The organism is Citrobacter sp. CK181 (genome assembly GCF_030333595.1).
GTDB classification, from domain to species: Bacteria; Pseudomonadota; Gammaproteobacteria; order Enterobacterales; family Enterobacteriaceae; genus Citrobacter_B; species Citrobacter_B koseri.
On sequence record NZ_JAOWFN010000015.1, the window covers coordinates 611,835 to 657,260 of the forward strand.

Sequence of the window (45,426 nt, forward strand, 5' to 3'; positions counted from 1 at the left end):
AGCGGGTGTGAAATCCGGCGACGTGATCACCAGTCTCAACGGCAAGCCGCTGAGCAGCTTTGCCGAACTGCGCTCACGCATCGCAACGACGGAACCCGGCACGAAAGTGAAGCTCGGTCTGTTACGCGACGGCAAACCGCTAGAAGTCGAAGTCACCCTCGACACCAGCACGTCATCCTCCGCCAGCGCGGAGATGATCGCCCCGGCATTGCAGGGCGCAACGCTGAGCGATGGTCAGTTAAAAGACGGCAATAAAGGCATCAAAATTGATAACGTTGAAAAAAGCAGTCCCGCCGCCCAGGCCGGTTTGCACAAAGATGACGTGATCATTAGCGTTAACCGCGATCGCGTGCACTCGATTGCGGAAATGCGCAAAGTGCTGGAAGCGAAACCGTCGATTATTGCGCTACAGGTCGTACGCGGTAACGAGAACATTTACCTGCTCCTGCGTTAAGTCATCGTTAACCGGACATCAGCCCCACGTGCGATGTCCGGTTAACTCGTGGTATGCTGCTGCCGTTCCCTTTTTTAATGACGCCTCCATCATGTTTGTGAAGATCTTACGTTCGGTCGCAATTGGTCTTATTGTGGGTGCCATTCTGTTGGCGGCCATGCCCTCGCTGCGCAAAATAAATACCCTGACCACACCGCAATTCGACAGCGCGGATGAGACGCCAGCCAGCTATAATTCGGCGGTTCGCCGCGCCGCGCCTGCCGTCGTCAACGTTTATAACCGCAGTATGAACAGCACCACGCATAATCAGCTTGAGATCCGTACGCTGGGATCGGGCGTGATCATGGATCAGCGCGGTTACATCATCACCAATAAGCATGTGATCAACGATGCGGATCAGATCATCGTCGCCCTACAGGATGGACGCGTGTTTGAAGCGCTGCTGGTTGGTTCGGATACGCTGACGGATCTGGCGGTGTTAAAGATTAATGCCACGGGCGGTCTGCCGACGATCCCGATCAACACGAAACGCTCACCGCATATTGGTGATGTGGTTCTGGCCATTGGCAACCCGTATAACCTGGGGCAGACCATTACTCAGGGGATCATCAGCGCCACCGGGCGTATCGGTCTGAACCCGACCGGACGACAAAACTTCCTGCAAACGGACGCCTCCATCAACCACGGTAACTCCGGCGGAGCGCTGGTTAACTCGCTGGGCGAACTGATGGGTATTAACACCCTGTCATTTGATAAGAGTAACGACGGCGAGACGCCGGAAGGGATCGGTTTTGCAATCCCGTTCCAGTTAGCGACCAAGATAATGGATAAGCTGATCCGCGACGGTCGCGTGATTCGCGGTTATATCGGCATCGGTGGGCGAGAAATCGCGCCGCTGCATGCGCAAGGCGCCGGAATGGATCAAATCCAGGGGATTGTGGTCAATGAAGTGTCGCCGGATGGCCCGGCTGCGCAGGCGGGTATTCAGGTCAATGATGTGATCATTTCAGTCAACAACAAACCTGCCGTTTCCGCTCTGGAGACTATGGATCAGGTTGCTGAAATACGCCCAGGTTCGGTGATCCCGGTGATTGTGATGCGTGACGATAAAAAGCTGACGCTCCAGGTCACCATTCAGGAATACCCGGCGACAAATTAACGTAATAAAAAAACCGGAGTCATCTCCGGTTTTTTACTGTGTCTCGGTTAACTTGTAGGCCGGATAAGGTGTTTACACCGCCATCCGGCATTATCGCCAGGCCTAGGCCTGACGGCGACGCAAACGCGTCTTATCTGGCCTGCACAAAAGCGCTTACTTGTTAACGAACTCTTCGCCCAGGGCGATATCTTTTTTCAGCGTATCCAGCATACCTTCCAGCGCATTCTGTTCAAACGCGCTCAGTTTGCCGATAGACTTGCGCTCTTCCACGCCGTTTTTACCCAGCAGCAGCGGCTGAGAGAAGAAGCGCGCATACTGGCCGTCACCTTCAACGTAGGCACATTCCACCACGTCCTTCTCGCCTTGCAGCGCACGCACCAGAGAAAGACCAAAGCGCGCAGCAGCCTGACCCATAGACAGGGTTGCCGATCCGCCGCCAGCCTTCGCTTCAACCACTTCCGTACCCGCATTCTGGATACGTTTGGTCAGGTCAGCCACTTCCTGCTCGGTGAAGCTGACGCCCGGGATCTGCGACAGCAGCGGCAGAATGGTCACGCCAGAGTGACCGCCGATAACCGGAACTTCAACGTCGGTCGGCAGTTTGCCTTTCAGTTCCGCAACAAAGGTGTTGGAGCGGATGATGTCCAGCGTGGTCACGCCAAACAGTTTGTTCTTGTCGTAAACGCCGGCTTTTTTCAGTACTTCAGCAGCGATAGCGACGGTAGTGTTCACCGGGTTGGTGATAATGCCCACACAGGCTTTCGGACAGGTCGTTGCGATCTGTTGTACCAGGTTCTTCACGATACCTGCGTTGACGTTAAACAGGTCGGAACGATCCATACCCGGTTTACGCGCCACGCCAGCCGAGATCAGTACGACATCTGCGCCTTCAAGCGCCGGGGTCGCGTCTTCGCCGGAGAAACCTTTGATTTTTACTGCTGTAGGGATATGGCTCAAGTCAACGGCCACACCTGGGGTCACTGGAGCGATGTCGTACAGGGAGAGTTCTGAACCTGAAGGCAGTTGGGTTTTTAACAGTAGTGCAAGCGCCTGGCCGATACCGCCGGCAGCGCCGAGGACTGCGACTTTCATCCTAAACTCCTTATTATATTGATAAGCTAAGTGTTTGTTGCTCCGCGGCGGCGACCATAATTCACAAATCCAATGAATACAACCACCACGCGTCAAGAATGCGTAGTCACGCAAATTTGGCTTTTATGCATTTAACTTACGTAATAGAAAAGCTAATTTACGTAATTCAAAAGCGCCTGAACCACAGAACAACTTTCCAACAGGTGCTGACAATATACTCTACTGCCCCTCCAAAACAACATCAATTTGATAACATTTAATTTACTTTTAAGCTTATTTGCGCGCCGTGACGCAGGCATGTTTCTTGATAACGGAATTTGATAGAATTCCGCTCTTTCATAACATTATTTCAGCCTCCGGTGAGGCAGACTGTTTGCATAAAAATTCATCTGTATGCATAATAATGTTGTTTCCATCCTCATATTACGGGTGACTTATGCGAAGCTCGGCTAAACAAGAAGAATTAGTCAAGGCGTTCAAAGCGCTACTCAAAGAAGAAAAATTCAGTTCACAGGGCGAAATCGTCCTCGCGTTACAGGATCAGGGCTTTGATAACATCAACCAGTCCAAGGTCTCGCGCATGCTGACCAAGTTCGGCGCGGTGCGTACCCGCAACGCAAAAATGGAGATGGTCTACTGTCTCCCGGCTGAGCTAGGCGTGCCAACCACCTCCAGCCCTTTAAAGAATCTGGTGTTAGATATCGACTACAACGATGCTGTAGTGGTGATCCATACCAGTCCTGGCGCCGCACAGCTGATCGCGCGTCTGCTGGACTCGCTGGGGAAAGCGGAAGGCATCCTCGGGACCATTGCCGGTGACGACACCATTTTCACCACCCCCGCGAATGGCTTTACGGTGAAAGATCTGTACGAAGCCATTCTGGAACTGTTCGAACAAGAGCTGTAATCCCTTCTCCCCGTCGTTAAGCGCGACGGGGAAAAAACCTGCCGCCACCTCTTCCGCCGTCATTTTTCACTGCCTGTCACTTAACAAATAGTGCGTTTAACCGTCAAAAATCATTTACATGGTGAATGTGCAATGGAAAAAACGCACAAATTGCAAAATTTCATATCATTATGATTTTATTGAATTTAATCTTAACAACACGCTTTTTAACACGTTTTTAATTCCATACGGTTATAAAAAAACAAATCGTTAACACACAATAACCCATGAAACCATTAGCGTGGTATTAATTAATCGCGTGATTAGTGTATACTTGATTTTGTGATGAGGGTCACGAAACACAGACCCTAATAAAAGAATTCGACGAGGTAAAAATCATGAAAATCAAAACTACTGTTGCAGCATTAAGCGTTCTGTCCGTTCTCTCTTTTGGCGCATTCGCAGCCGAATCCATCAACGCAGAACAAGCGCAAGGCCGTCAGGCTATCGGCTCTGTTTCCGTAAGCGCTATCGGTTCTTCCCCGATGGATATGCATGAAATGCTGAACAAAAAAGCAGAAGCAAACGGCGCATCCGCCTATCAGATTACTGAAGCACGTAGCGGTGACAACTGGCACGCTACGGCAGAACTTTACAAATAAACCCTCGTCGTCTAGTCCGACGACTTGCCCCCGACTGCCGGGGGCTTTTTTATGTTTGTCATCACGAATGGCGAACATTAAACCGCAACTGCCCTTCCAGTTCCTCTTCTGCTTCATCAAACAGCAAAATCAGCGCGCCGTAACGCCTGCGCAGTTTTTCCGGCAGATGAACAAACTCAATCTCCAGCGGCAATGGCAGCACCTCGCTCATGAGAGTATCCCATAGAGAATCAAGATCGCCGACTTTCTCTCTGGCAAGGCCAAACATCCGTGTAAACTCGCGGTAAAAATCGTTCTGGTCTTCTATTTCATCAAAATCAAAGGTATAGATGTTCATAGCCAGCCACCATCCCCGACGCAGTCACATTACAGGCCGCCGATGTGCAGGGTCTTCACTTCCAGAAACTCTTCAAGCCCCAGCACCGATCCTTCACGCCCCAGACCCGACTCTTTCACCCCGCCAAATGGCCCCAGCTCGGTTGATACGGCGCATTCATTAATCCCAATCATGCCGCTTTCAATCGCCTGGGAAACACGGAATACGCGTTGTAAATTTTGCGTGTAGAAGTAAGCCGCCAGGCCAAACGGCGTATTGTTGGCGCGCTGAATGACCTCGTCTTCACTGGTAAAACGAAAGCAGGCCGCGACCGGCCCGAAGGTCTCTTCACTGGCCAGTTTCATCCCATCGCTACAGTCGCCCAGTACGGTGGGCTGCCAGAAATTCCCGCCTAACGAATGCGCTTTAGCGCCTGCCAGCACCTTCGCCCCTTTTGCGATAGCGTCCTCAACGTGCTCACGCACTTTATCGACAGCCGCCGGTTCAATCAGCGGGCCGACGATCACGCCCTCCTCCAGACCATTTCCGACCTTCAGTTTTTGTACGGCATCCGCCAGCTTGCGGGTAAATTCGTCATAGACCGACTCATGGATATAGAAACGGTTAACGCTGACGCACACCTGCCCCGCGTTGCGGAATTTATTGGCGATCGCCCCCTGTACCGCAGCGTCAATATCCGCATCGTCAAACACGATATACGGCGCATTGCCCCCCAGTTCCATCGAGACTTTCTTCATCGTGTCAGCCGCGTTACGCACCAGCGTTTTCCCCACGGCGGTCGATCCGGTAAAGGAGATTTTGCGCACCTCGTGGCTGGCCATAATGGCGTCGCTGATCTCTGGGGTATTGCCCGCGACGGCGTTCAGCACACCGTCAGGTACGCCAGCTTTCTTCGCCAGCGTCAGCAAGGCGAATGCGCTAAGCGGCGTGTTATTCGCCGGTTTAATGACCCCCGTACAGCCTGCCGCCAGCGCGGGGCCTAATTTACGGGTCAACATTGCCATCGGGAAGTTCCACGGCGTAATCGCCGCCACGACGCCAATCGGTTCACGAGTGGCAAAGATCCGCGATCCGGGTTTGATCGGCGGGATTATTTCGCCATTTGCCCGCTTCGCCTGTTCAGCAAACCACTGGATGAAACTGGCGGCGTACTCCACTTCGCCTTCTGCCTCTTTCAACGGCTTCCCCTGCTCAGTGGTCATCAGACGGCCCAGCCAGGATTTATGCTCAATGATCAGTTCATACCAGCGATACAGAATGGCCGAGCGCTCTTTTGCCGTTTTGGCCCGCCAGGCAGGGAAGGCTTTTGCCGCCGCCGCAATCGCCTCTTCGGTCTCTTTTTTACCGGCTTTAGCAACGGCGGCTATCGTTTCACCGGTTGCCGGATTAAGAACATCAAAGGTGTTATCCAGCGTTTTCCAAAGTCCATCAACCAGATATCCCGTCTGAAAAAGTTCGTTGTCCTGGAGCGTTTGCATGGTTCTTTCTCCTCCTGATGTCATGTTTTCCGCACGTCAGATAAGTATAGCCACAAAAAAACCGACGCTTTTGGCGTCGGCTCCTGAGTGTTAGTTATCCGTCAAGGCGTGCTGATATTTGTGCAACATGCCGGATAGTCGTTTTACCGGCTCCGTAACCCGTGGCGGCGCTTCCCAGACTCGCAATTTTTCCTGATAGACATCAAGCTCATCCAGCAGTTGTCCAAAGTAGCGCCGACGCTTATCGTCATTTCCGGCTGAAATCACATGATCGGCCGTACGCCGGAGCTGGCGGTGAAAAGCAGATAAATCATGATTGACCGGGATGGGCGCATCACGCAGACGTTGGTGTGCAATGATCATCGTCAGCGCCAGACGAAACTTCGGCAGGTCGCCCGGGAATTTGTTCATTAACAAGAACAACTGCTGATACAGCGCCGGAAGGTGGTTCTCTTTACGGCGCACAACGTTGGTAGTCATTGCAGACACCGCTGCGGAAACGAACTGGTTAAGCAGCACACGTCCGGTTCTGTCGCGTGAATTATCACGAACTAACAGAATGACGATAAACGCCATCATGCACCCCACAATCTGCCCGAGCGCGCTGTCAAGAAACTGGCTGAAGTGGAAGGTCATTGGGTTGTCCAGCACGATGATGTTAATGGTACTGGCCAGCGCCCCCATCGAACCCAGCCGCCGTTTCTGGACTTCGATCCCGAGAAAGAATCCCAGCACCGCCAGGCTCAGACACAGCAGCAACATGCTTTGCTGCGTATTCGGGATGATCACTAAAAAATAGAGCAGGCCCAACGGCAGCGCCGCCAGCGTCCCGTAAATAAAGTCGATTGCGACCATGCGCGGATTGGGTAAGCGCATCGCCAGCGACGTGACGACCGCAATCATCACCATCGCGCCGCTTCCCGACGTCCAGCCCGTCCACAGCCAGAATAAGGTGCCCAGCACACAGGACAGCGTGGTGCGCCAGAAGTTAACCATCGCGTGATGGCGCTCAGCAGATTCCACCTTCACGACGGGCTCGCCCTGCAACACTTCCTCTTCCGTCACGCTGATTTTGGCGTTGCCAATCACGCCGCGCTTCAGCAGCAGATAGCGCGTCGCCGCACCGGCCCAGGTGTAAAGGGTTACGGGCGTTTCACGTTCGCCGGTCCAGGCAATGATGCGGCGCATCCGCTTAAGCTGTTTATGTACGTCCTGCGCGGTTTCGACGGGCGTTTCGAACAGCTCGCGGAAAGTGTCGGTGATCAACTCCGGGTGAGTGTTCTGAATCAGGTATGTTTCACAGGACTGGGTGATCAGCGTCAACGAGAGCGTATTCAGCGCTTTCAGGCGGCGGTTGGCGCGCCCCCAGCGCGATGACTCCATATTGAGATTGCTGCGCATGCCTTCCAGCGCCGCCGTCCGCCGCACCAGATCGCCCCAGGCTTTGTCCACTTCCTCACTGTCGCCGTGCTTAATACACAACTGCATCAGCTGGTATTGCGCCACCAGCAGGCCGTCGACTTCACGATCCACTTCCTGTTTCACTGAACGCGGCGAAAAGAGCAGATCCGCCATAATGGCGCAGACGATACCAATCACGATCTCGCTGCAACGTTCAACCGCGAACTGCGGCGTCAGTAGTGGCTCCGCCTGAATGGTAATGACGATGATCAGCGCCGTATACCCGGACAGCCCCCAGGCATAGGAGTTTTCAACCCGCACCAGCGAGGAGATCCAGGTACAAAATCCCGCCCAGATACAGCACACCAGAATCATTAATAACGGCGCGCGAATCATGGTGATGATAATGGTCAGCGCGGCGATACAGCCAATAAATGTCCCGATGATACGCAGCATCCCGCGATAGCGAATCGCGCCGGAATAGGGTTCCCCACCGGCGGCGAATGCCGGGCCTGCGGCGACAATCGCGGCGGTCAGCACCGCCCAGCGCGGCGTCTCAAGCTGAAAGTGAAAGCCAACGAACAGCGCCAGGACGATGGCGCATGCCAGTTTTACCGCAAAGCGGATATGCTGGTTGGCAATGGAGAAAATACCCATGGTGATTAACCAAACTCGCGCAGACGGTGCGCCATTTTACGGAAGAAGGAGTCCTGCGTTTCATCACGATCCTGCTTGCCGGTAATCACAACGGTTGCGGTTGTCCCGGCAGGCCACAGGTTGTCCTGCTGATCGTCCAGACGGATACGTACCGGAACACGCTGCGCCAGACGTACCCACTCCAGATTGGAGTCGATGGTCGCCATCCCTTTGGCGTCACGCGTGCTGCTGGCGTTAGTGACCCCAGCCGCCACGCTGTCAACGGTGCCTTTCAACACTTTGTTACTGCCAAGCGGCGTTATCTCTGCGCGATAGCCCGGCCGGACGCCTTCCAGTTTGGTCTCTTCCATATAGGCCAGCACGTAGAAAGAGTGCTGTTTCACCAACGCAACCGCCGTTGAGCCACGGGTAATAAACTCGCCGGTGTAGACGTTCAGGTTGGTGACCCAACCGTCAGCAGGGGCGCGAATCACGGTACGTTCGAGGTCTAATTTTGCCAGATCGCGCGTCGCCTGCGCTTTGGCAAGCTGATGTAATACGGTTTGCAGAACGTTATTGGCCTGATCGATCTCTTCACGCGACATCGCCTGGACGCCAAGGCGGTTACGGCGGCCAGCCTCCTGGCGTTTTTCCTGTGCCAGCACCTGGTAGTAGGCAACATCAGCTTCCGCTTCTTCGAGGGCTTTTTTATAGCGCGGCTGATCGATGGTGAACAGTATCTGGTCTTTCTTCACCAGCTGGTTATCATGCACACTCACGTTGGTGATAAGACCCGCGACGTCTGGCGCAATGGCAACCACGTCGGCGCTGAAGCGCGCGTCACGCGTCCACGGCGACTCGGTGTAATAGACCCAGGCACGGAAAATTGCGATGAAGGCCAGAATGACCAGTACGAGCGTGATGGCCGTACGAGAGAGTTTTCTTGTTAGTGTTTTCACTTCTACCTCAAACGAACAAGCGCGATATTAAATAGAACAGGCAGCAATACAGCGCGGTATTAAACAGAGCCGGATGCCAGACGAAGTCATAAATGCCGGTTGGAACCAGCATCCGGCGCACCAGCCAGAAAATCGCCAGTGACAAAAGCAATTCGAAAAATATCGGTGGGAAGGAGAGACCAAACACCACGATAACGGGAAACAGACTCATGTTGACCTTGATTTATAAAGAGAGTGCAGGCGATACAGTTTTCAGCCAATGCCACCGCAGGGAAGGGCGTGGAAAGCCAGGCGAGAGCGGCATAGCGGTTATTTGAATAATAATATATTAACGTAACTGTTATGCTGTTATCTATAATATGTGATCTAAATCACTTTTAAGCCAGAGTGAATAATGGAAAGATTAAAACGCATGTCGGTGTTCGCCAAAGTCGTTGAATTTGGCTCCTTTACCGCCGCTGCCAGACAGCTACAAATGAGCGTTTCCTCTATCAGCCAGACCGTGGCAAAACTGGAAGATGAGCTACAGGTTAAGCTGCTAAACCGCAGTACGCGCAGCATTGGGCTGACCGAGGCCGGTAAAATTTATTATCAGGGTTGCCGTCGGATGCTGCACGAAGTGCAGGATGTCCATGAGCAGCTTTATGCCTTCAACAACACGCCTATCGGCACCTTGCGAATTGGTTGTTCTTCAACCATGGCACAAAATGTCCTCGCCGGGTTAACGGCCAAAATGCTGAAAGAGTACCCTGGCCTGACGGTTAACCTGGTGACCGGCATCCCGGCGCCGGACCTGATCGCTGATGGTCTGGACGTGGTGATCCGCGTCGGTGCGTTGCAGGACTCCAGCCTGTTTTCACGCCGTCTGGGGGCAATGCCGATGGTGGTGTGCGCCGCCAAAAGTTATCTCGCGCAATTTGGCGTGCCGGAAAAACCCGCCGACCTCAGCAATCACTCATGGCTGGAATACAGCGTGCGCCCGGATAACGAGTTTGAGTTGATTGCGCCGGAAGGGATCTCCACCCGGCTGATCCCACAAGGGCGCTTCGTCACCAACGATCCGATGACGCTCAGCCGCTGGCTGACCGCAGGCGCCGGGATCGCCTACGTTCCGTTGATGTGGGTGATCAATGAGATCAACAGTGGAGAGCTGGAGATCCTGCTGCCCCGCTACCAGTCCGATCCACGCCCGGTTTACGCGTTGTATACCGAAAAAGATAAGTTGCCGCTGAAGGTGCAGGTGGTGATTAACTATCTGACAGACTATTTTGTCGATGTCGCGCAGCTATTTCAGGGAATGTACGGTCGAGGGAAAGAGAAGTGATCAACGGCCCGCCTACAGAACAGGCAGGCCGGATAAGGCGTTCACGCCGCGCCCGGCAAAATGCCCGATAACGCAATGGCGTATCGGGCCTACAAAACGACTTTACGCGGTGCCGCCCACGGTCAGGTTATCCACCTTTAACGTCGGCTGACCCACGCCTACCGGCAGACTCTGCCCTTCTTTACCGCAGACGCCAACGCCGTTATCCAGTTTCAGATCGTTCCCGACCATAGAGATCTGCTGCATCGCTTCGATACCAGAACCAATCAGCGTCGCCCCTTTCACGGGTTTCGTCACCTTACCGTTTTCGATCAGGTACGCTTCTGAAGTCGAGAACACAAATTTCCCGGAAGTGATATCCACCTGCCCGCCGCCAAAGTTAGGCGCATAGATACCGTATTCCACAGACTCGATAATCTCCTGCGGCGTGGATTTCCCGGCCAGCATATAGGTGTTGGTCATACGCGGCATCGGCAGATGCGCATATGATTCACGACGTCCGTTACCGGTCGGCGCAACGCCCATCAGACGCGCGTTGAGTTTATCCTGCATGTACCCTTTCAGGATGCCGTTTTCAATCAACACGTTGTACTGGCCCGGCGTACCTTCATCATCAATGGCGACCGAACCACGGCGATCGGCGATCGTGCCGTCATCAACCACGGTACACAGTTCGGACGCGACCAGTTCACCGATATGGCCGCTGAACACTGACGTACCGCGACGGTTGAAATCCCCTTCCAGTCCGTGGCCTACCGCTTCGTGCAGCAGCACGCCAGGCCAGCCCGCGCCCAGCACAACGGGTAATGTTCCCGCCGGAGCGGCAACCGCCGACAGATTCACCAGCGCCATGCGCACTGCCTCTTTCGCCCAGGCATCGGCGCGTACTTCACCGTCCAAATCGCCTAAGAAAAAGTCATAGCCAAAACGACCGCCGCCGCCGCTGGAGCCGCGCTCGCGTTTACCGTCTTCCTCTACCTGTACGCTGACAGACAGACGCACCAGCGGGCGCACATCCGCCGCCAGCGTACCGTCGGTCGCTGCCACCAGAATCAGCTCATACACGCCGGTCAGGCTGGCCGTCACTTCCTGTACGCGCTTGTCGGCTTCACGCGCCGCCTTGTCCACGCGACGCAGAATGTCGAGTTTCTCTTCGCGGCTCATGCTCTGTAGCGGATCAATGGCGGTATAGAGCATCGGGTGCTCCACCGCGCCCAGTGTTTTTACTTTGCCGTCGCCGCTGTCGCGCACAATGGTACGCGCGGCCTGCGCGCTCTGCTCCAGCGCTTGCAGGCTGATCTGATCGGCATAGGCAAACCCTGTTTTTTCACCGTTGATAGCGCGCACGCCAACGCCCTGATCGATGTTGTAAGAACCATCTTTGATGATGCGATCTTCTAAAACCCAGGATTCGTGATAGCTCGACTGAAAATAGAGATCGCCGTAATCGAGACGGCGTTCGGCCAGTTGGCCCAGAATGGCAAACAAATCCTGATGGTTCAGGCCGTTCGCCGCTAGCAATTGTTCACTTACCAGGTTCAGACTCATCGTTTTGCTACTCGTTAGTTACTGTTGTAGGCCTGATAAGACGCGCCTGCGTCGCCATCAGGCGCTTCAATGCCGGACTGCGGTAGAAGTTATGTAGGCCGGATAAGCGCAGCGCCATCCGGCTTTTGCAGTTCGTCATTCATTTCTATTTACTGAGATTGGGGCAATTACTCGCCCCCGTCAAATCATTGCTGGCTTTCTTTACGCGGCTGGCGCAGGACTTCGTTAATCTGCGGTTTGTCTACCGGGCCCGTGATGCGATAGCGCAGAATGGAGACTTTGCTCCACAACGGCCCCAACACTTTACTCGCGGCAAATACCGCCGCCCCGACAATCGGGTTCACCGCAAACGCGGCGGCAACCCCTACCGTGGCGGAGATTTCCGGTGCGACGACGGCTTCAATATCGAGTTCCCGACGCACCAGATTGACAGAACCTTTCATGGCGATGTCGGCCTCCAGCCCATCCACCAGCGTATCGTCAGTGTGCATCACGCCGTCTTTGATCCACGCCGTACTGCGAATAGAGTCAAAGTAGAAACCGTCGCTGAACGTATCGCTAAAATCAAAACGCAGCTTACGCAGCAGTGCGTCAAAACTCAGCAGACGCAGAAGCTGCCCCGCATGACCGGTGCTCAGCTCGGTAATTTCACCTTTCCCCAGGCGGGTACGTAAAATGCCATTAAGGGAAGCCTCATCCGGCTGCCAGGGCTGGTTACGCCAGTGTAAGTCATAGTCCACGTTAAACGAGGCGTTGCGGATGGGGGTCGAAACGCCAAAGAATCCCGCTGCGGCATCAATTTTATGGCCGCGCAGTTTCCCCTTCAGCGACGTGCGCTCGCTACCCGGCGTGTTCACCCAGACACCCTCAGCCGTCAGCCGGGAGAAGCCCGTATCCAGCAGCCCGTTACTCAGGGTCAGCGTATTTCCCTGAATCGCGACGTCGCCGTCAATACGCCCATATTTTTGCCCCCACAGCCAGCATTCGACGCAGCGTAACTGCACATCAGGCCAGCCACGGAAACTGACTCGCTCAAGGGAGGAGAACGGCGAGGTCGCCTGCGCACCGTCTGTACGCTTCGCCGCGCTCGGGTTGTAATACAGGTATTTGATGTTCGCCTGCCACGGGGCATTATTGCGTATCGCCAGCGTGGCGTTAACCTCGCGCCCCTGCGCTTCGACCTTCTGACCATTCAGCGACGGCTCAGAGACAATGCTCAGGTTATTCCACTGTTGCCCGCCCAGCGACAGCGAAGGCGTTCGTAGCGTCACGCGCTGCGGCAAACTGGTCTTTGCGCCAACGTTATCCGCCGCGCCTTTCTGGAACAGCGCCAGCCACTCTGCGCCATCCATTGCCGGAAGATTAAGCTCAACGCCTTGTCGGTCAGGCAATGTCGGCGTGGTGCGGCTATCCGTTGTCCAGATCGCCCGATCCAGCGTCAGTTTCTGATTCAGCAGCCAGCGGCTGTTAAAGTGATTATTTTTCCCGGCGCTGCCGGTCAGCGCGAAGCTACGCAAGTTACCGTCAGCCTTAATGCTCACCGGCAAGGATTCCCCGGCCTGCTTGTCGAGCGGTGACGGTAAGTGACTGCTCACATTCTTCAGGTCGCCTTTCAGTTCTACGTTGTATGTCGCACCAGAGTGATAAGGAAGCGCAATGCCCACTTTACCGTTCCACGCCATACCGCCGCTTATAGCATCGTTCACCTGCGCAGGTAGCACGCCCATACGGCCCGGCTGCCAGTTGCCGTTAAGGTTGACGTTGACCTGATAGGCCTTTTCCCCTTCATTGGTGGAGAAATCCACGTTCAACGGCTGACTAAACCAGTTTGCCGTTAACGGTTCGCTCTTGAGATTGCCGTTGTTGAAGCTGAACTTACCGCTCAGGTTCTTCAGCGTGCTGTCGAGCGGCTTAATGAACAAACTATTATTACGCAGCGAGACGTCCCCTTTGGCGGTGACCAGCTCGCCATCCAGCGGAATATCAAGATGTAAGCGAGCATTCACATCGCCATCAATCTGGAGTTGCTCCAGCGTGGCGCCGAGAGAATCTTTCAGCGGCGTGTCGTCAAAATACGGGCCGACCGCTTTACCCGGCCCATTGATATCGGCATCAATCAGCAGCTTTTCTTTGGCATAGTCCGGGATTATTGCGGTCAGATTGCTGGCCTTAACACCACCCAGATTGACGCTATCCGCCTTCATCCACAGGCCGTCGTTCAGGAAGTCCAGCTCAATGTTGAGGTCGGACAGCGCGGGCCAGTCCGGCTGGAAAGCAAACTTCGCGTTACGCAGCGGCACCAGCACTTCAAACTGACCTTCATTATGTTTGTAGGGGAAAAGATGTGGATTGCCGCCATACACCAGCGTGGCGTTATCCGCTTCGCCGCCCTGAATCGCGCCGCTCAGGTAATCAACCAGCTCTTTGCCCATCAGGTTTTCCGGGAAATAACGCCAGGCCTGTGAACCGTCATCGGTGCTGATCCCCGCCAGAATCCCCAGCCAGGGCTCCTCTCCAGCGGGTTGCAGATAACGAAAACCGCCGCGCGCATGTACGGCTTTCGCTTTCACATCGATGTTGCGCCCGTCCAGCTGAAACCCTTTGTCATTCTTCAGCCAGGTGAGCGTCGCCACGCCGTTTTCAATTTCCAGCGGTGCGCGAAAGACGGTTTCATACGGCATTTCGGCCTGCTGCATCGAGGCAGTCAGCGCGCCGTTTTCCACGCTGCCGGACAAGGTGCCGGAGAAGTGTTCCGCGCCCGGTAAGAGCTTCCACTGCTTCCAGGCGAGGTTATCCCACGACGCCTGGAAACGCGTTTTCTCCGTCGCCTGTAGCGGGATATCCAGCGCGAGAGTGTCTATTTTTCCGCGTGGCTGTGTGGCCTGCCAGATGTCGCCCAGCGCAGGCGAGAGTTTCGCCGCCACCGGACGCAGCCCGTCCATATCAGCCAGTTCAAGGTTGCTGGCGCGAATACGCAATTCATCGCTGCGTATGTTGTTCTGACCGCCAACTTCTTGTTCCGGCACCCAGGCCAGCGTTAACGCGCCGCGCGGCCAGGGTTTGCTATCCAGCGTGATACGCGTGTCAGGAATATAAAACTGCCAGCCCGGCTGTTCACGCGTAATGTGCGCGGTCAGGTTATCAACGGAAAGCGTGTGCGAATGATTATCGCCCTGCCAGCTCGCGCCGCCCTGCTTAAGCCAGATATCGCCGCTGGAGACTTCGCCTTTCGTGAGCGTCATCCAGCCTTCCAGACTAAAGCGCGCGGTTTGCAGCGCCACGTTATCCTGCATCCATTTGCCCAGCCACGGCTTCACGTCAATATCGTCGGCCTGTAGCCAGACCCGACCGTTGTTCAGCAGCCCATCGTCGTCACGCAGATCCATACGAACCTGCATCACGCCATGCTGCCCGGTCAGGCTGGAGAGGCTGACCTGACCTTCCGCGCGGTGCCTGTCTTTGCCGTTCAACCAGGTAAGCTGCGGGATCGCCAGTTCAGCTCGCTGGCCTGATAAGGTCAGAAAGCTAATTTGGCTGTCCCGGAGATCGAAGTGATCAAACTGACGCAGGAAAAGATCGCTAATACGGTTGGTTTCAATGCCTTCGTCGCTGTCGCTGCGTTGGATCGGCGTATTGGTGCGGATGTGCAGTTGCCAGAAGGTGAGATCGCGAAACTGCCAGCGCATGTGCAACAGGCTTTGCCAGACATCCAGCGCCAGCGTGACGCGCTTTACTGAAAGCTCGCCGCCATCTTTCAAACTGGCATGGATGTCCCGGGCCTCAAGCGTGGGGCCAAAGGTTTGCCAGTTCGCATGCAACTGGCTGGCGGCAACAGGAATACCCGTGGCAGATTCAATTTTGCTGAGGATCGCCGGGCGCCAGCTATCCAGATGGGGGAGCGCAAGGCGCAATCCACTGATCAGCAGCGCAACGACGACGACGAGCGCGGCTCCAGTGAGCAGTAATATCCCCGGCAATCGCCTCACGCGTCTCTCCTTGTCTGCCAAAAATGTGACTCACAAACCCGTTATCCGGCCTGGAAACGGCGGTCTTTTACATCATTACGACGTCAAATTGCTCCTGGTTATAGAGCGGTTCAATCTGGACTTTAACTTGCTTGCCGACAAAAATTTCCACCTCTGCCAGCGCGTGCGACTCTTCGCCTTTTAACGTTTCCGCCACCGCCGGAGAAGCATAAACGAGGAAACGATCGGAGTCGTAGGCATGATGCACACGCACGATTTCACGCATAATTTCATAGCAGACGGTTTCCACCGTTTTCACCGTACCGCGTCCATGACACGTTGGACATTCATTGCATAGCACATGTTCCACGCTTTCGCGCGTACGCTTGCGGGTCATCTCTACCAGACCCAGTTGCGAAAAGCCGTTGATGCTGGTTTTCACGCGATCTTTGCTCAGCGCCTGCTCCAGAGAATGCAGTACCCGACGGCGATGATCTTCATTATTCATGTCGATAAAATCGATGATGATGATACCGCCCAGATTGCGCAGACGCAGCTGCCGCGCAATCGCCTGCGTCGCCTCAATATTGGTATTGAAGATCGTGTCATCGAGATTACGGTGTCCGACAAACGCCCCGGTATTGATATCAACGGTGGTCATGGCTTCGGTTTGATCGATAATCAGATAACCGCCGGATTTCAGCTCCACCTTGCGTTCCAGCGCGCGCTGAATCTCATTTTCAACATCAAAGAGATCGAAAATCGGCTGATGACCGCTGTAGTGTTCGAGCTTGCTGGTCATCTCAGGGATATATTCCGCGGTAAATTCCAGCAATGCCTCGTACGTCAGACGCGAATCCACGCGGATTCTGTCCAGCTCGGCATCGGCAAAATCACGCAGTACGCGCTGCGCCAGCGCCAGTTCGCCGTACATCTGATAGCGCGTTTGCGGCCGCTTTTTACGCTCCATGACTTTCGTCCAGACGCGTTTGAGGTAAGCGGCGTCCGACGCCAGATCCTCTTCGCACACCCCTTCCGCCGCCGTACGGATGATAAATCCGCCCTGCTCGTCGCAATACTCCGCCACCACCTTCTTCAGGCGTTCACGTTCGGTTTCGCTTTCAATACGCTGAGAAACGCCAACGTGCGACGCGCCGGGCATAAAGACGAGGTAGCGGGAAGGCAACGTGATGTCCGTCGTCAGGCGCGCGCCTTTGGTGCCAAGCGGATCTTTTACCACCTGCACCATCAGATCCTGCCCCTGACGCACCAGCTCAGAGATGTCGCGTACGGTGAAGTTCTTTTGCTCTTCACCCGCCACGCATTCGGTATGCGGCATAATGTCTGAAGCATGAAGAAACGCGGCTTTCTCCAGTCCAATATCTACAAAAGCCGCCTGCATACCCGGAAGTACACGGCTTACACGGCCTTTGTAGATATTGCCTACGATGCCTCGTCGCGCTTCACGCTCAATATGAATTTCCTGAAGAATACCGCCATCAATGTACGCCACGCGTGTTTCCGATGGCGTTACGTTTACCAACAATTCAGCCGTCATGTTTATCCCTTTTCTCACGCAGTGCGTTAAAATTGCTCAGCAACTCATACGTTTCAACCAGCGGTAAGCCGACCACGGCGTGATAGCTGCCGTTTATCTTCCTGACAAAACAGCCACCCTGCCCCTGAATACCGTATGCTCCAGCTTTATCCATAGGCTCACCGCTGGCGACATAGCCTGCGATGTCCTCATCACTCAGTGTCCTGAACGTCACCTCCGTCACCACCAGACAATCCAGCACGTACTGGCTGTCCGCCAGCGCGACGGCCGTCATCACCTGATGCGTCTGCCCCGACAGTTTGCGCAGCATATGCGCCGCGTGTTCTGCATCGCGCGGTTTCTCCAGCACTTCACCGTTAAGAATCACGATAGTATCGGCGCCCAGCACCGGCAAGTCGCGCGCCGTTTGCGCCACGCCTGCCAGCGCCTTTTCCCGCGCCAGACGGGAGACATACTGTTGCGCGCTTTCGCCTTCGCCACGCGTTTCTTCAATTCCCGTAACGATACGTGCAAAAGAGACGCCCAGCTGCGCAAGCAGCTCCTGGCGGCGAGGTGAACCGGAAGCAAGATAAACGTCAGTCATAGAAACCTTTACTGCACAGCAAACTGCTGGCGCACTTTGCGCATCAGCAGGAAAAGCCAGGGCCAGAGCACACCGTTTACTACACTACTCCAGAACACTTCCGGTCTGAAAGAGACGTTGATCACTAAAAACTCGGCCCAGAAAACAATAATGTCCACGACCAGTGAGAGCAATATCACCACCAGTGCCTGTTGCCAGAGCGCCAGGTTACGGAATAGCTGGAATTTCAGTGCAACCAGATAAGCAATGATACTCATCGACAAGGCCCGCACGCCAAGCGTAGAGCCGCTGATCAGATCCAGTATGGCACCCATCACAAAACCTGTACCCACATTTACGCGGTGCGGCAGTGCGAGGATCCAGTACAGCAAGATAAGGAGCACCCAGTTTGGCCGGAAAACGATGATGTCATCCGGCCAGGGCATGATTTGCAGCAATAGCGCAATAAGAAACGAGAGCCAGATAACCCAGCGACCCTGGCTACGATAACTTGCCACTATTGCCCCCCCGTTGCGCGCGTAGCCGACGGTTGTTGAGGCGCGGCAGGCGCCGGGCTAATCCCCGTGGCAGGGTCCGGCATTGGCGCTGGCGGCCCCATCGCATCTGGCGAAGGCAGAACCTGCGGCATCATCTGCATCAGTCGTTCGTTAGCGACGCGATGCACATCTTCCGGCGTCATCGGATTAGCGCCGTTGCGATCGGCTCCCCACAGCAGCAGCAGATAACGCAAACGCTGTAAACCCGCAGTCGGACGCGCCTGAATCACGGTGTAAGCACGTTGGGTGTCCAGCTTGACGGACGAAACCACGCCCACCGGATACCCTTCCGGGAAACGGCCGCCCAGACCCGACGTTACCAGCACATCGCCAACGCGAATGTCGGTGTTTGCCGGCAAATGCTCAAGCTGTAAATCGTCCGTGCAGCCGTTACCGGCGGCAATGACGCGGATATCGTTACGCAGCACCTGAATCGGCAACGCATGTGTCGCATCGCAAATAAGCAGAACGCGGCTGGTCAGTTTCGCCACCGCAACGACCTGGCCCACTACGCCTTTGTCGCTGATGACCGGTTGCCCCTCATAGACCCCGTTCACGCTTCCTTTGTCGATCACCACCTGATCGCTGTAAGGATCGTTAACCGTGGAGATGACCTGAGTCACCATTTTTTGTTCGTCCTGACGCAGCGGCGAACCCAGCAGCTCGCGCAAACGCGCGTTCTCCTGTTTGTATTGCCCCAGCATCAGCAATTCGCTGTTTTTCAGCAACAGTTCCTGGCGCAGCGCCCGGTTTTCAAGTTCGAGTTGGTCACGCGAAGCCAGCGTTTGCGACACGCCGTCGAGTAATTCACGGGGACCATTGGAAATAAAGTAGAAAGGGCTGACGGCGGTATCCATGTACGTGCGGATTTGGCTGAACGTCCCCAGGCGGCTGTCGGCTATAATCACGCCGAGCGCCACCAGCACCGCCAGAATAAGGCGAATCTGTAGCGACGGGCCACGGCTAAAAATTGGCTTCATAAGTTTGCGTATTCTCGTATCAGAGTCGGCAGGGTAATCAAACCATCACCCTGCCGGTATCCGATTACTCTTCGCTGAACAGGTCGCCGCCGTGCATATCGATCATTTCCAGCGCCTTGCCGCCGCCGCGCGCCACGCAGGTCAGCGGATCTTCAGCAACAACGACAGGAATGCCGGTTTCTTCCATTAACAGACGATCAAGGTTACGCAGCAGCGCGCCGCCGCCCGTGAGCACCATACCGCGCTCGGAGATATCAGACGCCAGTTCCGGCGGGCACTGTTCCAGCGCAACCATCACCGCGCTCACAATACCGGTCAGCGGCTCCTGCAACGCTTCCAGAATCTCGTTGGAGTTCAGGGTAAAGCCGCGTGGAACGCCTTCCGCCAGGTTACGCCCGCGAACTTCGATTTCACGCACTTCGTCGCCCGGATACGCAGAACCGATTTCGTGTTTGATACGCTCTGCGGTCGCTTCGCCGATCAGAGAACCGTAGTTACGGCGCACATAATTGATGATCGCTTCGTCGAAGCGGTCGCCGCCAATACGCACAGAAGAAGAGTAAACCACGCCGTTCAGAGAGATAACGGCCACTTCCGTCGTACCGCCACCGATATCGACAACCATTGAACCGGTTGCTTCAGACACCGGCAGACCGGCGCCGATTGCCGCAGCCATCGGCTCTTCGATCAGGAACACTTCACGAGCGCCAGCGCCCTGTGCGGATTCACGAATCGCACGACGCTCTACCTGGGTCGCTCCTACCGGTACACACACCAGCACACGAGGGCTTGGACGCATAAAGCTGTTGCTGTGCACTTGTTTGATGAAGTGCTGGAGCATTTTTTCAGTCACGAAGAAGTCAGCGATAACGCCGTCTTTCATCGGGCGAATAGCAGCGATATTGCCCGGCGTACGACCCAGCATCTGCTTCGCATCATGACCTACTGCGGCCACGCTTTTCGGTGAACCGGCACGATCCTGACGAATGGCCACAACGGAAGGCTCATTCAATACGATGCCTTGTCCTTTTACGTAAATGAGGGTATTCGCAGTACCCAGGTCAATGGACAGGTCATTGGAAAACATGCCACGAAATTTTTTCAACATACTAAGGGATAATCCTGAAAGCTGGGGCGGAAAACAAAATCCGCTTACTTTACCAACCACACGCAGCAGCGACAAGGCGCAAAAATCATCTGCTACGGTGAAAATTAGCGCAGTACGTTTCCTTTGTTACAAATCTCTGTCTGGGTCCATCAGAACTGAATACATCAGCAGCAATCCTGGCCTTCATTTGCAACCTGTAAAAGGTCGTTTACCTGCATATTTGCTGCAACAATCTGGCGAGCAGACAAGCACACCCCCATGAGGCACAGCGCGCGTTATTCTACGTGAAAACAAATTAAACGGCAGGTTAAACCGAGTATCTTTGCGAATATTTTTTCACGTTGGTGTCAAGTGGTTGGGAGGAGGCAAAAAAATCCCCCTGTCCGCCCGCCACTCCGCGCCCCGTCAGCGTATGCCACTCGCTACGCGAACGGACGCCTGTCGCGTAAACCTGCGTATGCGTTCCCGTGCAGGCTTCCACCAGGCTCTGTACCAGCAACTGGTTTTCCGTTCGTTTCTCAATGTTTCTTACCAGACTCGGATGAAGTTTCAGTAATTCCACATTAAGTTCTTTAATCCAGCTGGTACTCACCAGCGTCAAACCCGCCTGTGTCACCGCGATCCGAACGCCAAGCGCATTCATTAAACGAATAACAGGCTGTAACCGACTGATGTGTTGACAAACATCTGCCTCGGCAAGTTCAAAAATAATACGTTTTCGCTGCGATTTTTCGCACTGCATCAACGTATCACGCAGCCAGCGCTGAAACCGTGGGCGGATCAACGATTCTACCGTTACCTGCATCGCCAGATTTTCCTCCGGCCAGTATTTCAGCAGCGGGATCAAACGGCTAATTTGCAAGCGGTCATACTCTTCCGATAAACCGAACTGCAATACCATCGGCATGTATTCTGCCGAAATCACCTCTTCGGCGCCGTCAAAGATACGGCACATCAGCTCCCGGTGGTGTACGCGCCCTTCACGCATTACCGCCGGTTTCTGATAAATCCGCGGCCCGCCCCGGCTGAGCATCTGCTCAATAAGAGTGCGCCAGCGTACGTTGCCACGGCCTTTTTCCGGCAGCGAATCGTCATACACCGCCCAACTGTTCCCTCCCTGCAACACGGCATTTCGGGTCGCGGCTTCGGCATGTTCCATCACCTGCTCCGTCGACTGACCGCTACGCCATGCGCAAATGCCGATATGTACCATATCGTCACGATCGAGCTTTTTATTAACCGGTAATGCATCTACCGCTTTTAATAACTGCCCGGCGATGCTCTCCGCTTCTTTCAATGTGCGGTGCGGCAACAGGACGGCAAAGTCGCTGCGGTGGTAGCGCGCCAGCAGCGAACCCGGGTAGCGCATAATAAATGTCGACAGCAGATTAATCAGCGCAAACAGCTGTTCTTCCGCGAGATCGCGCCCCCAGCTGTCGTGAAGCAGGTTAAAGTCTGGCAGGCGGATCATCATCACCACGCCATGCGATCCCACTTTTTCCTGATCTTCCAGCAGCGTCGCCAGTTGGTTATCAAAAAACAGGCGATTGCCCAGCCCGGTTTTGACATCCTGCGCCGCATAAGAACGGATAAGCGTATCCAGACGGCTGCGCTGTTCGCTGGCAAACTGAATTTCAGACAGCAGCATATCCAACGCGCTACTGGTGCGCGCGGGCCATTCATAGACCGACCCTCGCGCATTCGGCCCGCGTTCGCCGTTCAGAATACGCGTTGCACGAATTTCCAGCAGCTCCTGCCCGGACAGCTGGCGCTGTAGCCAGCGTACCGATAAGAACAAGATGAGAACGATAAAGCCGATCGCCAGCGTGAGCGGCGCGGTGGTCACGAGCGAGTGAAAATAGTTGCCCATCGGGTCCTGAAACACCACATGCAGCGAGGTGCCGGGATGTTTTACCAGCGGAATCGTCAGCTCACGATACAGGTTGTTGCTTCCCGCTGGCCGATAGCTGCTGTTGCGCGAATGGCTATACACCTGGCGGCCATCCTGCAACAAATCGACGCGCACGATATCGACCGATACCATCAGTTCATTAATCTGCGGCGTTAGCGTGACAAAATCAGAGGAGACAAGATGCGTGTCAATAGCGGTGGCGACCGCCTGAATGCGGCTGGTGAATTTATTCTCGATGGCATTGTAAAAACTCAGCGAGCAGCCGATGAGCGTAACGAAGATCGTTAACCCGGTAAGCAGCGTGACAAAGGCTGAGAATTTCGTCGTTAATCGCATCCGTGTGTTAACTCCGACAGTTATAAACGACATGAAAGAGCAACTCTGAACGCGAAGTCCGTTAAATTGCACAGCTAAGCGGGCATACTACCAAATCAGGTCTATCTGGCAATTTATTGCGTTGAATCGGCATCACGTTTTGATTAGCGAGTATAGTCTTCATAAATATTTTTCCAATCCACTATGCAAATTGAGGACAGGTTATGCAGGCTTTGATCTTAGAACAGCAGGACGGTAAAACCCTTGCCTCCGTTCAGACCCTTGAAGAAAGTCGGCTACCGGAAGGGGATGTAACGGTAGATATCCACTGGTCCAGCCTGAACTATAAAGATGCTCTGGCCATCACCGGGAAAGGGAAAATCATCCGTAACTTTCCGATGATTCCTGGCATCGATTTCGCCGGAACCGTACGCGCCAGTGAAGATCCCCGCTTCCATGCCGGTCAGGAGGTTTTACTGACCGGCTGGGGCGTGGGCGAAAACCACTGGGGCGGTTTGGCTGAGCGCGCCCGCGTAAAAGGCGACTGGCTGGTTGCTCTCCCGAAAGGTCTTGATAGCCGAAATGCGATGATTATCGGCACCGCCGGTTTTACCGCCATGCTGTGCGTGATGGCGCTGGAAGACGCGGGCATTCGCCCTGAAGATGGCGAGATTGTCGTGACCGGCGCCAGCGGCGGCGTGGGCAGCACTGCCGTTGCGTTGCTGCATAAGCTGGGCTACCAGGTTGTGGCCGTGTCAGGACGCGAAAGCACCCACGACTACCTGCGTAACCTGGGCGCCAACCGCATTCTGGGGCGCGATGAGTTTGCCGAATCCCGCCCGCTGGAAAAACAACTCTGGGCCGGTGCCATCGACACCGTTGGCGATAAAGTGCTGGCGAAAGTGCTGGCGCAGATGAACTACGACGGCTGCGTTGCGGCCTGTGGTCTGGCGGGCGGCTTCGCGCTCCCCACCACGGTCATGCCGTTTATTCTGCGTAATGTCCGCTTGCAGGGCGTGGATTCCGTGATGACTCCGCCTGCCCGCCGCGCAGAAGCCTGGAAACGCCTGGTCAACGACCTGCCAGCCTCTTTCTATGCGCAGGCTGCAACAGAAATCACGCTGGCAGACGCGCCGAAATTCGCCGATGCCATCATCAATAACCAGGCGCAGGGCCGTACGCTGGTGAAGATTGCCTAATCTTCAAATTTTCGTGACATATTCGCGTTAACGTTTCGCCTCCGTCATGCTTAAAAAAACGCATGACGGAGGATGCTATGAAAATGAAAAAACTGACGGAAGCCGACGTAACCGCGGAGTCCGTTTTTATGTTGCAGCGCCGCCAGGTACTGAAAGCTTTAGGTATCAGCGCGGCCGCCCTTTCTCTGCCCACCACCGCCCAGGCCGACCTGCTGAGCTGGTTTAAAGGCAACGATCGTCCCCCTGCGCCTGCCGGTAAGCCGCTTGATTTCAGCAAACCCGCCGCCTGGCAAAACGACCTCCCGTTAACGCCGGAAAACAAAGTCACCGGTTATAATAATTTCTATGAATTCGGCCTCGATAAAGCAGACCCGGCCGCCAACGCGGGTAGCCTGAAAACCGATCCCTGGACGTTGAAAATTAGCGGCGAAGTGGCGAAACCCCTAACGCTCGATCACGATGCGCTCACGACGCGTTTCCCGCTGGAAGAGCGAATCTATCGTATGCGCTGCGTTGAAGCATGGTCGATGGTGGTTCCCTGGATTGGCTTCCCCTTACATAAACTGCTCGCACTGGTCGAACCCACCAGCAATGCCAACTATGTGGCGTTCGAAACGATCTACGCGCCCGACGATATGCCGGGACAAAAAGACCGCTTTATCGGCGGCGGGCTAAAATACCCTTACGTCGAAGGATTGCGTCTGGACGAGGCAATGCACCCGCTCACGCTGCTGACTGTCGGCGTCTATGGTAAAGCGCTGCCGCCGCAAAACGGCGCCCCCATCCGTCTGACGGTGCCGTGGAAATACGGGTTCAAGGGGATTAAGTCGATCGTCAGTATTAAACTGACCCGCGAACGCCCGCCGACCACCTGGAATCTGGCCGCGCCAAACGAATACGGATTTTACGCCAACGTGAATCCGCACGTTGATCATCCGCGCTGGTCACAGGCGACCGAGCGTTTTATTGGCGCGGGCGGCATTCTGGATGTACAAAGACAGCCGACGCTGCTGTTTAACGGCTATGCCAGTGAAGTGGCGTCTTTATATCGCGGTCTGGATCTGCGGGAGAATTTCTAAGTGCGTCTGACACAAAAACAGATCGTCTGGCTAAAAGTACTGCTGCATCTTGCCGGATTATTACCGTTTCTCTGGCTCGTCTGGGCGGTGAATCAGGGAGGGCTCAGCGCCGATCCGGTCAAAGATATTCAACACTTTACCGGTAGGACAGCGCTGAAGTTCTTGCTCGCCACCTTGCTGGTTTCACCGCTGGCGCGCTACGCTAAACAGCCATTATTGATCCGCACCCGCCGCTTGTTAGGGTTATGGTGCTTCGCCTGGGCCACGCTGCATTTAACCAGCTATGCGCTACTTGAACTGGGCATAAATAATCTGGCGCTGCTGGGCCAGGAGTTAATCACTCGTCCTTATTTAACGTTGGGCATTATCAGTTGGTTCATTTTATTCGCCCTTACGTTGACCTCCACGCAGGCGGCGCAACGAAAACTGGGGAAACGCTGGCAACGTTTGCATAACTTCGTTTATCTTGTCGCGATTCTGGCTCCCATTCATTATCTGTGGTCGGTAAAAATTTTATCGCCGCAGCCAGTCATTTATGTCCTGCTGGCGCTGGCGCTTTTAGCCTGGCGCTACAAGACATTTCGCCAGTGGTGGCGGTCGTTTGCGGGCAAAATGCTGTAACGTCTCCGTTATGTGCGGTTTGTTGCAAAACCAGGACTCGCCTTGGGTCTTTGCGTGTTAGCAGTTGATAATCTTCCCTGATAAGACCAGTATTTAGCTGCCAAATGCTACGAAATCGTTATAATGTGCGACCTTGGTTTCCCGGACAGGGTTTTTAAGCCGCTGAAAGGGTGACAATCGCGCATCAAAGGTATATTTTGTTTTTTACCGGAGAATCGCAGGAGATAGCTGCACGATGGCCGACAAATTACACATTTTGCTTTTAAACGGTCCGAACCTTAATATGCTCGGCACCCGTGAACCCGATAAGTACGGCACCCTGACATTAACGGAAATTGTTAACCGTTTGAATGCAGAGGCCGACGCGCTGAATGTGACGCTGGATCATTTGCAGTCTAACGCGGAGTACGCACTCATCGACCGTATTCATCAGGCTAAAGACACTGTGGACTATATCCTGATTAATCCGGCCGCGTTTACGCACACCAGTGTTGCGATTCGCGATGCGCTGCTCGCGGTGAGCATCCCGTTTATCGAGATTCACCTGAGCAACGTACATGCGCGGGAACCGTTTCGCCAGCATTCGTATCTTTCCGATATTGCGGCTGGCGTCATTTGCGGATTCGGCGCTGACGGTTACTCATACGCTTTACAGACGGCGGTAAAACGCCTGTCACAATCACACTAAACAAAGAGTACGGAACCCACTCATGGATATTCGTAAGATTAAAAAACTGATCGAGCTGGTTGAAGAATCAGGCATCTCCGAACTGGAAATTTCTGAAGGCGAAGAGTCTGTGCGCATCAGCCGCACCGCGCCAAACGCAGGTTTTCCAGTGATGCAACAAGCTTATGCTGCGCCAATGCAGCAGCCAGCTCTGTCTAACGCTGTCGCTCCGGCGGCTGTTCCAGCAATGGAATCGCCTGCTGCATCAGCGGAAATCAGTGGTCACATCGTACGTTCCCCAATGGTTGGTACTTTCTACCGCACCCCGAGCCCGGATGCGAAAGCCTTCGTCGAAGTCGGTCAGAAAGTTAACGCGGGCGATACCCTGTGCATCGTTGAAGCCATGAAAATGATGAACCAGATCGAAGCCGATAAATCCGGCGTGGTGAAAGCAATTCTGGTCGAAAGTGGTCAGCCGGTAGAATTTGACGAGCCGCTGGTCGTCATCGAATAACGAGGCGAACATGCTGGATAAAATTGTCATCGCCAACCGTGGCGAGATTGCACTGCGTATTCTTCGTGCCTGTAAAGAACTGGGTATCAAGACCGTGGCTGTGCACTCAAGCGCGGATCGCGATTTAAAACACGTATTGCTGGCGGATGAGACGGTCTGTATTGGCCCGGCTCCGTCCGTAAAAAGCTATCTGAACATCCCGGCTATCATCAGCGCCGCTGAAATCACCGGCGCGGTGGCAATCCATCCGGGTTACGGCTTCTTGTCTGAGAACGCCAACTTCGCTGAGCAGGTTGAACGCTCCGGCTTTATCTTCATTGGCCCGAAAGCCGACACCATCCGCCTGATGGGCGATAAAGTGTCCGCAATCAGCGCAATGAAACAGGCTGGCGTTCCATGCGTACCGGGTTCTGACGGCCCGTTAGGCGACGATATGGATAAAAACCGCGCCATTGCAAAACGCATCGGCTACCCGGTTATTATCAAAGCGTCCGGCGGCGGCGGCGGTCGCGGCATGCGCGTTGTGCGCGGCGATGCCGAACTGGCGCAATCCATTTCCATGACCAAAGCGGAAGCGAAAGCAGCCTTCAGCAATGACATGGTGTACATGGAAAAATACCTGGAAAACCCACGCCACATCGAAATTCAGGTGTTGGCTGACGGCCAGGGTAACGCTATCTATCTGGCTGAACGTGATTGCTCCATGCAGCGTCGTCACCAGAAAGTGGTCGAAGAAGCGCCAGCGCCGGGCATTACCCCGGAACTGCGTCGTTACATCGGCGAGCGTTGCTCCAAAGCGTGTGTCGATATCGGCTATCGCGGAGCAGGTACGTTTGAGTTCCTGTTCGAAAACGGCGAGTTCTATTTCATCGAAATGAACACCCGTATTCAGGTAGAACACCCGGTTACTGAAATGATCACCGGCGTTGACCTGATCAAAGAACAGCTGCGTATCGCTGCGGGCCAGCCGCTGTCCATCAAGCAGGAAGAAGTTGTGGTGAAAGGCCATGCGGTAGAATGCCGTATCAACGCCGAAGACCCGAACACCTTCCTGCCAAGCCCGGGTAAAATCACGCGCTTCCACGCGCCGGGCGGCTTTGGCGTACGCTGGGAGTCCCATATCTACGCGGGTTACACCGTACCGCCGTACTATGACTCCATGATCGGCAAGCTGATCTGCTACGGTGAAAACCGTGACGTAGCGATTGCCCGTATGAAAAACGCATTGCAGGAACTGATCATTGATGGCATCAAAACCAACATTGACCTGCAAACCCGCATCATGAACGACGAGCACTTCCAGCACGGTGGCACCAACATCCACTATCTGGAGAAGAAACTCGGTCTTCAGGAAAAATAAGCGTGCGTTAATTGAAAAAGGCCGGTTTTCCGGCCTTTTGTTTTTTTCCCTCCGGTACATCCCATAAGGTACAATCCCCGCTTTCTTCATCCACAAGGGACAAAAAATGGACACGCGTTTTGTTCAGGCCAACAAAGAGGCGCGTTGGGCGCTGTGGCTGACCCTTCTGTATCTGGCTGCGTGGTTAGTGACTGCTTACTTACCAGGCGCGGCACCCGGCATAACGGGCCTTCCACACTGGTTTGAAATGGCCTGCCTGCTGACGCCGCTTGTTTTCATTTTACTGTGCTGGGCTATGGTGAAATTTATCTATCGCGACATTCCTCTGGAGGACGATGATGCAGCTTGAAGTCATTCTGCCGCTTATCGCCTATCTGCTGGTGGTGTTTGGTCTGTCGGTCTATGCCATGCGAAAAAGGACGACGGGCACCTTCCTGAATGAGTATTTCCTCGGTAGCCGTTCGATGGGCGGAATTGTATTGGCGATGACGCTGACCGCCACCTACATTAGCGCCAGCTCATTTATCGGCGGCCCGGGCGCGGCCTATAAATACGGCCTGGGCTGGGTATTGCTGGCGATGATCCAGTTACCCGCCGTCTGGCTCTCGCTGGGTATTCTGGGTAAGAAATTCGCTATCCTGGCACGGCGCTACAACGCCGTCACCCTTAACGATATGCTGTTTGCCCGCTATCAAAGCCGTCTGCTGGTCTGGCTGGCAAGCCTCAGCCTGCTGGTGGCTTTCGTCGGGGCGATGACCGTACAGTTTATTGGCGGCGCACGTCTGCTTGAGACCGCAGCGGGCATCCCCTACGAAACAGGGCTGTTAATCTTTGGCGTCAGCATCGCGTTGTATACCGCATTTGGCGGTTTTCGCGCCAGCGTGCTCAACGATACGATGCAGGGCATGGTCATGCTGATTGGCACCATCGTCCTGTTGGTCGGCGTGGTTCATGCGGCAGGCGGCCTCGGACACGCGGTCGAAACCCTGCAAACGATCGACCCGAAACTGGTGACGCCGCAGGGCGCGGATGACATTCTGTCACCGACCTTTATGACCTCATTCTGGGTGCTGGTGTGCTTTGGCGTGATCGGCCTGCCGCATACTGCCGTGCGTTGCATCTCCTATAAAGACAGTAAAGCGGTGCATCGCGGCATTATCATCGGCACGATTGTGGTGGCGATCCTGATGTTCGGTATGCACCTGGCGGGCGCGCTGGGGCGGGCGGTGATTCCTGACCTGACCGTACCGGATCTGGTCATTCCAACGCTGATGGTTAAGGTTCTGCCGCCGATTGCCGCCGGCATCTTTCTCGCCGCGCCGATGGCGGCCATTATGTCGACAATCAATGCCCAGTTGCTGCAAAGTTCCGCTACGATCATTAAAGATCTCTATCTGAATATTCGCCCGGAGCAAATGCATAACGAAACTCGCCTGAAGCGGATGTCAGCCATCATCACGCTGCTGTTAGGCGCGTTGCTGCTGCTCGCGGCCTGGAAACCGCCGGAAATGATTATCTGGCTTAACCTGCTGGCTTTCGGCGGCCTGGAAGCGGTGTTCTTATGGCCGCTGGTGCTGGGCCTGTACTGGGAGCGTGCAAACGCGACAGGCGCGCTAAGCGCCATGATCATTGGCGGCGTGTTGTATGCCGTGCTCGCCACCTTTAACGTTCAGTACCTGGGCTTTCACCCCATCGTGCCCTCGCTACTGCTCAGTTTATTGGCTTTTCTGGCCGGAAACCGTTTTGGTTCATCTGCCCAGCAAGCCACCTTATTGACTACTGATAAATAAAGAGTTTTGCCATGCCGTGGATCCAACTGAAACTGAATACGACCGGTACGAACGCCGAAGAACTTAGCGATGCGCTGGTGGAAACCGGCGCGGTCTCTGTGACCTTCCAGGACACGCACGACACGCCGGTATTTGAGCCGCTGCCAGGTGAAACGCGTCTGTGGGGCGATACCGACGTTATCGGCCTGTTCGATGCCGAAACCGACATGAAAGAGGTGGTGGCAATCCTTGAGCATCATCCGCTGCTGGGCGCGGGTTTCGCGCATAAGATTGAGCAACTGGAAGATAAAGACTGGGAACGCGAATGGATGGACAATTTTCACCCGATGCGCTTTGGCGAGCGTCTGTGGATTTGCCCGAGCTGGCGCGATGTACCGGATGAGAACGCCGTCAACGTCATGCTGGACCCGGGTCTGGCCTTCGGTACCGGCACGCATCCCACCACATCCCTCTGCCTGCAATGGCTCGACGGGCTTGATCTGAACGGTAAGACGGTGATCGACTTTGGCTGCGGTTCCGGCATCCTGGCGATTGCCGCATTAAAACTGGGCGCTGCGAAAGCTATCGGGATCGATATCGATCCGCAGGCGATCCAGGCCAGCCGTGATAACGCAGAGCGCAACGGCGTATCTGAGCGTCTGGAGCTCTATCTCCCCAAAGACCAGCCAGAAGCCATGAAAGCCGATGTGGTGGTCGCTAACATCCTGGCTGGCCCATTACGTGAACTGGCCCCGTTAATCAGCGTACTGCCCGTTGAGGGCGGTTTACTGGGGCTTTCCGGCATCCTGGCCAGCCAGGCGGAAAGCGTATGCGAAGCCTATACCGAACTCTTTACGCTCGACCCGGTGGTAGAGAAAGAAGAGTGGTGCCGCATTACCGGTCGTAAAAAATAATCAGTCCTTTCCGGCGTGGTCATCTGGCCACGCCTTTTTCACACGATTCACTTTCCTCTCCTGCTCGTCACCGATACAATATTCTTTATAATTGATTGATTTACATAATGTTATGTTGTTTTCAATTCATCGGGTAAATGCATGAAGTTAATTTCTTTGGCCACTGCCTTTCTGGCAATCTGTATGATGCCCGTTTCCGTTTCGGCAACTGACTGGAGCTATGAAGGCGACACCTCTCCCGCGCACTGGGGTGAAATCAATAAAGCATACAAACTGTGCCAGACCGGGATGAGCCAGTCCCCTGTTGATATTCTCACCACGAATGAAATCCAGCTCCCGCCGCTTAACGTACAGTACATCGATCGCGCCGACATGCTCCTGAACGTTAACCACACTCTTCAGGTAACAATGGCCCCCTATTCTTCTGCTTCCGCTCAGATTGACGATCAGCCTTATGCTTTAGCAGAATTTCATTTTCATGCCCCAAGTGAAAATACCATCAATGGTAAACACTATGCGATGGAGCTGCACCTGACGCACAAAAACCAGGAAGGTGAGATTGCCGTCGTTGCCGTCATGTTTGATATCGGTGAGCCAAATGAGGCAATTGAACGTTTATGGCAATCCATCCCGGCAACCCCGGGCGACAGCATACCGTTGCTTTCCCCCGTCGATATCAATCTGCTGTTGCCGGAAGACAGAACCTACTGGCGCTTTAGCGGTTCGTTAACGACGCCTCCCTGTAGCGAAGGCGTAACCTGGATTGTCCTGAAACAGCCTATGACGCTTTCTGCTGGTCAACTGGAAAAGTTTCGCCATACGATACACCCTGCCAACAATCGCCCTGTCCAGCCTTTGAATGGCCGCGTCATTAACGAATGGTCGATACCGACGCTTCGCGATCCTGTCCTGAAATGAGGCGGCGATCACACTATGAAACGATAATCTGCTGGTTAAATCAGCAGATTATGTTGTCCAGCCGTCAGCCATAGAAGAAAAAATGAGAAGTTACGCAAAATTGTAAGCGTATAAAAATTCGGCCTCATTTTATAACGCAATGATTTATAAAGTTAATTAATTCTCATCATTCATCTTAACTGCGATTCTTTGATCCACCTCAGAGGATTGGTCAAAGTTTGGCCTTTCATCTCGTGCAAAAAATGCGTAATATACGCCGCCTTGCAGTCACAGTATGGTCATTTCTTAACTCATGCGCATCGGACAATACCAGCTTAGAAATCGCCTGATCGCAGCGCCCATGGCTGGCATTACTGACAGACCTTTTCGGACGCTGTGCTATGAGATGGGAGCAGGATTGACGGTATCCGAGATGATGTCTTCTAACCCGCAGGTTTGGGAAAGCGACAAATCTCGTTTACGGATGGTGCACGTTGATGAGCCAGGCGTTCGCACGGTGCAAATCGCCGGTAGCGACCCTGTTGAGATGGCCGATGCCGCACGTATTAACGTGGAAAGCGGCGCCCAGATTATTGATATCAATATGGGGTGTCCGGCTAAAAAAGTGAATCGCAAGCTCGCAGGTTCAGCCCTCTTGCAGTACCCGGATTTAGTGAAGTCGATACTAACCGAGGTCGTGAGTGCAGTGGACGTTCCTGTCACCCTGAAGATTCGCACCGGCTGGGCCCCGGAACACCGTAACTGCGTAGAGATTGCCCAACTGGCTGAAGACTGTGGCATTCAGGCTCTGACCATTCATGGACGCACCCGCGCCTGTTTGTTCAATGGAGATGCTGAATACGACAGTATTCGGGCAGTTAAGCAGAAAGTTTCCATTCCGATTATCGCGAATGGCGACATTACTGACCCGCATAAAGCCAGAGCTGTGCTCAACTATACGGGGGCGGATGCCCTGATGATAGGCCGCGCAGCTCAGGGAAGACCCTGGATCTTTCGGGAAATCCAGCATTATCTGGACACTGGGGAGTTGCTACCCCCCCTGCCTTTGGCAGAGGTTAAGCGCTTGCTTTGCGCGCATGTTCGGGAACTGCATGACTTTTATGGCCAGGCAAAAGGGTACCGAATTGCACGTAAACACGTCTCCTGGTATCTCCAGGAGCACGCTCCAAATGACCAGTTTCGGCGCACATTCAACGCCATTGAGGATGCCAGCGAACAGCTGGAGGCGTTGGAGGCATACTTCGAAAATTTTGCGTAATGAAATAAAGAGCTGACAGAACTATGTTCGAACAACGCGTAAATTCTGACGTACTGACCGTTTCTACCGTTAACTCTCAGGATCAGGTGACTCAAAAGCCCCTGCGTGACTCGGTTAAACAGGCACTGAAGAACTATTTTGCTCAACTGAACGGTCAGGATGTTAATGACCTCTATGAGCTGGTACTGGCTGAAGTAGAACAGCCCCTGTTGGACATGGTGATGCAATACACCCGTGGTAACCAGACCCGTGCTGCTCTGATGATGGGCATCAACCGTGGTACGCTGCGTAAAAAATTGAAAAAATACGGCATGAACTAATTTCGATTAGCTAATTGCTTGTTTAAAAAGGCGCTACTCGGCATGGGGAAGCGCCTTTTTTATTCGCGTCAGACAGGAGTTTGTTCATGAATGTCGGATTTGAGCCGCAATATTTTGGCGATGAATCGAAGAAGATCATTCACGGTGATGCGCTTTCAGAATTGAAAAAACTGCCCCCGGAAAGTGCCGATTTAATTTTTGCCGACCCGCCCTACAACATCGGAAAAAATTTTGACGGTCTGGTGGAGTCCTGGGACGAAGAGACCTTTTTGGCCTGGCTGTTTGAATGCATTGATGAGTGCCATCGGGTGCTGAAAAAACACGGCACGATGTACATCATGAACAGCACAGAGAACATGCCCTATCTCGACCTCAAATGCAGGAAACTGTTCGATATCAAAAGCCGCATCATATGGTCGTACGACAGCTCAGGCGTGCAGGCCAAAAAGTATTTTGGCTCAATGTATGAACCCATCCTGATGATGGTAAAAGATGCGAAGAACTATACGTTTAATCGTGATGACATCCTGGTTGAAACCAAAACCGGCGCAAAAAGAGCGTTGATCGATTACCGCAAAAATCCGCCCCAGCCCTACAACACACAAAAAGTCCCCGGAAACGTCTGGGATTTTCCCCGCGTCCGCTACTTAATGGATGAGTATGAGAACCATCCCACGCAAAAACCCAGAGCGCTGTTGAGCCGGATCATCCTGGCCTCCTCAAACCCGGGCGACACGGTGTTAGATCCCTTCGCCGGAAGCTTCACGACGGGCGCCGTAGCCGTGGAAACCGGGCGAAAATTTGTCGGCATCGAAATCAACAATGAATACGTAAAAATGGGCATCAGAAGGCTGAACGTCACCTCTCACTATGCGGAAAACGAGCTGGCAAAGGTGAAAAAGCGCAAGACAACAAACCTGTCCAAAAAGAGCCGAATGACCGAAATGACGGATACGTCTCAGGTGAAGTAAAAGCATTGTAAGTCTGCTTTTCTGCCGCGTTGTTTCGTGTATATTCCTTGCACGCTTGGGCATGAATACACAGGATTTGGCAATGATTCGTAAGTATTGGTGGCTGGTTGTTTTCGCAGTCTCCGTTTTCCTTTTTGACGCATTACTCATGCAGTGGATCGAACTGATGACAACGGAATACGATAAATGCCGCAACATGAATTCGGTTAACCCGCTCAAACTCGTCAACTGCGCCGACCTTGAGTAGTACGCCAGCCAGTTCTATGCAAATTATGCCGACGCACAGTTGGGGATAACCGTTACGCTTCCACGACCGGCTTGTTATTCTGCGTTAATACCATCACATTGCCATTCGGAACTAACATTTTTAATACATTATCCACTAATTGCGGCGCCTGCTTATAGAGATCATAACTGGAAGGATTCATTAACCAGTTCTTTACGATTCCGCTAAAACTGCCATGAAGCACAATTAAATTGACCTCGACATCAAGACCGGTCGCAATCAGTCCTTTATTCATACATTGCTGTAATGCTTCACGCATTATCTGATAACTGAAGCCTATTTTTTCCCGAATATCCTGCTCTGATATCATATCATTATGAAATTCACATTTATGATATAAAATCTGCATTAATGCCTGTTGTCGGGGCACCTCAGCAATATATTGCAAAGCGGCAATCAGTTTTTCACGCAAATTCTGTAGCGGATTATCGCCCCCACACGTTGTTAACCTGTCCTGAATGAGATCGCGTAGCGGCGGTTGCTGACCCCATACCTCATTAAACAACTGCGTCTTGTTCTCAAAATGCCAATAGATAGCGCCCCGCGTAACATTCGCAGCGTCTGCAATGTCGTTTAGCGTGGTGCTGCCGACCCCGTGCAAGGCGAACTGTACGATCGCTGTTTCAATCAAGTGTTGTCGGGTTCTGAGGGCGTCCGCTTTTGTTTTCCTGGCCATAATGAAGTGTGTCTGAAACCGAAGGATGACAGTAAATACTGTTCAGGGATAACGCGCAAATGTATCACTTCATTTTTATTTAAACGAGATCCCTCGTGTATTATTACGCACAATACATCCAAACAAATAATAAATACAAATGAATCAAATAAAATCATTCATCAAAAGAATATATATTTCTATCCGTGTTAATGAAAGACAGGATTTTACTTTTCTACCGCATTATGAAACGACAGGATATTAATCTTTTTTTGCTTTTACGTGCCGTGCATGACGACCGGAAATAAGTATTGCTTACATCACGAGCTGATAATTTGTAGGATAGCCAACTGCTATTTTATTTGTGCGCGTTAACGCCTTACCGTTATCCGGTAAATAACGAGCTTCGGTTTTCTAAGGAACAGTAATGACGAAACATGCCAGGTTTGCACTCCTGCCCTCATTCATCATAATCTCCGCTGCGTTACTCGCCGGTTGTAACGATCAGGGAGATACGCAAGCTCACCCTGCTGAGCCGCAAGTCACCGTCCACGTAGTCGAATCTGCCCCCTTAGCGGTGACGACTGAGCTGCCGGGGCGCACGACGCCATTTCGTATTGCGGAAGTCCGGCCTCAGGTCAGCGGCATTGTACTGAAAAGGAATTTCACCGAAGGTAGCGATATCGAAGCAGGCCAGTCGCTTTATCAGATTGACCCGGCGACTTATCAGGCTGATTACGACAGCGCCAAAGGCGAGCTGGCAAAAAGCGAAGCTGCCGCCGCCATTGCGCACTTAACGGTTAAACGCTACGTTCCGCTGGTTGGCACAAAATACATTAGCCAACAAGAGTACGACCAGGCCATCGCCGATGCTCGTCAGGCCGATGCCGCCGTTATCGCCGCAAAAGCCGCAGTAGAAAGCGCGCGCATCAACCTCGCCTACACCAAAGTGACTTCGCCGATCAGCGGCCGCATTGGTAAATCCAGTGTCACCGAAGGCGCGCTGGTGACCAATGGTCAGGCAACCGAACTGGCGACCGTGCAACAGCTTGACCCTATTTACGTTGATGTGACGCAGTCCAGCAGCGATTTTATGCGTCTCAGGCAGTCCGTCGAGCAGGGTAGCCTGCACAAAGACAACACCCGCAGCAACGTCGAGTTGGTAATGGAAAATGGTCAGGCGTACCCGCTGAAAGGCACGCTGCAATTTTCCGACGTTACGGTAGATGAAAGTACCGGTTCTATCACCCTTCGGGCTGTTTTCCCCAATCCTCAGCACACCCTGCTTCCCGGTATGTTTGTCCGCGCGCGAATTGATGAAGGCATTCAGCCCAATGCCATTCTCGTTCCACAGCAGGGCGTAACGCGTACGCCGCGTGGCGATGCGATGGTGATGATCGTCAATGATAAAGATCAGGTTGAAGCGCGCGACGTTATCGCTACTCAGGCGATCGGCGATAAATGGTTAATCAGCAAAGGGTTGCAACCGGGCGACAAAGTTATCGTCAGCGGCTTGCAGAAAGCCCGCCCGGGCGAACAGGTTAAAGCCACCACCGATGCCCCTGCGGCGAATGCAGCGCAATAAGGTAACCGGACATGGCAAACTTTTTTATTAATCGCCCGATTTTTGCCTGGGTTCTGGCCATCATTCTCATGATGGCCGGAGCCCTGGCGATCATGCAACTGCCCGTTGCGCAGTACCCGACCATCGCGCCGCCCGCCGTTGCGATTTCCGCAACCTACCCGGGAGCGGACGCGCAAACGGTGCAGGATACCGTAACGCAGGTTATCGAACAGAATATGAACGGTATCGATAACCTGATGTATATGTCGTCCACCAGCGACTCGTCCGGTAGCGTAACCATTACGTTGACGTTCCAGTCCGGCACCGACCCGGATATCGCACAGGTTCAGGTACAAAATAAACTGCAACTGGCCATGCCTTTGTTGCCGCAGGAAGTACAGCAGCAAGGTATCAGCGTCGAGAAATCAAGCAGTAGCTTCCTTCTGGTGGCCGGTTTTGTTTCCGACAATAAGAACCTGACGCAGGATGACATTTCCGATTATGTGGCGTCTAACGTTAAAGATACCATCAGCCGGACATCCGGCGTCGGCGACGTCCAACTGTTTGGCGCACAGTACGCGATGCGTATCTGGCTCGACAGCAATGCGTTAAACAAATACCAACTGACGCCGTTAGATGTTATTAACCAGCTGAAAACGCAGAACAACCAGATTGCCGCAGGCCAACTGGGCGGGACGCCTTCCATCCCGGGACAGCAGCTTAACGCCTCTATCATCGCACAAACACGCCTGAAAACGCCGGAAGAGTTTGGCCGCATCACGCTGAAAGTGAATCAGGATGGTTCGATGGTCCATCTTAAAGATGTGGCCCGCATCGAACTGGGCGGCGAAAACTACAACATGGTGACGAAGATTAATGGCCAGGCGGCGACAGGTCTGGGTATTAAGCTGGCAACCGGTGCGAACGCGCTGGATACGGCAGCGGCCATTAAAGCAAAGCTTGCGGAACTACAACCGTTTTTCCCGCAAGGGTTGAAAGTGGTCTACCCGTATGACACCACGCCGTTTGTGAAAATATCGATTCATGAAGTGGTGAAAACGCTGTTTGAAGCAATCATCCTCGTTTTCCTGGTCATGTATCTTTTCCTGCAAAACATACGCGCGACGTTGATACCGACCATTGCGGTGCCGGTTGTACTGCTGGGTACATTCGCCATCCTGGCGGCGTTCGGTTTCTCTATTAATACGTTAACAATGTTCGGGATGGTGCTCGCCATCGGCTTGCTGGTCGATGACGCTATCGTCGTCGTGGAAAACGTCGAACGCGTGATGGTGGAAGAAAAGCTGCCGCCCAAAGAAGCGACTCAGAAATCAATGTCGCAGATTCAGGGCGCGCTGGTGGGGATCGCGATGGTGCTTTCCGCCGTATTTGTGCCGATGGCCTTCTTTGGCGGCTCAACCGGCGCAATTTACCGCCAGTTCTCGCTGACTATCGTTTCTGCAATGGCGCTTTCTGTACTGGTTGCGCTCATCCTGACGCCTGCGCTTTGCGCCACGCTGCTTAAGCCTGCGTCTGCCGATCACCATGAAAAGAAAGGTGGCTTCTTCGGGTGGTTTAACACGCTGTTTGATAAAAGCGTCGGGCATTACAGTAACAGCGTCAGCGGTATTTTGCGCAAGACCGGGCGTTATTTGCTGCTGTATGTCCTTATCGTCGGCGGCATGGCCATTTTGTTCCTGCGCTTACCCACCTCCTTCCTGCCAGAAGAAGATCAGGGCGTATTCATGACGATGGTGCAGTTACCTGCTGGCGCGACACAGACGCGTACGCAGCAGGTGCTGGATCAGATTCAGAACTACTATCTGAACCAGGAAAAAGCCAACGTTGAATCCGTCTTTACCGTGAATGGTTTTAGCTTTAGCGGACAGGGGCAGAACTCCGGTATTGTCTTTATTAGCCTGAAGCCCTGGGAAGAACGCCCCGGCGAAGAAAATGGCGTAGAAGCGATCGTTGCCCGCGCAACCAGGGCATTCAGCCAGATAAAGGATGGTCTTGTCTTCCCGTTCAACCTGCCCGCGATTATTGAGCTGGGTACGGCAACGGGGTTTGACTTTGAACTGATCGATCAGGCGAACCTGGGTCACACGGAACTCACCAAAGCCCGGAACCAGTTGCTGGGTATGATAAAAGAGCATCCCGACCTGCTGGTCCGTGTACGCCCTAACGGACTGGAAGATACGCCACAGTTCAAGCTGGATGTCGATCAGGAAAAAGCACAGGCCCTGGGAGTCAGCCTGTCAGACATCAACCAGACGATTTCCACCGCGCTTGGCGGTACGTACGTGAATGATTTCATCGATCATGGACGAGTGAAGAAAGTCTATGTCCAGGCGGATGCGCCGTTCCGCATGTTGCCCGGTGACATCAACAATCTGTATGTCCGTAGTGCAAACGGTGAAATGGTTCCGTTCTCCACCTTCAGTTCGGCACGGTGGATTTACGGCTCACCACGTCTGGAACGCTACAACGGTATGCCTTCAATGGAGCTGTTGGGTGAAGCGGCGCCCGGCAGAAGTACCGGGGAAGCGATGGCATTAATGGAAAGCCTGGCGGCAAAATTACCGAACGGTATTGGTCATGACTGGACAGGCATGTCGTATCAGGAGCGCCTCTCCGGCAACCAGGCTCCGGCGTTGTATGCAATCTCACTGATTGTGGTCTTCCTTTGCCTGGCTGCATTGTATGAAAGCTGGTCCATTCCGTTCTCCGTTATGCTCGTCGTACCGCTCGGCGTGGTCGGCGCATTGCTGGCCGCCTCGCTTCGCGGACTGAATAACGATGTTTACTTCCAGGTTGGCCTGCTCACAACCATTGGTCTTTCTGCTAAAAACGCCATCCTGATTGTGGAGTTTGCCAAAGATCTGATGGAGAAAGAGGGACGAGGGTTGATTGAGGCAACGCTTGAAGCATCGCGTATGCGTTTACGCCCAATCCTGATGACATCTCTGGCGTTCATCCTCGGCGTTATGCCGCTGGTTATCAGTCATGGCGCAGGCAGTGGCGCACAAAATGCGGTGGGAACAGGGGTTATGGGAGGAATGCTGACGGCGACATTGCTGGCAATCTTCTTCGTTCCGGTCTTCTTTGTGGTCGTGAGACGTCGTTTTAACCGGCATCATGATTAACCACTAAAATTACGGCGCCCTCGGGCGCCTTTTTCCAAAATAATTATCCATTTATGTATTAAAAAGATAGTCATTTATTTTACCTGCTATTTACCAGACATGCACCGCTTAGCCATCCTTTTCTCCATTATTTTTACAATCCACATGAATTGAAATTATTCCATATGCGGGTGCCTTTTTAAGGCGTGATAAAATAGCGCCGGGTTCGCAGCTAGCGGAGCATTCGACTTTGCTGGATGTAGCGAAACGTTTATTTTTGAGGTAACACCATGAAAAGATTAATTCCTGTTGCATTGCTCACAACCTTGCTGGCGGGGTGTGCGCATGACTCTCCTTGCGTTCCGGTTTATGACGACCAGGGTCGTCTGGTTCATACCAATACCTGTATGAAGGGCACCACGCAAGATAACTGGGAAACAGCGGGGGCGATTGCCGGTGGCGCAGCCGCTGTCGCAGGCCTGACGCTGGGGATTGTTGCCCTGACGAAATAGGTTTTATTAAAAGCGCGGCAACCCGCGCTTTTAATATAAGACAAAGCTCTGGACAATCGCTTTATTATTAATCATCAATTATAGATTTCTCTCACATATCTACTCTATAAGATTGGCGCTTTTCATTATTCTGTCTTAGTGAAACTGCATTTATCATACTTATCCTGCCGATATTAACGGGCGAAATCATTATTCCGCACAGCGCCCGTAAATTTAAATATTTTGCTCCAAAATGTGGCTTACGTTTCATTTTCGCACCATTTCAGGGCGCTGCATTTATTTTTTCCTGTCTACACTCTGCATATTGCGTCGAGCATTCGTTCGCAAAACCTGGCACTACCTTTGCTTAAAAGAGTATGGCCAAAGCCACAGACAGGTAAAGACGTTCCAGAACGTCTCTCTATAACGATAATTTCTCCACACAGGATGCATTATGAAAAAGATGATGATAGCCAGCCTGGCTGCGGTCGGCGTGCTGCTTGCTGTTGCAAATCAAGCGCATGCTGGCGCAACACTGGATGCCGTAAAGAAAAAAGGATTCGTACAATGTGGGATCAGTGACGGCCTGCCTGGTTTTTCTTATGCAGATGCAAGCGGTAAATTCACGGGTATTGACGTCGATGTTTGTCGTGGCGTTGCCGCAGCCGTCTTTGGCGATGATACAAAAGTAAAATATACCCCACTCACTGCAAAGGAACGCTTCACCGCCTTGCAATCCGGCGAAGTCGATCTGTTATCCCGTAATACAACCTGGACCTCTTCACGCGACGCAGGTATGGGCATGTCATTCACTGGCGTGACGTATTACGACGGGATTGGTTTCCTGACGCATAACAAAGCGGGGTTAAAAAGCGCTAAAGAGCTGGACGGCGCCACCGTCTGTATACAGGCTGGCACGGATACCGAACTGAACGTGGCCGATTATTTTAAAGCCAACAAAATGAAATACACCCCGGTCACTTTTGATCGCTCTGATGAGTCAGCCAAAGCGCTGGAATCGGGCCGCTGTGACACGCTGGCTTCTGACCAGTCTCAGTTATATGCCCTGCGAATCAAGCTGAGCGACCCTGCCGAATGGATCGTCTTGCCTGAAGTCATCTCAAAAGAACCTCTGGGCCCCGTTGTGCGCCGTGGTGATGATGAGTGGTTCTCTGTCGTCCGCTGGACGCTGTTCGCTATGCTGAATGCTGAAGAAATGGGAATTAACTCGCAGAACGTAGATGAGAAAGCGGCGAATCCGGCAACACCGGACATGGCGCATTTGTTGGGCAAAGAAGGGGATTACGGTAAGGATCTGAAACTGGATAACAAATGGGCCTACAACATCATTAAACAGGTTGGTAACTACGCGGAGATCTTTGAACGTAACGTGGGATCGGAAAGCCCGCTGAAGATCAAACGAGGCCAGAACAATCTCTGGAATAACGGCGGCATTCAGTACGCACCACCCGTACGCTAAGCCGTTGTGATGTAACGGGCGCCGCACCTGCGGCGCTCAGCCCAGAGTTATGGTTACCGAGGTTTTCTTATGTCCCATCGCCGCTCAACCGTGAAAGGAATGCTCTCCTTTTCTAACCCTGCGGTCCGCGCCTGGTTATTTCAAATACTCGCCGTTATTGCGGTTGTCAGTGTTGCGGTCTATTTAATTCATAATACGATTAACAATCTGAGCAGCCGGGGGATTACCTCAGGATTCGCGTTTCTCGATCGCAGCGCCGGGTTCGGTATTGTTCAGCACCTGATCGACTACGAGCAAGGGGATACATACGGTCGCGTCTTTCTGGTCGGCTTGCTCAATACCCTGTTGGTCTCAGCACTGTGTATTGTTTTTGCGTCATTTTTAGGTTTTTTCCTCGGCCTTGCACGCCTGTCGGATAACTGGTTATTGCGTAAGTTATCGACCATTTACATCGAAACCTTTCGCAATATTCCGCCATTGCTGCAAATCTTCTTCTGGTACTTTGCCGTCCTGCGTAATTTACCCGGACCACGGCAGGCGGTCAGCGCGCTGGATTTGGTTTTTCTGAGTAATCGGGGACTTTATATTCCGGCACCACAGCTGGGTGAAGGCGTTATCGCTTTTTGTGTGGCAATCCTTCTGGCGATCGTCATCTCCACTGGGCTCTTTCGCTTCAATAAAACGCACCAGATTAAGACGGGGCAATTGCGCCGAACATGGCCTACGGCGTTAGCGCTCATCGTACTATTGCCGGCAGTCGCTCAGTGGCTATTTGGCGCGGCGCTGCACTGGGATGTACCCGAGTTACGCGGGTTTAACTTCCGGGGAGGGATGGCATTAATTCCAGAACTGGCTGCGTTGACGCTGGCGCTTTCGGTATACACCTCGGCATTTATTGCTGAGATCATCCGTTCCGGTATCCAGGCGGTTCCCCACGGCCAGCATGAAGCCGCGCGTTCACTGGGCCTCCCTAATCCGGTAACGCTGCGTCAGGTCATCATTCCCCAGGCACTGCGCGTGATCATTCCTCCATTGACCAGCCAGTATCTGAATATCGTGAAGAACTCATCGCTTGCCGCCGCTATCGGCTACCCGGATATGGTTTCCCTGTTTGCCGGAACGGTACTGAACCAGACGGGTCAGGCCATTGAAACCATCGCCATCACCATGTCGGTATATCTGATCATCAGCCTCAGTATTTCCCTGCTGATGAATATTTATAACCGCCGTATCGCCCTGATTGAGCGCTAAGGAACCATGATGACAAAAGCTCTTCTGTCTCATCCCATGCGCCCGGCCAATAACGGCGCAGGTCGCATAATTTTGTGGGTACGTAAAAATCTCTTTTCCAGTTGGTCCAATAGCCTGCTAACCCTTTTTTGTCTGTGGCTCATGTGGATACTCATTCCCCCCTTGCTGAACTGGGCGTTTCTACAGGCTAACTGGGTGGGTTCGACGCGTGCTGATTGCACGAAGGCGGGTGCCTGCTGGGTATTTATCCACGAACGTTTTGGTCAGTTTATGTATGGGCTTTATCCACATGACCAACGCTGGCGCATCAACCTGGCATTACTTGTTGGTCTGGCCTCCATTGTGCCGATGTTCTGGAAAGCAATGCCCCGTCGCGGGCGCTACATCGCCGCATGGGCGGTTATCTATCCCATTGTTGTCTGGTGGCTGATGTATGGCGGTTTCTTCGGGCTGGAGCGGGTAGAAACGCGGCAATGGGGAGGATTAACGCTCACGTTGATCATCGCTTCCGTCGGTATTGCGGGTGCCCTTCCTCTGGGAATTTTGCTGGCGCTGGGCCGTCGCTCTCATATGCCGATCGTTCGGATGCTCTCCGTTATCTTTATCGAGTTCTGGCGAGGCGTACCGTTAATCACCGTGCTGTTTATGTCTTCGGTCATGCTGCCGCTGTTTATGTCGGAAGGAACCAGTATCGACAAACTTATCCGGGCGCTGGTCGGGGTGATCCTTTTTCAGTCTGCCTACGTCGCAGAGGTCGTACGCGGAGGGTTACAGGCATTACCGAAAGGGCAGTATGAGGCCGCGGAATCTCTGGCGCTCGGGTACTGGAAAACCCAGGGACTGGTCATTCTACCCCAGGCGTTAAAGCTGGTAATCCCGGGTCTGGTGAACACCATTATCGCCCTGTTTAAAGATACCAGCCTGGTGATCATTATCGGTTTATTTGACCTTTTCAGTAGCGTTCAGCAGGCGACTGTTGACCCTGCATGGCTGGGGATGTCGACCGAAGGGTATGTTTTTGCCGCACTGATTTACTGGATTTTCTGCTTCAGCATGTCGCGTTACAGCCAGCATCTGGAGAAACGTTTTAACACCGGGCGTACGCCGCACTGAGGATTTTATGAGCCAATTATTAATTCAACCTGCCGACGCGATGATCACGCTGGAAAACGTCAATAAATGGTACGGTCAGTTTCATGTTCTGAAAGACATTAATCTGAACGTGAAACAGGGGGAGCGTATCGTGCTGTGTGGCCCTTCCGGCTCGGGTAAATCCACGACCATTCGCTGTATTAATCATCTGGAGGAACATCAACAAGGACGGATTGTGGTAGACGGTATTGAACTCAATGAAGACATTCGCAATATCGAGCGGGTAAGACAGGAAGTCGGTATGGTGTTCCAGCACTTCAACCTCTTCCCACATCTGACGGTACTGCAAAACTGTACTCTGGCGCCGATTTGGGTGCGGAAGATGCCAAAGAAAGAAGCTGAAGCACTGGCGATGCATTACCTGGAACGTGTGCGCATCGCTGAGCACGCCCATAAGTTTCCAGGGCAGATTTCCGGCGGGCAACAGCAGCGCGTGGCTATTGCACGTTCGCTATGCATGAAGCCCAAAATTATGCTGTTTGATGAGCCGACTTCCGCGCTGGATCCTGAGATGGTGAAAGAGGTGCTGGATACCATGATTGGTCTGGCACAGTCCGGGATGACAATGCTTTGCGTCACCCACGAAATGGGCTTTGCCCGAACGGTAGCAGACAGGGTGATCTTTATGGATCGTGGTGAAATTGTTGAGCAGGCGCCACCGGAAGAGTTCTTTGCCCATCCTAAATCAGAGCGTACCCGGGCGTTTTTGTCGCAAGTCATTCACTAACTGCCCGGTGGCGCTGCGCTTATCTGGTGGAACGTGAGCCGGATAAGGCACAGCCGCCATCCAGCAGTTCTCAGGGCGCGTAAACGCAAAAAGGCCCGGTCTTTCGACCGGGCCCTTCGCTTGATTTGATGTCTGGCAGTTCCCTACTCTCGCATGGGGAGACCCCACACTACCATCGGCGCTACGGCGTTTCACTTCTGAGTTCGGCATGG

Annotated in this window: 41 protein-coding genes and 1 rRNA gene (1 of these 42 cut by a window edge); 26 read left to right on the forward strand and 16 right to left on the reverse strand. The window is 53.5% G+C overall.

Translation table 11 applies throughout. The features are described 5' to 3' along the window. Positions 1-454, forward strand: partial view of a serine endoprotease DegQ gene (gene degQ / locus OGW17_RS20180; RefSeq protein WP_058668160.1) — the 3' end only. 914 nt of this gene lie to the left of the window's left edge; only the last 454 of its 1,368 coding nucleotides appear in the window; its start codon lies off the left edge, out of view; it ends in the stop codon at positions 452-454. Positions 455-545: 91 nt separating this feature from the next. After that, the gene (degS, locus tag OGW17_RS20185; RefSeq protein WP_012135367.1) at positions 546-1,613 is read left to right on the forward strand and encodes an outer membrane-stress sensor serine endopeptidase DegS; all 1,068 of its coding nucleotides are present in this window, start codon (positions 546-548) and stop codon (positions 1,611-1,613) included. Between the two features lie 153 nt (positions 1,614-1,766). Here degS and mdh read toward each other — a convergent pair whose 3' ends face one another. Beyond that, a complete protein-coding gene (gene mdh / locus OGW17_RS20190) occupies positions 1,767-2,705 on the reverse strand; it encodes a malate dehydrogenase (protein WP_012135368.1) in 939 nt (312 codons plus the stop codon). Positions 2,706-3,141: 436 nt separating this feature from the next. Here mdh and argR point away from each other — a divergent pair, with 436 nt between their 5' ends. Together argR and yhcN are read left to right on the forward strand one after the other, a co-directional pair. Continuing rightward, complete coding sequence (gene argR / locus OGW17_RS20195) at positions 3,142-3,612, forward strand: transcriptional regulator ArgR (RefSeq protein WP_012135369.1); 471 nt, start codon at positions 3,142-3,144, stop codon at positions 3,610-3,612. Positions 3,613-3,989: 377 nt separating this feature from the next. Further along, positions 3,990-4,253 (forward strand): peroxide/acid stress response protein YhcN, encoded by a 264-nt coding sequence (yhcN, locus tag OGW17_RS20200; protein ID WP_012135371.1) that lies wholly within the window; start codon positions 3,990-3,992, stop codon positions 4,251-4,253. 61 nt (positions 4,254-4,314) lie between these two features. On the opposite strand, the gene OGW17_RS20205 is transcribed toward yhcN, so the two are convergent. The 5 genes from OGW17_RS20205 to aaeX all read right to left on the reverse strand — a co-directional run bounded on the left by OGW17_RS20205 (position 4,315) and on the right by aaeX (position 9,275). Beyond that, positions 4,315-4,590, reverse strand: a complete 276-nt coding sequence (locus tag OGW17_RS20205; RefSeq protein WP_047460936.1) for a barstar family protein — start codon at positions 4,588-4,590, stop codon at positions 4,315-4,317. A 29-nt stretch (positions 4,591-4,619) separates the two neighbouring features. Next, entirely contained in the window at positions 4,620-6,068 is a 1,449-nt protein-coding gene (locus OGW17_RS20210; RefSeq protein ID WP_110493746.1) for an NAD-dependent succinate-semialdehyde dehydrogenase, read from the reverse strand. A gap of 90 nt (positions 6,069-6,158) precedes the next feature. After that, positions 6,159-8,126, reverse strand: coding sequence for a p-hydroxybenzoic acid efflux pump subunit AaeB (aaeB, locus tag OGW17_RS20215; protein ID WP_012135374.1), 1,968 nt, complete (start codon positions 8,124-8,126; stop codon positions 6,159-6,161). 5 nt (positions 8,127-8,131) lie between these two features. After that, positions 8,132-9,064 (reverse strand): p-hydroxybenzoic acid efflux pump subunit AaeA, encoded by a 933-nt coding sequence (gene aaeA, locus OGW17_RS20220; protein ID WP_012135375.1) that lies wholly within the window; start codon positions 9,062-9,064, stop codon positions 8,132-8,134. A gap of 7 nt (positions 9,065-9,071) precedes the next feature. After that, positions 9,072-9,275, reverse strand: a complete 204-nt coding sequence (gene aaeX / locus OGW17_RS20225) for a p-hydroxybenzoic acid efflux pump operon protein AaeX (RefSeq protein WP_000051840.1) — start codon at positions 9,273-9,275, stop codon at positions 9,072-9,074. A gap of 183 nt (positions 9,276-9,458) precedes the next feature. On the opposite strand from aaeX, the gene aaeR reads away from it, so the two are divergent. Beyond that, positions 9,459-10,388 (forward strand): HTH-type transcriptional activator AaeR, encoded by a 930-nt coding sequence (aaeR, locus tag OGW17_RS20230; RefSeq protein ID WP_049010571.1) that lies wholly within the window; start codon positions 9,459-9,461, stop codon positions 10,386-10,388. Positions 10,389-10,490: 102 nt separating this feature from the next. Here the strand turns inward: aaeR and tldD are convergent, their stop codons facing one another. The 8 genes from tldD to csrD all read right to left on the reverse strand — a co-directional run bounded on the left by tldD (position 10,491) and on the right by csrD (position 22,914). Continuing rightward, complete coding sequence (gene tldD, locus OGW17_RS20235; RefSeq protein WP_047460926.1) at positions 10,491-11,936, reverse strand: metalloprotease TldD; 1,446 nt, start codon at positions 11,934-11,936, stop codon at positions 10,491-10,493. Between the two features lie 185 nt (positions 11,937-12,121). After that, positions 12,122-15,922 carry an AsmA2 domain-containing protein YhdP gene (gene yhdP / locus OGW17_RS20240; RefSeq protein ID WP_071257708.1) on the reverse strand — a complete coding sequence of 1,267 codons (3,801 nt, stop codon included), beginning with the start codon at positions 15,920-15,922 and terminating at the stop codon, positions 12,122-12,124. 67 nt (positions 15,923-15,989) lie between these two features. After that, positions 15,990-17,459, reverse strand: a complete 1,470-nt coding sequence (rng, locus tag OGW17_RS20245) for a ribonuclease G (protein ID WP_012135381.1) — start codon at positions 17,457-17,459, stop codon at positions 15,990-15,992. Next, positions 17,449-18,042, reverse strand: a complete 594-nt coding sequence (locus OGW17_RS20250) for a Maf family protein (protein WP_071257705.1) — start codon at positions 18,040-18,042, stop codon at positions 17,449-17,451. Before OGW17_RS20250 ends, rng begins: the two co-directional genes overlap by 11 nt. An 8-nt stretch (positions 18,043-18,050) precedes the next feature. Then, the gene (gene mreD / locus OGW17_RS20255; protein WP_012135383.1) at positions 18,051-18,539 is read right to left on the reverse strand and encodes a rod shape-determining protein MreD; all 489 of its coding nucleotides are present in this window, start codon (positions 18,537-18,539) and stop codon (positions 18,051-18,053) included. Continuing rightward, positions 18,539-19,558 carry a rod shape-determining protein MreC gene (gene mreC / locus OGW17_RS20260; RefSeq protein WP_012135384.1) on the reverse strand — a complete coding sequence of 340 codons (1,020 nt, stop codon included), beginning with the start codon at positions 19,556-19,558 and terminating at the stop codon, positions 18,539-18,541. Before mreC ends, mreD begins: the two co-directional genes overlap by 1 nt. Positions 19,559-19,622: 64 nt before the next feature. Then, the gene (gene mreB, locus OGW17_RS20265) at positions 19,623-20,666 is read right to left on the reverse strand and encodes a rod shape-determining protein MreB (protein WP_000913396.1); all 1,044 of its coding nucleotides are present in this window, start codon (positions 20,664-20,666) and stop codon (positions 19,623-19,625) included. Positions 20,667-20,973: 307 nt separating this feature from the next. Further along, complete coding sequence (gene csrD, locus OGW17_RS20270) at positions 20,974-22,914, reverse strand: RNase E specificity factor CsrD (protein WP_047460917.1); 1,941 nt, start codon at positions 22,912-22,914, stop codon at positions 20,974-20,976. 203 nt (positions 22,915-23,117) lie between these two features. Between csrD and acuI the strand changes: the two genes are divergently transcribed. From acuI to OGW17_RS20340, 14 genes are all read left to right on the forward strand, one after another. Next, positions 23,118-24,092: an acrylyl-CoA reductase (NADPH) gene (gene acuI, locus OGW17_RS20275; protein ID WP_071257703.1), complete on the forward strand. Its 975-nt coding sequence runs from the start codon at positions 23,118-23,120 to the stop codon at positions 24,090-24,092. A 77-nt stretch (positions 24,093-24,169) separates the two neighbouring features. Further along, entirely contained in the window at positions 24,170-25,171 is a 1,002-nt protein-coding gene (gene msrP, locus OGW17_RS20280; protein ID WP_371320452.1) for a protein-methionine-sulfoxide reductase catalytic subunit MsrP, read from the forward strand. After that, positions 25,172-25,792 carry a protein-methionine-sulfoxide reductase heme-binding subunit MsrQ gene (gene msrQ, locus OGW17_RS20285; protein ID WP_071257696.1) on the forward strand — a complete coding sequence of 207 codons (621 nt, stop codon included), beginning with the start codon at positions 25,172-25,174 and terminating at the stop codon, positions 25,790-25,792. A 235-nt stretch (positions 25,793-26,027) separates the two neighbouring features. Continuing rightward, entirely contained in the window at positions 26,028-26,480 is a 453-nt protein-coding gene (aroQ, locus tag OGW17_RS20290; protein ID WP_012135390.1) for a type II 3-dehydroquinate dehydratase, read from the forward strand. Between the two features lie 22 nt (positions 26,481-26,502). Further along, positions 26,503-26,973, forward strand: coding sequence for an acetyl-CoA carboxylase biotin carboxyl carrier protein (accB, locus tag OGW17_RS20295; RefSeq protein ID WP_071257694.1), 471 nt, complete (start codon positions 26,503-26,505; stop codon positions 26,971-26,973). 10 nt (positions 26,974-26,983) lie between these two features. Further along, positions 26,984-28,333 carry an acetyl-CoA carboxylase biotin carboxylase subunit gene (gene accC / locus OGW17_RS20300; protein WP_012135392.1) on the forward strand — a complete coding sequence of 450 codons (1,350 nt, stop codon included), beginning with the start codon at positions 26,984-26,986 and terminating at the stop codon, positions 28,331-28,333. 106 nt (positions 28,334-28,439) lie between these two features. Beyond that, entirely contained in the window at positions 28,440-28,682 is a 243-nt protein-coding gene (locus OGW17_RS20305) for a YhdT family protein (RefSeq protein ID WP_012135393.1), read from the forward strand. Next, positions 28,672-30,123 (forward strand): sodium/pantothenate symporter, encoded by a 1,452-nt coding sequence (gene panF, locus OGW17_RS20310; protein WP_047460907.1) that lies wholly within the window; start codon positions 28,672-28,674, stop codon positions 30,121-30,123. Before OGW17_RS20305 ends, panF begins: the two co-directional genes overlap by 11 nt. An 11-nt stretch (positions 30,124-30,134) precedes the next feature. Continuing rightward, positions 30,135-31,016, forward strand: a complete 882-nt coding sequence (gene prmA / locus OGW17_RS20315; RefSeq protein ID WP_047460904.1) for a 50S ribosomal protein L11 methyltransferase — start codon at positions 30,135-30,137, stop codon at positions 31,014-31,016. A 141-nt stretch (positions 31,017-31,157) separates the two neighbouring features. Further along, positions 31,158-31,934 carry a carbonic anhydrase gene (locus OGW17_RS20320; RefSeq protein WP_071257691.1) on the forward strand — a complete coding sequence of 259 codons (777 nt, stop codon included), beginning with the start codon at positions 31,158-31,160 and terminating at the stop codon, positions 31,932-31,934. A 292-nt stretch (positions 31,935-32,226) separates the two neighbouring features. After that, a complete protein-coding gene (gene dusB, locus OGW17_RS20325; protein WP_047460900.1) occupies positions 32,227-33,192 on the forward strand; it encodes a tRNA dihydrouridine synthase DusB in 966 nt (321 codons plus the stop codon). Between the two features lie 23 nt (positions 33,193-33,215). Then, positions 33,216-33,512: a DNA-binding transcriptional regulator Fis gene (gene fis, locus OGW17_RS20330; RefSeq protein WP_000462905.1), complete on the forward strand. Its 297-nt coding sequence runs from the start codon at positions 33,216-33,218 to the stop codon at positions 33,510-33,512. Positions 33,513-33,598: 86 nt separating this feature from the next. Next, positions 33,599-34,483 (forward strand): adenine-specific DNA-methyltransferase, encoded by an 885-nt coding sequence (gene yhdJ, locus OGW17_RS20335; RefSeq protein ID WP_047460898.1) that lies wholly within the window; start codon positions 33,599-33,601, stop codon positions 34,481-34,483. Between the two features lie 82 nt (positions 34,484-34,565). After that, the gene (locus tag OGW17_RS20340; RefSeq protein WP_047460895.1) at positions 34,566-34,730 is read left to right on the forward strand and encodes a DUF2556 family protein; all 165 of its coding nucleotides are present in this window, start codon (positions 34,566-34,568) and stop codon (positions 34,728-34,730) included. Positions 34,731-34,782: 52 nt separating this feature from the next. Here the strand turns inward: OGW17_RS20340 and envR are convergent, their stop codons facing one another. After that, positions 34,783-35,445: an acrEF/envCD operon transcriptional regulator gene (envR, locus tag OGW17_RS20345; protein WP_047460892.1), complete on the reverse strand. Its 663-nt coding sequence runs from the start codon at positions 35,443-35,445 to the stop codon at positions 34,783-34,785. Between the two features lie 406 nt (positions 35,446-35,851). Between envR and OGW17_RS20350 the strand changes: the two genes are divergently transcribed. The 7 genes from OGW17_RS20350 (at position 35,852) to OGW17_RS20380 (ending at position 45,214) form a co-directional block, all read left to right on the forward strand. Then, on the forward strand, positions 35,852-37,009 hold the full coding sequence (locus OGW17_RS20350; protein WP_047460889.1) for an efflux RND transporter periplasmic adaptor subunit: 1,158 nt from the start codon (positions 35,852-35,854) through the stop codon (positions 37,007-37,009). 11 nt (positions 37,010-37,020) lie between these two features. Next, a complete protein-coding gene (locus tag OGW17_RS20355; RefSeq protein ID WP_071257689.1) occupies positions 37,021-40,134 on the forward strand; it encodes an efflux RND transporter permease subunit in 3,114 nt (1,037 codons plus the stop codon). A gap of 269 nt (positions 40,135-40,403) precedes the next feature. Then, on the forward strand, positions 40,404-40,625 hold the full coding sequence (locus OGW17_RS20360; protein ID WP_012135403.1) for a putative periplasmic lipoprotein: 222 nt from the start codon (positions 40,404-40,406) through the stop codon (positions 40,623-40,625). Positions 40,626-41,058: 433 nt separating this feature from the next. Then, positions 41,059-42,084, forward strand: a complete 1,026-nt coding sequence (locus OGW17_RS20365; protein WP_012135405.1) for an amino acid ABC transporter substrate-binding protein — start codon at positions 41,059-41,061, stop codon at positions 42,082-42,084. 69 nt (positions 42,085-42,153) lie between these two features. Next, a complete protein-coding gene (locus OGW17_RS20370) occupies positions 42,154-43,335 on the forward strand; it encodes an amino acid ABC transporter permease (protein WP_058668172.1) in 1,182 nt (393 codons plus the stop codon). A gap of 9 nt (positions 43,336-43,344) precedes the next feature. Continuing rightward, positions 43,345-44,448 carry an amino acid ABC transporter permease gene (locus OGW17_RS20375; protein WP_024130997.1) on the forward strand — a complete coding sequence of 368 codons (1,104 nt, stop codon included), beginning with the start codon at positions 43,345-43,347 and terminating at the stop codon, positions 44,446-44,448. A 7-nt stretch (positions 44,449-44,455) separates the two neighbouring features. Beyond that, positions 44,456-45,214, forward strand: a complete 759-nt coding sequence (locus OGW17_RS20380; RefSeq protein ID WP_012135408.1) for an amino acid ABC transporter ATP-binding protein — start codon at positions 44,456-44,458, stop codon at positions 45,212-45,214. 130 nt (positions 45,215-45,344) lie between these two features. Here the strand turns inward: OGW17_RS20380 and rrf are convergent. After that, positions 45,345-45,426: ribosomal RNA gene (gene rrf, locus OGW17_RS21685) — 5S ribosomal RNA — on the reverse strand; the annotation flags it as partial.

Coding starts and splice junctions, on each gene's coding strand:
- degS (WP_012135367.1), top strand. CDS start 546: ATGTTTGTGAAGATCTTACGTTCGGTCGCAATTGGTCTTATTGTGGGT.
- mdh (WP_012135368.1), bottom strand. CDS start 2,705: ATGAAAGTCGCAGTCCTCGGCGCTGCCGGCGGTATCGGCCAGGCGCTT.
- argR (WP_012135369.1), top strand. CDS start 3,142: ATGCGAAGCTCGGCTAAACAAGAAGAATTAGTCAAGGCGTTCAAAGCG.
- yhcN (WP_012135371.1), top strand. CDS start 3,990: ATGAAAATCAAAACTACTGTTGCAGCATTAAGCGTTCTGTCCGTTCTC.
- OGW17_RS20205 (WP_047460936.1), bottom strand. CDS start 4,590: ATGAACATCTATACCTTTGATTTTGATGAAATAGAAGACCAGAACGAT.
- OGW17_RS20210 (WP_110493746.1), bottom strand. CDS start 6,068: ATGCAAACGCTCCAGGACAACGAACTTTTTCAGACGGGATATCTGGTT.
- aaeB (WP_012135374.1), bottom strand. CDS start 8,126: ATGGGTATTTTCTCCATTGCCAACCAGCATATCCGCTTTGCGGTAAAA.
- aaeX (WP_000051840.1), bottom strand. CDS start 9,275: ATGAGTCTGTTTCCCGTTATCGTGGTGTTTGGTCTCTCCTTCCCACCG.
- aaeR (WP_049010571.1), top strand. CDS start 9,459: ATGGAAAGATTAAAACGCATGTCGGTGTTCGCCAAAGTCGTTGAATTT.
- tldD (WP_047460926.1), bottom strand. CDS start 11,936: ATGAGTCTGAACCTGGTAAGTGAACAATTGCTAGCGGCGAACGGCCTG.
- rng (WP_012135381.1), bottom strand. CDS start 17,459: ATGACGGCTGAATTGTTGGTAAACGTAACGCCATCGGAAACACGCGTG.
- OGW17_RS20250 (WP_071257705.1), bottom strand. CDS start 18,042: ATGACTGACGTTTATCTTGCTTCCGGTTCACCTCGCCGCCAGGAGCTG.
- mreC (WP_012135384.1), bottom strand. CDS start 19,558: ATGAAGCCAATTTTTAGCCGTGGCCCGTCGCTACAGATTCGCCTTATT.
- mreB (WP_000913396.1), bottom strand. CDS start 20,666: ATGTTGAAAAAATTTCGTGGCATGTTTTCCAATGACCTGTCCATTGAC.
- csrD (WP_047460917.1), bottom strand. CDS start 22,914: ATGCGATTAACGACGAAATTCTCAGCCTTTGTCACGCTGCTTACCGGG.
- acuI (WP_071257703.1), top strand. CDS start 23,118: ATGCAGGCTTTGATCTTAGAACAGCAGGACGGTAAAACCCTTGCCTCC.
- msrP (WP_371320452.1), top strand. CDS start 24,170: ATGAAAATGAAAAAACTGACGGAAGCCGACGTAACCGCGGAGTCCGTT.
- aroQ (WP_012135390.1), top strand. CDS start 26,028: ATGGCCGACAAATTACACATTTTGCTTTTAAACGGTCCGAACCTTAAT.
- accB (WP_071257694.1), top strand. CDS start 26,503: ATGGATATTCGTAAGATTAAAAAACTGATCGAGCTGGTTGAAGAATCA.
- accC (WP_012135392.1), top strand. CDS start 26,984: ATGCTGGATAAAATTGTCATCGCCAACCGTGGCGAGATTGCACTGCGT.
- OGW17_RS20305 (WP_012135393.1), top strand. CDS start 28,440: ATGGACACGCGTTTTGTTCAGGCCAACAAAGAGGCGCGTTGGGCGCTG.
- panF (WP_047460907.1), top strand. CDS start 28,672: ATGCAGCTTGAAGTCATTCTGCCGCTTATCGCCTATCTGCTGGTGGTG.
- prmA (WP_047460904.1), top strand. CDS start 30,135: ATGCCGTGGATCCAACTGAAACTGAATACGACCGGTACGAACGCCGAA.
- OGW17_RS20320 (WP_071257691.1), top strand. CDS start 31,158: ATGAAGTTAATTTCTTTGGCCACTGCCTTTCTGGCAATCTGTATGATG.
- dusB (WP_047460900.1), top strand. CDS start 32,227: ATGCGCATCGGACAATACCAGCTTAGAAATCGCCTGATCGCAGCGCCC.
- fis (WP_000462905.1), top strand. CDS start 33,216: ATGTTCGAACAACGCGTAAATTCTGACGTACTGACCGTTTCTACCGTT.
- yhdJ (WP_047460898.1), top strand. CDS start 33,599: ATGAATGTCGGATTTGAGCCGCAATATTTTGGCGATGAATCGAAGAAG.
- OGW17_RS20340 (WP_047460895.1), top strand. CDS start 34,566: ATGATTCGTAAGTATTGGTGGCTGGTTGTTTTCGCAGTCTCCGTTTTC.
- envR (WP_047460892.1), bottom strand. CDS start 35,445: ATGGCCAGGAAAACAAAAGCGGACGCCCTCAGAACCCGACAACACTTG.
- OGW17_RS20350 (WP_047460889.1), top strand. CDS start 35,852: ATGACGAAACATGCCAGGTTTGCACTCCTGCCCTCATTCATCATAATC.
- OGW17_RS20355 (WP_071257689.1), top strand. CDS start 37,021: ATGGCAAACTTTTTTATTAATCGCCCGATTTTTGCCTGGGTTCTGGCC.
- OGW17_RS20360 (WP_012135403.1), top strand. CDS start 40,404: ATGAAAAGATTAATTCCTGTTGCATTGCTCACAACCTTGCTGGCGGGG.
- OGW17_RS20365 (WP_012135405.1), top strand. CDS start 41,059: ATGAAAAAGATGATGATAGCCAGCCTGGCTGCGGTCGGCGTGCTGCTT.
- OGW17_RS20370 (WP_058668172.1), top strand. CDS start 42,154: ATGTCCCATCGCCGCTCAACCGTGAAAGGAATGCTCTCCTTTTCTAAC.
- OGW17_RS20375 (WP_024130997.1), top strand. CDS start 43,345: ATGACAAAAGCTCTTCTGTCTCATCCCATGCGCCCGGCCAATAACGGC.
- OGW17_RS20380 (WP_012135408.1), top strand. CDS start 44,456: ATGAGCCAATTATTAATTCAACCTGCCGACGCGATGATCACGCTGGAA.